This window comes from Biostraticola tofi (genome assembly GCF_004343195.1).
In the GTDB taxonomy this organism is placed as follows: domain Bacteria; phylum Pseudomonadota; class Gammaproteobacteria; order Enterobacterales; family Enterobacteriaceae; genus Biostraticola; species Biostraticola tofi.
The window spans coordinates 1-57,671 of sequence record NZ_SMCR01000014.1; the positions used below are offsets into that span (position 1 = coordinate 1).

General features: G+C 51.5%; 45 protein-coding genes, 1 pseudogene and 1 riboswitch (1 of these 47 running past the window's edge). Of the genes and pseudogenes, 20 read left to right on the plus strand and 26 right to left on the minus strand.

The genetic code is table 11. The features are described from left to right. The coding region (locus EDC52_RS20140; protein ID WP_230468099.1) for a hypothetical protein at window positions 1-229 on the plus strand (229 nt) is incomplete at its 5' end. Between the two features lies 1 nt (window position 230). On the opposite strand, the gene EDC52_RS18220 is transcribed toward EDC52_RS20140, so the two are convergent. From EDC52_RS18220 to EDC52_RS18230, 3 genes are read right to left on the minus strand one after another with little or no spacing between them, the layout of a single operon-like run. Further along, a complete protein-coding gene (locus tag EDC52_RS18220) occupies window positions 231-2,570 on the minus strand; it encodes an AAA family ATPase (RefSeq protein ID WP_131867532.1) in 2,340 nt (779 codons plus the stop codon). Beyond that, window positions 2,545-3,210 carry an ABC-three component system middle component 1 gene (locus EDC52_RS18225; RefSeq protein ID WP_131867534.1) on the minus strand — a complete coding sequence of 222 codons (666 nt, stop codon included), beginning with the start codon at window positions 3,208-3,210 and terminating at the stop codon, window positions 2,545-2,547. Before EDC52_RS18225 ends, EDC52_RS18220 begins: the two co-directional genes overlap by 26 nt. Further along, window positions 3,207-4,433 (minus strand): ABC-three component system protein, encoded by a 1,227-nt coding sequence (locus tag EDC52_RS18230; RefSeq protein WP_131867536.1) that lies wholly within the window; start codon window positions 4,431-4,433, stop codon window positions 3,207-3,209. The genes EDC52_RS18225 and EDC52_RS18230 overlap by 4 nt, the downstream gene beginning before the upstream one ends. Window positions 4,434-5,272: 839 nt before the next feature. On the opposite strand from EDC52_RS18230, the gene EDC52_RS18240 reads away from it, so the two are divergent. Next, entirely contained in the window at window positions 5,273-8,563 is a 3,291-nt protein-coding gene (locus EDC52_RS18240) for a DEAD/DEAH box helicase (protein WP_165911757.1), read from the plus strand. Between the two features lie 484 nt (window positions 8,564-9,047). Here EDC52_RS18240 and EDC52_RS20475 read toward each other — a convergent pair whose 3' ends face one another. After that, entirely contained in the window at window positions 9,048-9,515 is a 468-nt protein-coding gene (locus EDC52_RS20475; protein ID WP_407924237.1) for a hypothetical protein, read from the minus strand. A gap of 977 nt (window positions 9,516-10,492) precedes the next feature. Between EDC52_RS20475 and EDC52_RS18250 the strand changes: the two genes are divergently transcribed. Together EDC52_RS18250 and EDC52_RS18255 are read left to right on the plus strand one after the other, a co-directional pair. Then, window positions 10,493-14,518: a hypothetical protein gene (locus tag EDC52_RS18250; RefSeq protein ID WP_131867540.1), complete on the plus strand. Its 4,026-nt coding sequence runs from the start codon at window positions 10,493-10,495 to the stop codon at window positions 14,516-14,518. Between the two features lie 197 nt (window positions 14,519-14,715). After that, on the plus strand, window positions 14,716-16,137 hold the full coding sequence (locus EDC52_RS18255; protein WP_131867542.1) for a hypothetical protein: 1,422 nt from the start codon (window positions 14,716-14,718) through the stop codon (window positions 16,135-16,137). Between the two features lie 437 nt (window positions 16,138-16,574). Here EDC52_RS18255 and EDC52_RS18260 read toward each other — a convergent pair whose 3' ends face one another. Further along, window positions 16,575-17,201, minus strand: a complete 627-nt coding sequence (locus EDC52_RS18260; RefSeq protein ID WP_131867544.1) for an SMI1/KNR4 family protein — start codon at window positions 17,199-17,201, stop codon at window positions 16,575-16,577. Window positions 17,202-17,621: 420 nt separating this feature from the next. Here EDC52_RS18260 and EDC52_RS18265 point away from each other — a divergent pair, with 420 nt between their 5' ends. Beyond that, entirely contained in the window at window positions 17,622-17,864 is a 243-nt protein-coding gene (locus EDC52_RS18265; protein ID WP_131867546.1) for a hypothetical protein, read from the plus strand. Between the two features lie 180 nt (window positions 17,865-18,044). Here the strand turns inward: EDC52_RS18265 and EDC52_RS18270 are convergent, their stop codons facing one another. The 3 genes from EDC52_RS18270 to EDC52_RS19905 form a co-directional block, all read right to left on the minus strand. Continuing rightward, window positions 18,045-18,863, minus strand: a complete 819-nt coding sequence (locus EDC52_RS18270) for a CPBP family intramembrane glutamic endopeptidase (RefSeq protein ID WP_131867548.1) — start codon at window positions 18,861-18,863, stop codon at window positions 18,045-18,047. Between the two features lie 213 nt (window positions 18,864-19,076). Further along, window positions 19,077-20,261, minus strand: coding sequence for a cyclophane-forming radical SAM/SPASM peptide maturase XyeB (xyeB, locus tag EDC52_RS18275; RefSeq protein ID WP_131867550.1), 1,185 nt, complete (start codon window positions 20,259-20,261; stop codon window positions 19,077-19,079). 115 nt (window positions 20,262-20,376) lie between these two features. After that, complete coding sequence (locus EDC52_RS19905; RefSeq protein WP_165911758.1) at window positions 20,377-20,535, minus strand: hypothetical protein; 159 nt, start codon at window positions 20,533-20,535, stop codon at window positions 20,377-20,379. 702 nt (window positions 20,536-21,237) lie between these two features. Here EDC52_RS19905 and tsuA point away from each other — a divergent pair. The 3 genes from tsuA to yghU all read left to right on the plus strand — a co-directional run bounded on the left by tsuA (window position 21,238) and on the right by yghU (window position 23,791). Then, window positions 21,238-22,296, plus strand: a complete 1,059-nt coding sequence (tsuA, locus tag EDC52_RS18280) for a thiosulfate utilization transporter TsuA/YeeE (RefSeq protein WP_131867552.1) — start codon at window positions 21,238-21,240, stop codon at window positions 22,294-22,296. Window positions 22,297-22,309: 13 nt separating this feature from the next. Next, window positions 22,310-22,537, plus strand: coding sequence for a thiosulfate utilization sulfurtransferase TsuB/YeeD (gene tsuB / locus EDC52_RS18285; protein ID WP_131867554.1), 228 nt, complete (start codon window positions 22,310-22,312; stop codon window positions 22,535-22,537). Between the two features lie 378 nt (window positions 22,538-22,915). Then, a complete protein-coding gene (gene yghU / locus EDC52_RS18290; RefSeq protein ID WP_131867556.1) occupies window positions 22,916-23,791 on the plus strand; it encodes a glutathione-dependent disulfide-bond oxidoreductase in 876 nt (291 codons plus the stop codon). 89 nt (window positions 23,792-23,880) lie between these two features. Here the strand turns inward: yghU and EDC52_RS18295 are convergent, their stop codons facing one another. Continuing rightward, window positions 23,881-24,306 (minus strand): GNAT family N-acetyltransferase, encoded by a 426-nt coding sequence (locus tag EDC52_RS18295; RefSeq protein WP_165911763.1) that lies wholly within the window; start codon window positions 24,304-24,306, stop codon window positions 23,881-23,883. Between the two features lie 360 nt (window positions 24,307-24,666). On the opposite strand from EDC52_RS18295, the gene EDC52_RS18300 reads away from it, so the two are divergent. The 3 genes from EDC52_RS18300 to thiD all read left to right on the plus strand — a co-directional run bounded on the left by EDC52_RS18300 (window position 24,667) and on the right by thiD (window position 26,585). Continuing rightward, window positions 24,667-25,398, plus strand: a complete 732-nt coding sequence (locus EDC52_RS18300) for a helix-turn-helix transcriptional regulator (RefSeq protein ID WP_131867560.1) — start codon at window positions 24,667-24,669, stop codon at window positions 25,396-25,398. A 102-nt stretch (window positions 25,399-25,500) separates the two neighbouring features. Then, window positions 25,501-25,602: riboswitch (TPP riboswitch) on the plus strand. Window positions 25,603-25,623: 21 nt separating this feature from the next. Next, complete coding sequence (locus EDC52_RS19910) at window positions 25,624-25,785, plus strand: hypothetical protein (RefSeq protein WP_165911759.1); 162 nt, start codon at window positions 25,624-25,626, stop codon at window positions 25,783-25,785. Further along, window positions 25,782-26,585, plus strand: coding sequence for a bifunctional hydroxymethylpyrimidine kinase/phosphomethylpyrimidine kinase (gene thiD, locus EDC52_RS18305; protein ID WP_131867562.1), 804 nt, complete (start codon window positions 25,782-25,784; stop codon window positions 26,583-26,585). The genes EDC52_RS19910 and thiD overlap by 4 nt, the downstream gene beginning before the upstream one ends. On the opposite strand, the gene EDC52_RS18310 is transcribed toward thiD, so the two are convergent. The 12 genes from EDC52_RS18310 to EDC52_RS18365 form a co-directional block, all read right to left on the minus strand. After that, window positions 26,532-27,446 carry a hypothetical protein gene (locus EDC52_RS18310; RefSeq protein WP_230468100.1) on the minus strand — a complete coding sequence of 305 codons (915 nt, stop codon included), beginning with the start codon at window positions 27,444-27,446 and terminating at the stop codon, window positions 26,532-26,534. The genes thiD and EDC52_RS18310 overlap by 54 nt on opposite strands. 188 nt (window positions 27,447-27,634) lie before the next feature. Beyond that, window positions 27,635-28,546 (minus strand): lipid kinase YegS, encoded by a 912-nt coding sequence (gene yegS, locus EDC52_RS18315; RefSeq protein WP_131867564.1) that lies wholly within the window; start codon window positions 28,544-28,546, stop codon window positions 27,635-27,637. A 366-nt stretch (window positions 28,547-28,912) separates the two neighbouring features. Next, window positions 28,913-30,295: a prephenate-dependent tRNA uridine(34) hydroxylase TrhP gene (gene trhP, locus EDC52_RS18320; RefSeq protein ID WP_131867566.1), complete on the minus strand. Its 1,383-nt coding sequence runs from the start codon at window positions 30,293-30,295 to the stop codon at window positions 28,913-28,915. 144 nt (window positions 30,296-30,439) lie between these two features. Further along, a complete protein-coding gene (locus EDC52_RS18325) occupies window positions 30,440-30,778 on the minus strand; it encodes a YegP family protein (protein ID WP_131867568.1) in 339 nt (112 codons plus the stop codon). A 90-nt stretch (window positions 30,779-30,868) separates the two neighbouring features. Next, entirely contained in the window at window positions 30,869-31,573 is a 705-nt protein-coding gene (baeR, locus tag EDC52_RS18330; RefSeq protein WP_131867570.1) for an envelope stress response regulator BaeR, read from the minus strand. A gap of 14 nt (window positions 31,574-31,587) precedes the next feature. Continuing rightward, window positions 31,588-32,955, minus strand: a complete 1,368-nt coding sequence (gene baeS, locus EDC52_RS18335) for an envelope stress sensor histidine kinase BaeS (RefSeq protein WP_131867572.1) — start codon at window positions 32,953-32,955, stop codon at window positions 31,588-31,590. A 7-nt stretch (window positions 32,956-32,962) separates the two neighbouring features. After that, window positions 32,963-34,414, minus strand: a complete 1,452-nt coding sequence (gene mdtD / locus EDC52_RS18340; protein ID WP_131867574.1) for a multidrug transporter subunit MdtD — start codon at window positions 34,412-34,414, stop codon at window positions 32,963-32,965. Between the two features lie 7 nt (window positions 34,415-34,421). After that, complete coding sequence (mdtC, locus tag EDC52_RS18345) at window positions 34,422-37,505, minus strand: multidrug efflux RND transporter permease subunit MdtC (RefSeq protein ID WP_131867576.1); 3,084 nt, start codon at window positions 37,503-37,505, stop codon at window positions 34,422-34,424. Then, a complete protein-coding gene (locus tag EDC52_RS18350; RefSeq protein ID WP_131867578.1) occupies window positions 37,502-40,615 on the minus strand; it encodes an MdtB/MuxB family multidrug efflux RND transporter permease subunit in 3,114 nt (1,037 codons plus the stop codon). The genes mdtC and EDC52_RS18350 overlap by 4 nt, the downstream gene beginning before the upstream one ends. Next, complete coding sequence (locus EDC52_RS18355) at window positions 40,615-41,844, minus strand: MdtA/MuxA family multidrug efflux RND transporter periplasmic adaptor subunit (protein ID WP_131867579.1); 1,230 nt, start codon at window positions 41,842-41,844, stop codon at window positions 40,615-40,617. The genes EDC52_RS18350 and EDC52_RS18355 overlap by 1 nt, the downstream gene beginning before the upstream one ends. 200 nt (window positions 41,845-42,044) lie before the next feature. Further along, window positions 42,045-42,827, minus strand: a complete 783-nt coding sequence (locus EDC52_RS18360) for an ABC transporter substrate-binding protein (protein ID WP_131867581.1) — start codon at window positions 42,825-42,827, stop codon at window positions 42,045-42,047. Between the two features lie 67 nt (window positions 42,828-42,894). Beyond that, on the minus strand, window positions 42,895-44,058 hold the full coding sequence (locus EDC52_RS18365) for a methionine aminotransferase (protein WP_131867583.1): 1,164 nt from the start codon (window positions 44,056-44,058) through the stop codon (window positions 42,895-42,897). A gap of 130 nt (window positions 44,059-44,188) precedes the next feature. Between EDC52_RS18365 and EDC52_RS18370 the strand changes: the two genes are divergently transcribed. The 9 genes from EDC52_RS18370 (at window position 44,189) to ureG (ending at window position 51,264) form a co-directional block, all read left to right on the plus strand. Beyond that, a complete protein-coding gene (locus EDC52_RS18370) occupies window positions 44,189-45,121 on the plus strand; it encodes a LysR substrate-binding domain-containing protein (protein WP_131867585.1) in 933 nt (310 codons plus the stop codon). A 19-nt stretch (window positions 45,122-45,140) separates the two neighbouring features. After that, window positions 45,141-46,094 (plus strand): aldo/keto reductase, encoded by a 954-nt coding sequence (locus EDC52_RS18375; RefSeq protein WP_131867587.1) that lies wholly within the window; start codon window positions 45,141-45,143, stop codon window positions 46,092-46,094. A 130-nt stretch (window positions 46,095-46,224) separates the two neighbouring features. Next, the gene (locus EDC52_RS18380) at window positions 46,225-47,076 is read left to right on the plus strand and encodes an urease accessory protein UreD (protein WP_131867588.1); all 852 of its coding nucleotides are present in this window, start codon (window positions 46,225-46,227) and stop codon (window positions 47,074-47,076) included. 10 nt (window positions 47,077-47,086) lie between these two features. Further along, window positions 47,087-47,389: an urease subunit gamma gene (locus tag EDC52_RS18385; RefSeq protein WP_131867590.1), complete on the plus strand. Its 303-nt coding sequence runs from the start codon at window positions 47,087-47,089 to the stop codon at window positions 47,387-47,389. 17 nt (window positions 47,390-47,406) lie between these two features. After that, complete coding sequence (locus EDC52_RS18390) at window positions 47,407-47,724, plus strand: urease subunit beta (RefSeq protein ID WP_131867592.1); 318 nt, start codon at window positions 47,407-47,409, stop codon at window positions 47,722-47,724. After that, window positions 47,721-49,424 (plus strand): urease subunit alpha, encoded by a 1,704-nt coding sequence (ureC, locus tag EDC52_RS18395; protein ID WP_131867593.1) that lies wholly within the window; start codon window positions 47,721-47,723, stop codon window positions 49,422-49,424. The genes EDC52_RS18390 and ureC overlap by 4 nt, the downstream gene beginning before the upstream one ends. 19 nt (window positions 49,425-49,443) lie before the next feature. Next, window positions 49,444-49,899, plus strand: coding sequence for an urease accessory protein UreE (gene ureE, locus EDC52_RS18400; RefSeq protein ID WP_131867595.1), 456 nt, complete (start codon window positions 49,444-49,446; stop codon window positions 49,897-49,899). Window positions 49,900-49,901: 2 nt separating this feature from the next. Then, window positions 49,902-50,579: an urease accessory protein UreF gene (locus EDC52_RS18405; protein ID WP_131867650.1), complete on the plus strand. Its 678-nt coding sequence runs from the start codon at window positions 49,902-49,904 to the stop codon at window positions 50,577-50,579. A 67-nt stretch (window positions 50,580-50,646) separates the two neighbouring features. Then, the gene (ureG, locus tag EDC52_RS18410; RefSeq protein ID WP_131867652.1) at window positions 50,647-51,264 is read left to right on the plus strand and encodes an urease accessory protein UreG; all 618 of its coding nucleotides are present in this window, start codon (window positions 50,647-50,649) and stop codon (window positions 51,262-51,264) included. A 42-nt stretch (window positions 51,265-51,306) separates the two neighbouring features. On the opposite strand, the gene yegD is transcribed toward ureG, so the two are convergent. The 5 genes and pseudogenes from yegD to ppx all read right to left on the minus strand — a co-directional run. Beyond that, the gene (gene yegD / locus EDC52_RS18415) at window positions 51,307-52,665 is read right to left on the minus strand and encodes a molecular chaperone (protein WP_131867597.1); all 1,359 of its coding nucleotides are present in this window, start codon (window positions 52,663-52,665) and stop codon (window positions 51,307-51,309) included. A 77-nt stretch (window positions 52,666-52,742) separates the two neighbouring features. Further along, entirely contained in the window at window positions 52,743-55,304 is a 2,562-nt protein-coding gene (locus tag EDC52_RS18420) for a PAS domain S-box protein (protein ID WP_131867599.1), read from the minus strand. 110 nt (window positions 55,305-55,414) lie between these two features. Continuing rightward, a pseudogene (locus tag EDC52_RS18425) lies at window positions 55,415-56,671 on the minus strand (magnesium transporter); the annotation flags it as partial. A gap of 344 nt (window positions 56,672-57,015) precedes the next feature. Then, entirely contained in the window at window positions 57,016-57,291 is a 276-nt protein-coding gene (locus tag EDC52_RS20480; protein WP_165911760.1) for a YfgG family protein, read from the minus strand. Window positions 57,292-57,327: 36 nt separating this feature from the next. After that, window positions 57,328-57,671 carry the 3' end of an exopolyphosphatase gene (gene ppx / locus EDC52_RS18435; RefSeq protein ID WP_131867603.1) on the minus strand. The gene runs 1,183 nt beyond the window's last position, so only the last 344 of its 1,527 coding nucleotides appear in the window; its start codon lies off the right edge, out of view; the stop codon is at window positions 57,328-57,330.

Consider the following 57,671-nt stretch of genomic DNA (forward strand, 5'->3'; position numbering starts at 1 on the left):
TGTGCTGCAAAACCAAATTGACACATTCCTGCTTGAACTCATGGGTAAATGTTTTTCTTCGCATTCTCACCTCGTTAGCGTTGCTCATTATATCTTTAACAAAGTGTCCGGTTTGATTAGACCATTACATCGCCCGGGATTATCTAGTGATAAAGTTATGAGCTTTGGGAAAAATGCAGTGATTAGCTCGAGAAATAGGGACACGTTCCATATGCCCCTGTTGTGGTGACTCAGATAGCGGAGACTAGGGCCTCTTTAGCCAAGCGTTGCATGTTTAACGAGCGGGTGCTTAGACCGGCCTTGGCGAACCGGTAGCGCATATAAGAGGAAATGTCGTCCTCATGCGAGGAAACTATCAACTGACGATTGCTAAACTCACAGCGCAGCAGATCAGTTAAAGAGGCGATATTTACCTCATCCAGCGACTGGGATGGGTCATCGATCAGGATCAGTGGTATGCTCGAGTAAACTCTATTCAGTGAGAGGAAAAAGCCCAGGCTAAGTGCCGACACCTGTCCGGAGCTCATCGACAGAATCGCATCATACTCAGATTTTTCAGCTGTAAGGAATCTGAGCTCTTTACCATCTTTGCTTTCGATAAACAGACCCAAGCCTCGCTGATAGTTCTGAATAAGTCTTCCACTATAAATATGGAAAATTAGCTCAATTTCAGAAATCGTTTGTTCAGAGTAGCTGCGTTCTGTTTTCTCCAAGGTAGCCTTTAGGTTATTGACCTTATCTTTGGCAATCTTCGCCGCGTTGGTCTCACGCTGAATGACCTGTAGCTCATCAAGGCATTGTTTCAGCCTACTACTCTGCGCTTCGCTTGCCTTAGCAGCGATGTATAGCTCTTTGTCTTTCAGCGTTTGAGGCTCGATGATATAGAAGTCCTGCAGCTCACTGAAGGCAGCTGTAATGACCTTTCTCCAATCTTGCGGCAGAGGTTCTGTTTCAGCTGTTTTCTTGCCTCTTATGAAAGCTATCAAAGCCTGAGTCCTAGTGTCCACCACCTCCGCGTTTTCGGAGAACGAGTGGTTGAGCTGTAAACCTAAGGTTTGAAGCCGGGCGGCAAGTTGGGTAATTGCTGGCAGCCGAGCCTTATCACGAAGCAGGGCGTTGTGTAGGGGGCTGCTATACCCAAAGGATAACTGTGCTTCTCGGGACTGGATCTGAGCTTCAATCACTGTCAGCTCCGCAGCCATCATCACTGTGAGATTTATTAGGGCCTGGCCGTCAGCGCTTAGTGCGTCATTAATCTGCTTTGATCTGAGCTCAATCTTTTGCAGCATAGTTTTATGGGATTGCCAGTCAGCACCACACAATGGGCAATGCTGATCGTCGGCATTGACTTTAGCATGTTCAGCCACCAGTTCTGCTTTTAGACGATTCAGCTCTGCAGCGGCGTTGTTATTAGATCTGCTCTTTTGCTGAAGCGCGTCACGTGTAACAATTTGCTCAAGGAACCATTCCAAGCGTCCTTGGCCCCATCCGGGAAGGCTTTTGGCCTCATTGGCCTTGATGGCTGTAGTGCCACGTTTGATGACCCCGCCCCATTTGAGCAGGTCGTTTAACTCTTTTTTGGTGACATCTAGGTCATTCAGCTTATTCAAATCATTGCCAAAACTTGCCAGGCTCTTCACCGAGTCCTTGTTAAGCTCAATATAATTTTCAATAGAATCGTTTTTATCCCTGATCTGTATCGCACTTTTAAGTAGAGCCAGTCTTTGAAGTCGCTGGATATTTTCGTTGTATTCACTGTGAATGTCCGCAGAGTAGGTGGGGAAGGGGGCTTCTTTGTCCCAGCCTGGTTGAAGCATTGCGGTGGAAATCTTTTTATATTCAATTGCTCCTAGGTCGGCTTGAATCATTCCCTTGAGCAATTTGGCTTCAGATTCTAACCTTGATAGATCAGCAGTACGTTTAGCATCACCAATAAACTTTGTCAGACGCAAAGCGATAGATTTACAGTTGTCAGTTTCTGCCTTGACGTCGCTAATGTTAAAGAGGTTGTTCAATGCCTCTTTACGCTTGTCTACTCGCGTATGTAGGAGCTGGTTTTGGCCTTGCTCCAAATAATTTAAGTATGAGAAGTTTTCTTTAAAATTTTTTCCAAAGACATCTTCAATAAAATTATCTTCTCGAAAATTTTCTGCTACGTAATCGTTAGAAGAAAATTCGGGTAATTCGTAAAGCATGAGGTGGGTGAATTGGTCGGCACGATTGTTCGACTTCTCGTCAAAGTTTGCTGCGGGAGTATGCCTTGCTAGAACAAGTTTGCGCGAGCCATTGAAGAATTCTATCTTGATTACAAGGTCTTTATTCCCCGAGCGGTTGTTCCAGAGAAGATTGTCATCATAATTAGTTCTTTTACCCATCATTAAGGTGTTGGATAGATGACAAATCCGTTTTATACCTCCGGTTAGCAGTAGTTCGATGGCGTCGAATATGCTCGTCTTGCCAAAGCCATTGGGGCCATCTAGGGTCAGAAGTGATGAATCGCCGAAATCCAGATGGATTTGTTTGAAAGCCTTAAAGCTAGAAATCTCAATTTTGGAAATTTGCCAGTTCATCGGTAATCAGCTCCTTGATTAAGTCTTCGATATTTATTTGGCCGTGTTTTTGTATGGTTTTATAAGTCTTGGTAAGGTCGGCTTCAGCCACAGCCTCCCCAATTTGTAGGCGAAGTGGTACTAGTTCCACTTTTTTTATTTGGAGCGCCAAGAAAGGTAGTTTGATAAAGATTTTTGCAGCCGCACTATATTTGGTGGCTGCTGTTGGTTCGTTTTTATATATGTCGAATTGTGTTTTATCTGATATTAATTCGTTTAGGTTGGCGAAGTCCAGTCCCTTAATAGCCTCCATTTCGGTGTCGCTATAATAAAGCACGTATTTTTTGTAGAAGTGTGGATCTTCTTCGATTTCAAAAATCTTTTCTTCGTGGTTCTTGAATTCTGCCAACTTGTCGAGATGATGAATGCAGATTAAGTCGCAGTTTTTTTTAAATGCTGGATCAGCTGTGAATGCTACCGGCGCGGACTGGTTGATAATAGCATTGAGATCGCCAGGTTTCATTAAATTGTCTAACCTGTGCAAAACTGCAAATCGGATCGCCGTACCGTTCTCCCGAACATAGAAACCGGTTGTGTCGTTCTCATGTACTTTGGAAAATTCGTGTGCATCTAGAGCTTGATGAATAATGTCAATAATCATTTAAGTCGAGCCTCTGCGTCTTCCTTTGTCAAAATGCTGATGCATAAACTTTTGGTGATGTTGCTATCGATGCGGTCTTGATCATCAATGGAGATTTCATCGAAACAGTTTGTATATTTGGTATCAATTATGAAGCTCTCGTTTGCCTTAGCTGCAATCAGATTGTTAAATTCGAATAAAAGCCTTCCTAGATCATCGTTATTTTTTATTTCTGCGATAATCTCAGATGTGCAGTATCTTTTGTCTGTTGGTTCTGGTAAATATAATGCTGTTGGCGCATAAAATTTATTATTGCTATCCAAGTAATGTGGTAGTCGTTTTAAGATTGGCTCGGCATCAATCGTATGTAAGAGATCTGAGTATCTGCGTATGTCTGAATTCTGAATGCGTGAGAATTTCTCTGAGGGCTTCATCAGTTGACAGAGTGTCTTGAAATCGCCTCCCTCAGAGAGCCTTATAAGCTCATATATACGTCTAGCTCTTTTGTAGGCAGCGTCCGACATACATGGGAGTGATTCAGCTAGTCTTTCTTCCAGATGAGTGTGGAGGCGTGCCTTCAACTCAATCGCGAAATAGTCTTTTCTTTCATACGGATTCGCGTCCGTTATATCTGCAAGAATATTTGCTGCAGTCATTCGGTGTTCGTAAGCTGCTTTACGCTGAGCATCACCTTCATTTTGTATTCTTGCGTGAATGGTTAGCGCTTGCGAGCTTATTTTTTCTGATAATAGGCAATAATTTGTTTCTATCAGGCTGTCATCAAAAAAAATTGCCTGGCGGACATGAATTTCTTTGATAATTTGCTTTGTCAGTTCTTCTATTTTATCAAGTTCGCAATGTCGAAATTCACCATATGCATAGAATTCAACGCGCTCGTGATTGGGTGCCAAGTAATCACTATGATCATTTATGGGTTGGGATATGTGAAAATATCTTTTAATTCCTGCGATTCTATCTAGCTCTATACTAGCTGATTTTTCTAAAGCTTCTTTGTAGTTACTGCGATAGTCGCCTATTTTTGCTTTAACTTGATGGGCGCTTATTAAATTATTGTATTTGTAAATCGCAAAATCATCTGTACTGTCTAGCTGCAGCTGAAAATCACAATCTCCTTGATTAATCAGCTTCAGACAATGATAGAGCGCTACTTTGCCTTGGTAGACAAATCCACTCCAAGTGGATATGGCGCTATGGGGGTACTTGCTTGCTTCCTCGTCGCTCATATTGGGTACTTTCACCACACAGTCATGCAGTTTTTGAGTGAAGGAATGATATCACAGTGCCATTATGTTTTTTAGTCAGATACGCGAACAGGTAGATGACCTCGATCACATAAAACCACATATACAATAGGTAGATTACTTAACAACATCTGTTCTAACGGCGTAAGAAGCCGAAGATAGTATGCTGTGACATAATGAATTTTGCCGCCTGAAAAGAGTTGTAATGAGTGAATTGTCGAGGTGACCACTGAGTTTCTCAACAAATGATAACTGTCTAGTGTATCTGGCATCAAGATTACGGTTGCTTTCTAATATACCCTTTTCATTTTCATTGTATCGAAGTCTGTTCTTCACCTGGCGTATTTTAATCTGTTCAAATGTCATTGGTGAATCTATGGAGGATTTTATTTCTCGATCTTCTTATCGTGGATATTCCGACACCCATAGCTATAGCAGCGACGGCAACGGTGTAATACTGACCGAGCCCAATTTCAGCAGCTTGGAGGATAAACTCGCTGCTAAAATTGCGTCTGTTACGTCTGGTTATTATGTCACCTGTTTTTGACTATGAGGCAATGATATCACCTCTATGTAGGTGACCAAATTCAGTGTGCTACTACTGTTTATTCGTCAGACCCAAAAAAGTGCAAACTGACATTCGTTTAAACACCCCCAATAATTACATCTGATGGAAGCCGCCAGTCAGCTTTATGTCGTCGTCACTGTTAACCAGATGACAGCAAGATCTGATCTTCGATAATGCGAAAAGTGTTTGGATAAGCGCGCCCAGCATGCATTATTCATTATCTGACAGCGGGAGCTATATTGGAGTGAACAGAGTGAGATTGAACCTTGCTTACCATGGTCGGAACACGACCTTCGACGTGCCAGACGCCTCTAAGTTCGATGGTGACGCCTATGCTGCGGACATTAAGGTCCTTGAAGCCCTGCCTGTGTGGACCGGTACTCCGAACGGCCTATCACTCTGGCAGAACCAGAAGGGGGCAATAGCTCTCGGTGCCGCCTACGTCCGCGTTTCGCAACAAACGGGCGAACCCGAAGGCGCCCTTGTCAAGATGCCGACGGGTAGCGGGAAATCGGGGGTCATCGCCGTGCTGACTCGATGCCTCCCCAAGGTTCGACGTGCGCTGGTACTAACGCCAAGGGAAGGCCTTGTTCAGCAAATGCACGCCGATATCCGGCGCAGGTTTTGGGCGAACATGGGATGCGCAGAACCGGGCGACAAGGTCTGGTCGGACTCTAGCGTTGAACCTGCGTCGATCGGAATTCTGCTGCCGAACAGGGCTCGAACCGAACAGATTTGCAACATGGCGGAAGCTAGCGACCGAACCGTCCTTGTAGGCACCCTCCAAGCTCTCGACAAGATCCGGACAGAGCGAGACAAGTTGAGGCGTCAGGCTGCTGGCGTTCCCCTGGAGGACGCAAAGTTGGCGGAACTCACACGGCTGGACCGCATCCTTGATCTGTTGGGGACGTTCGATCTCGTCGTCGTGGACGAGGGGCACTACGAGCCGGCACCGTCGTGGAGCCGGAGCGTCAGAGAACTTGCGCTGCCGACTATCCTGCTTAGCGCTACCCCCTTCCGCAACGACTACAAACTTTTCACCGTACGCGGCTCGTTCGCCTACAACTTCTCGTTTCTGAAGGCGGCCGACGCCAAAATCGTGAGGGACGTGTGCTTCGCCACGCTGGACTCGCATAACGGTAGCGCGACGGCCATCAACTTCTCTAACGAGGATATCGACCAGGCGTTAGCCGACGGCGACGCATCGGCCATCAAGACCTTTGCTGACCAGCTGCTCAAACTTGCACCCTTGCTTACTAAGGACCGCCCGGCCGGTTCAAAAATCATCGTGCGGGCCGCATCATGGAGCGCGCTCGCGACGTTACAGCCCCTCCTTGCGGGGAGCAAACAGACAGACGCGGTGCTGATCCATGACCAGGTGGGCAAGGGTGATAACCGCAAATTGCATCCGCTTCGCTTCGTCACGGTAAGGGAGGCGCAGAACAAGGCCGGAGAAGCGACCTTCTGGCTGCACCAAACAAAATTGCTTGAAGGCATCGACGATCCGATGTTCGTCGCTGTAGCTATTTTGGATGGTTTCACGAACGACCGCCAGCTCGTGCAACAGATCGGTCGGGTGTTGCGCTCGACCAATGCGAAGCGCCAGCAAATCCAGACGGCGACGGTGGTTGCACGCAACGCCGAGCAGCTCGCACGGCTCGAGACCAGCTGGGCACAATACCTGGCCTTCGAAGCCGCAGGGGAGGAGAATCTAGCCAGCATCATTCCTGGCGAGGCCTATCTGCCCGAGAGGATCGTCCCGGTGATGCCGGATCAACAGTATGTTGATGGGAGCTTCCGCCAGAGACTTCCTGTAACGGGTCCGTTGCACCGTGATGATCTTCTGGTCCCCCGCCGCGCAGCGATTTTCGCCATCGGTCCGGACTTCGACGCGACTCTCGCGGAAACTGAGACCCGCGAGGGCATCGTCGCCCGCAATCGCTTCGTGGTCCATCCGGTGGACGATTTGCCGGAAGGAGTCTGGGGCTGGACCTTCTTCTCCGTCGACGAAAGCCCCTACCTCAGTCGCCATTTTGTTACAGAATGGCAGTTTGGGGTCACTTTGATGGTGCGGATCAACGACCGACTGTTCGTGTTCGACAGCGACGGTGTGCCGTTCGATGCCAACAAGATCGGCGTCACGCGTCTGGACAGGCAGATCCTCGTCCGGCTCTTCGGGCCGAGCAGCAACGACCGTAAGGTTCGCATCACCAAGCTGGCTGCCACATCGCACGAAATGGCGGACCGCGCGATCCGGGCGACGACGACCAGCACCGCATCTTTCGAGGATACGTTTACGGACTTGCTGGATGCGGTGCTCCTTCCTACCAACGTCGCGGGATACGTTGGAGGCACCGCCCGCTACTTAGGCCTGAGCCGCTCCAAGGTCACTGACGCGAGTGCCCGCCGCGTTGGCGTCGATGAGTACGTGAGGTGGGCCACCGATATCGACCGCGAGCTCACCGCCGCGACGGCGGGCAACCGGGTGTTCGATCGTTTCGCGCAGCTCACAACACCGGACCCAGAAAAGGCGAAGGACCCCCGGAATATACTGCTCGATCTGCAGCCGCTTGACGACTTTGGAGCGTTCATCGCCGACCGTGAGGGTCAGCCGTCAACGCCGAAGGCGCCGTCCTTGATCGACCTCTGCGCCGATATCGACGACGGCCAATTCCAGGTTACGATGAGCGATGGCAGCAAGCTGGGCTGCTCGATCACTTACAACCCCAAGTCCGGCCGCTACGCGATCTCAAGCGACGAACTCAACGCCATTTTTCAGCAAGGCTTCTCGGCGTCGGGTATGGTCATGACGCTAACCGAGAGAATCAACGCCGAGCAGGCGTTTCGCGTCCTCACCGACGAGGCCGATAAGGTTTACATGCATGGCAAATGGGCCAAGGCGCGGGAGATTGTGTCGGACAGACGTGTCCCGGCGCTCGATGTTGCTGTTGCCGTACCGGCGTTGAGGGACACGTTCGTGGAGAAAGGAGAAGCCGCATGGGCGAACGGCAACGTCACCAAGTGGCAAAAGGAGTCGATTTTCGGACTGACTGCCAAATACATCGGCCTCACCGGCCCGGCGCCCGACGACTACGCCAAGGCGCTGCGGGAGTTCCCTCTTATCCTCCTTGACGACGACGGCCAGGAGATGGCCGACTTCATTCTGGTCTCAGACAGCAAGGTGGTGCTGCTTCACGCAAAAGCTCTGGGGAAGGACGACGGTGACGAAAGCGCCTCCGTAACGGCCATCCAGGAGGTTGGACGCCAGGTGGCTGCATCGCTAGGGTTCTTCCTGACCTCGTCGCCCCAAATCGAGAACGATCGGTGGCAGCGCCCATACACCGCGAACAAGACCACTATCCCAGCGCCAGCGTCGGGAAGTATCCGCATCTTCCGCAACACTGGAGGGGTCCCTCCCGCTGACGTTGCTGATACGGTACGCGCGGCGTTGCGTGATCGCCGTATTGCCAAGGAGGTCTGGCTCGTCGCAGGCCGGTTGCTAAACATGAGACTGCGCGCAAACGTGCGTTGGCGAACACTTTGACCAACCGGACGCGGCAGCTGCTCATGTACATCGACGGCCTGTCGACGACATGCGGACGCGCAAACGCTAGGCTGAGGATCTTTGCGCATTAGGGTAATCGAGCGTCCGCGACTTGCCAGACCTGCCGTTCAACCAGTCGCGGGGGAACGGCGCCTTCGGTCCAGGCCCGGCCATACTTACAACGTCTCCCTGTGGTTTAGGTGAATCGTTGTTGAACGGCAAAAGGGAGCGCCTACGGTCCTTTATTTCTAAGCATGGCATCAACCATGGTATTGTTGGTATCTTTCTTAATAATTTACTGATAAATATATAATTTATATGTCTATTAATAATTGAGTGGGAGTGATCCTTATTCTCAATCAGTTGATTTAATCATATTAAAACAAGCCATTAATGATCTTCTTGTATCATTAATGGCTTATTTCAGGGTCTGTGAATGGTATGTGTTGGGAAAACACGGATGCCATGACTGAAAGATGAGTTCTTATGTGATATTGATACTTTGTTTTTTTAAACTTCCTTGGCCATATTCTTTCACACAGCCTTTTGCGCTCAATTCTCTTTGGCATGAAATGTAAGTGTAAACTCTGAATTCAATTTCGAACACGATAGTGGCTCCTGCCTGCTTTGCGGTTTCAAAGTGGCGCTTCTCTAGTTCTGCGACGAACATCGGCTCTTCCGCCTTCATGGTAATTGTTGTGATAATACCTATTGCGAGAAGTGGCAGATATTCTGCCACACTGGTTTTGACCCCATATATCCATGCAGCTATTCCCGCTTTGGCTGATGGTTTCTGTCGACGCTGATATTCTCTTGGTGAGAGATATCCCAATGCGCTGGGCGGTTGATATTGGTTGTAGTGCTCGAACGCCAGTGACAGGTTAATTACCGCCGTCTGGCTGTCCGGTTTTGGCATGATGCCGAAATGGAAGTGACATATGACAATCGGCATAAGATATCAATCCTGACTCGGCTGTTAGCGGCACTGTAAAGACAGCGATCAGTGAAATCTATATAACGAACTTAATATTTTGGCTGTGTTGGACGCAGTACCCCGGTTCAGTATCGAGATCAATAAAACTCTTGTTGGCACTAAGGGTATTGGCTAAGAACATCAACCTAAGCTGGCGTATATTGGCATTTGAATAGGGAATGGAAGCATAAGATAGCAGGAGATGACGATTGCGTTTCCAACGGACATCAGCATCACGTGGTGGATAGCTAAATTATTCGATACAGGATGGGCTAAGGTCGTATTACAGAACCCTATTTTTTGACTTAAAGATAATAATTCAGTACGCGTAATCATTATAACTATAATTAACTGTTTCAACAGCTAAAATCGTGGCTTTATGAAAAAGTTAAACGGTGCACTAGCATTATTATATCTGGGGGTGTAATAAGCGTATTCATTTGAGTAAAGCTGGAAATTAGGCGTTAGCTACTATGCTAATAAGGTAGGTTGTACTCTGTGATAGTCTGAAATTAGTTAATAATATAAATCTAGATGCCCAGCAAGGCCGTTTAAAAGCAATCATATACATTTCGCCTATTATATCACTTCATAGACTGTAACAATGATCTCCGGATTAAGAATTCGAGCCTAGTGAAGATACGCTATTTTATCTACAGCTTGAGTCAGTCATTAAGCCTCATGCTAGTGCTTAAATACAGCATCAATTTCATCCACTAATATTGATTTTTAGATGATCATGGCCGCTAGTGATATATGTTTTTTTCCTGAACGCTATTAAACCTTTGGGGCTAAAAAGGCGGATATACCACAGCACAAAAATAAGATTTTCGGATGCTATCCCTGCGAGGCATATGACTGATTATTTTTACACCCTAAAGACTGCTTAAATTTTCACATATGAATTGATCCACCGAATTACTTAAAGGTAATCAATTTTAAAAAGGAGATATTTCATGAATGTAAAAGATAATATAATTAATAACACTGATCAGGCAATAGGAAAATATATTTCGAGTGACAGTGATTTACACCTCGGTGGCTTTCCATTGTTAATACAAGTGAAAAATAAAGAATTAGATGTTATAAGCAATACGGCCAATCATGTTACAGCCAGAGCTAAATATTTAACTGATATAAACAATGTTCATGATGAAACTAAGCAAACCGATCATTTATTCGAATGCGTAACAGAGTTACAGAATAATCCTGATAGCTTGCTAACAGCAGGGTCAACTAAATTTATTAAAATTGAGTCAGGTGGAAAAAAAATCACGCTGAAAACGCAAGCAGTCAAACTGCCCAGTGGTAGAAGAATATATGTTGGATACTACAAACGTCATCGTGTCGTTTCACATGGTGATGTGTATCATTTGAGTGATGTGATCAAAGCAGAAAATCAAACAGTGGTCAATTCAGTGTGTCAGCTTCTCGCGCAAATAGTCGGAGCTTCGAGTTATTTCTTGAAGGCTCTATCAAATAGGCCAATATCAAATAACACTGTTTCGCAAGCCAACGCTGGATATAACGCAGACGCGCGAATGGCAACAGCCGATGAATACTCTCAGTATAGTCTGAGCTTGAATAATTACCCACCATATTTTAATACTAGAGCTAAACGCTCAGTAACGGGTCTCCCGGAGTTAGGGCGGCAATCCAATGTCAACCCGGAAATCGCTGATCCTAAAAAGATAACCTTTAATCTTGTGACGGAAACAATAGTTCTTTCAGTTCCTAATAAATTGGGTTTACGTATTATGAATGAATTATTTGAGGAACTAAAGTCTACTCGGCCTGACACAACTAACGACCTGTCTTCCTTGATTGCATTTGATGAATTCGCTGCAGCCAAAGTAGTCGATATCTTTAGCGAGGGTCTTTTTCTAAAACAACACTCTAAAGCTGCTGATATGATTTTGATAAAAAGAAGAATAGAAGTTGCTTTAAATGATCACAGAAAAAAAGAAACGACATTGACGATCAGTAAATTAATTATACAGGAGCATTACTCGTCCCAGCTTAGAGTTGCACATTTCTTAAGTGGTTTGCTGGGCCGATTGGGTACAATGATATACAAGTTGGACCTTGATTTGATTGGCGCGTTTGTCGATTATAAAAATAAATTAAGCTATGATGAAACAATACTTAAACTTAATGAAGATCTCAAGTTAGCTATCGAAGAAAACCAGATAATTCTCCACCAATTTCATAAGCTTTTGGCCATCATGAATTCCGCACATAACAATTTCAGAGAGCAACTTCTACATGATGTGACCGGCGCTGTCTTTGAAAAAATATTATATATCAGTGATTGGGAGATTTATGAATCGTTGTTGAATGATAAAAAAGATGTTCTAAATGAAATGTTAATAAAAAGACTGTTTTATTATATATTTGAATATACTAGGATCCATGGAATAAGTATATACAGTAATTTTTTAATAATTCCTCAAGACTTAACCAATAACTGGAGGATATTTGAAAATAATGAAAAAGAAATTGAAGAAAACAACATAAGTGAAGTTTTTAATGAAGAAATGATAAATTTCATCTCCAGTAAGGAGAAGGATCATAGTCATATCGATAAAATTCTAAAACTCAGTCAGTTGGTTCTAGATGAGAAGATAACAAATAGCAATGAGACCCTGCAGTATGAATCTGGTTTTGTCTTGGCTGATGAGGTAAAAGAAATTCTTGAACACCGCATGAATAGATTTAATAGTGAACCAAATCAACTTAATTATGAAAGCCAATGGCGAAGGGCGTTTTCCAGTGAGCTTCATCACGACCAAGAATGTTATATTATGGTCAATTATATAATAAATCTACAATTATTAGCTTCAGATATAATCGATGAGATGTGGCGGGCTAATCTGAAAATCAAAGGTGTGACCGCCGAGCAGCTAATAGCTGAAGCAAAAATAAACGCAGTGCGTTTAATTGATAAACAAAATTCAAATGAAGCTGATGATGACAGTTTATTATACGAGTACAAGAGACGCGTAGAAAATGGTGATGTGAAATTATTCCTTAAAGCAGCAATCTATTGGTATTTTTCAGAAAGAACACATGCATCATTCGTCGAAAAAAGAATGGTATTTACTTATATAATCAAGCAATTTAGAGAGCAAGAATTATTAAATGCTGTCATGTTCAAACAACGGACCTTGGAAAGTTATACGCACGTATCTCAGATGAGACATTCTAATGAAAAGGAAAATTTAGAGGATTATTACAATCAATTTGTAGAGTACAAATACCACGATATGTACCATGAAGCACGTGATTTGACCATGAAGTTATTAAATCACAGTTCACTAAGTTATTTGGAGATAATAAGGACCCCAAAGGAAATCTATACCTTCAGAATTAAATCAAGAAATTATGTACAAAATACATTGGCAACACAGGCCTGGGTATCAGATCCTATTGAAAACATCGGCTATATTTCGCTAGTACAAACCTATTGCGATAAATTTTACTTTATTTCAACTGTATCATCAGTAGATTATATAGTGAAACACCAGAGGGTATTTGATAATGTATTTATTCAGCATCTTATAAAGGTCTGGAAGGATAATGATACAAAAAACGGGCATCCATTATCAGTTAAAATTTCGTCAACACAACAAGAACTGCTTTCACTGTATTTTAAAGAAAATATAACTGATGAAAAGAGTGACTTCTTAATAAATATGGTATTAAAAGCACCTGAATCAAATCGAAATTCTAATCCTTTGCCAGAGTATGAATTGTGGACTTCACCAGAAGTTGATATAAATTTACCGTTGATCGATTACTTAGATTCACTAAATGAAAAAACATTAACAGAAATATGTAACATTTTGAAAGTGAATCTGCTTGAAGATACATGGATTGATAAAATCGGAAGATACATCCCCTTTTTTAGCGTTCTTTGGCAACATTGGCACGATTCAGAACATAATATAGAATTCAAGGATGTTATTTTTGATCTCTTTGACACGCTTATGGTAATATTGAATTCGGCTATAACCTTGCGAAAACTGACTATCAATGCATTCGTCGATGCGCTTAAGTTAGCCAAAATAAAAAATATCCCAAAAAAAAATATAAAAATGTTCATTGCGCGACAGATTTTTATTTCCTCACCCTCCATAGGATTTAAATCCGCAAAAAACGTAATGCTTGAATGTTCATCTCTCGTAAATCCTATTCCATTAAGCCATATAATTTTACCAAAGATGACCAAGATATTTTCTAAAGGAGTTTCACAAAGCATTGAATTAACTAATAAAATACTAAAGAAGCGGAAAGAAAAAAACATAGACAGTCGCAGTGAATGGATTAGTAACGTTGACCATTCATTGATCTCACCTGATTTTGGCAATCTTTATTCACAAAAACTTGATAATGATAAAAAAAATTACTATATAACGATTGATAATGACTATTATAAAGTTCAGTGGCTTGACGATAAATTGTCCTGGTGCATAGTCAAACCACACTCAGTCGGTGGCGATACCGAATGCATACCCATAACCTCTAACGAGGCCGGTAAATGGATCGCAAAGAGTGAGTCTTTTGAAAAGCATTACGCATCAATTTTTGATATGGATACAAGCCCTGTCAATAAAGATATAGGTTTGGCTGCGATCAGTTTTGAACCCATGCAACAGCTTGAACTTACCTTTGATAAATTAAGCCAGGAAGAAATGACATTCCGTAGGAGATTAAATTTTTTTATTATCAATAAGCAAGACGTTTTAGAGAAATTGCATGCTGTTCATACACCCACAGCGAGGATTATCAGCCACTTGCATTCTTATTTAACAGATGAGAATGCCATGATAAAACAGGCTTTAGCCTATAAGAATAGTTATAATAAGCCATTGTTCATTAGCGATGTAGCTAAAATAAGCCATGATTTTCAGAAAAAATCTTTTTCAGAGCGATCAAATTCTGGAGAAACGAGCATGATGTTGAGCCTCTTACACATATAGTTATAATTTTACCTGCTGAAGAAGGGAATCTCATTCTAGACCCTAAGGCTATACGTCCTGAATGGCTGTTAGAGGGCGTTAAAAAAAATATATTCGGCGAGCGAGAATGGCAGCAAATCTATAGGACTAACATTCCTAAATCGATTCAATTAATCAAGTTCAAAGATGTCGGTCATATTCATGATGCCGAAAATATAGTGGGGGGTGAATATAAGCTTCCGCAACAGATAATACCTAAGGGTAGATTACTAAGAGAACCATTATGGTATCAAAAAATAATATTTAGATTAAGTAATCATTATTTCAGTATAGCCCGTCCCCTTAATAACATTGAAAAAAACATATTACGCACGAGTGTCCGTTCAGTTATAAGAAGATCCTCGGATGATATTAATCACAGACAACTTACAGTAAACATACTATTTAAGTCAAAGATTATACCAAGTGAATTTAAAAGTAGTCTCCAAAATTATCTTGAAGCTGCATCACGTCAAGCAACGGGCATTGATGAATATCTTTATGATGCTATTCAAATAAAAAGTGTAAATGAAATGCAGAGGATAGCGGAGGGCAAGCTGGTGATATTCCTCAGCAATTCGCTGCTCAAGCATACCATGGTCAGTTTGGGCAACGGTCAATTTGTTGGCTCAGGAAACAACATCTTCAATCCGATCCTGTCTTCCTCGCCTTCAGTGATTGTTATAGAGGAGATGGGCAATTTTGTTGGAGATCGCTTCCAGTTTATTGATAAAATAAATTCAGCTTTGATGTTCGTCGGTAATGTCTTAGGGGCTAAAAATACCAACGCCATCTTAATGCCGACTTTGCCGCGCAAGGTTAGCATTACCTATGATAGAAACGGAGCCCCAATCGTTCTAAGACAAAATCTACCACGCCAACAGATCCTGCTCGGTGATGATTGGGATCTGCATCGAGATGCGGGTAATCCTTCAAGTTTTATATTAAAAGCACATGGAGCTCCATTTAATGTAAATCATCACACCGCCCCTGAACTTGCACATATCATACGAGGTATGGTCTATTCGGTTTTCGGCGTCGATGACCTGAGCCATTTTACCAGGCTAGAGCTTTATACCTGTTATGGTGGGTTTGGCGGCATCTACTCCACAGCACAAATACTCGCGAATGAATTAAAAATTGAGGTAAAATCGTACCCTCATAAGATCAGTGAAGATATCAAGAGGCGCCATCCGCACTGGTTCAAAATTTACCGACCCATTACCCAATCGATTCTCGAAAGCGATCGCGAACATTTGATTGCTCTTGATCGTTTAAAGAGGCGCCATGAAAGGCTGCATGAGCTTGCCAATGTCCTGATAAGATTGCGTAGGCGGTTAATTTCAATGCATAAAAGGAATACTTATATTATGTTGCCTATCATATATAATCACATCGTCAATGTCATTACGCAAGTTGAGCAGGTTAGTACGTTTTGTAAAACATATGATCTGGCGTCTCAGCATGAAATTGAATTACGTTCTATCATAGAGGAGTATAATATACAAAGTAGTGATTCAGATGATATATTTTTGCAATGTTATATGGACGTACTTCATTCTATAGCCCCGTTAAAATATTTATTGCATTGGTTCGGTTAAGCTACTCGTTGAAAAGACATTAAAAAATGAGGGTCAATTATCTTTCTTGCTAAACGTCCCAATGTTATAACCTGAGTAATGAGTAATGAGTAATGAGTAATGAGTAATGAGCATGACCTAAGCCGGTATAGTCAGACTGGTCACATTGTCGACTTGAGTGTTGATAAAGCTACTGAGTTAAAAAATCAGGTGTTCTTTTTTTCAATCCGAGGCATATGGCGTGCAATATATCGATTTGTTGTACCCACTATGCCCGGACTGCTACTTTAGCTCCTCCCTTAGCGTCAGCAGTCTCGGTTCCTGGATCGCCGTTTAAATTTAGCCCAATAGACCTTAGCAGATTTCTTATGCTAAGGGCGTCAACGCACAATGAGCTACGTCATTGCCTTAAGTTGGCGCAGCTAAAGCGTTTAACCGCGCTGGCGGCCGTCGCCACCTTAATACATCCATTTTTCTACCACCGCATCGCCGAGGTGCTCGCGCAAGAGATCTTCATTTTCCTCCTCGCCATGAACGTCGAGCAAGCACTTGAACATCAGGATGTCCAGATACTGACCAACGTCGCAGAACATCTGCGTGAGCATGGGTGAATCGTCGTGATCGAAATACCACACCTCGCCCGTTTGCCGATGAAAGCACCACAGGTTGCCGTTGCCCAGATAGTCGCCGAAGACAATCAATGAGTTGACCAACGCCCATTGCTGCTCAGCGTCGGGGGCTTCTGGCAGAATGTCAGCAATGCCGGGATAAGCGTCTGGTAGAGATTCGATACTGGCGTATTTTGCCGGGGCCACGCTACACAACGTTTCAGCCAGGTCCAGCGCGCCTATGTGCTCATGATAGGCGCGAAGTAACCGGGGAATGCAGCAGCCCAGACGCTGTTCAAGTGCATCTACATCTTTGGGGTTAACCGGGTTGCAGGGCGCCGGATTCTCCCATAGCGCGAAATAGGCCTGGACGCAGGTACGCCACCAGTCGAAACGGGATGCGTCATCGGTAAATTCAGGCCAGGCTAATGGCGGGATGGCGCTGTCAGGCAAAGGTTGGTGGCTATTGCAATTCATATCTGGCGTTGGCCTTATGTTTAATAGGTATTATTGTCTGGCGCTATCCCAACCAACTGGCGCTTTCGGAGCGGTTGACGATGGGGCCAACTGCCTGATGAATCTGCGTCATGCAGCAAGATTTTGCAACTGTAAAGCTCAACCCATTCGCAAAGCTCAATCATTCTGAGCGGAGCACTCATACCGGTGATGAGTATCACCCTGTTGCTTACCCGCAATAGACGAAGACAATATTTTATGCCAGTCTACTATTAGGTATCTATATATTCCAATGGCTTACGACTTAACCTTTAGTGAACCTTACAACTCACTACCAACGGCGATATAAAATATCCATGTTCAAACGTATGCTGTCTGCCTTGAGCGGTAAGAAAGAGAAAGCATCTGAGGCCAGTGTTACTGGGATAGCCAAGCAGATTGATGCGCAAAGCAATATTGGCTAAAGCTTACGATTACCAATCGAATGCCTTGGCGGAATACCGGGAACGTAGCCTGCAGTTGCTGCGAGAAACCGAAGAGGCAGCCAGCCCGGTAAGCCGTCTGGCACCATTGGTATGGAAAATATTCGGCATGCAGCAAGAGTTCAATGCCTATCGTCACAACCTGTCCGCAGGACTAGGCGCTGCCTATGTCGCTTGGCTAGACCGGGTGGCAGAAAAGTAACACTCTGGACGGCTTTGGAAGTTGAACGTCCTGCATATTCATGATCATCAGCAGCATGATCCCCAGCCAGGGAAAATTTATCGCTCATAACGGATGTCATACTGCGATGCTGCCGCAAGGTGATGGCGAGTTTCACCCGGCCGATAATGGGTGAAGGCTGGTTAAACATGCTACTGATAATCAGACTCCGGCTGAGAGCGGGTAGGTAAAGAAAATCAAATGAGTCAAATTCAACCCGAAATGAAATCCTACCGCCACCCACAAACGTCCTGTCCACATCCAGGCGGTACCGTAAATCAGCCCAGCTATTGTCGCAAAAAGAATGAGCTGGATTCCACCGGCATAATGCAACAGCCCGAATAACACAGATGCAATCCCCAGCGCCCAGCGATCTCCTATTTTTTGGCGTAACCGTTGCTGGATATAACCCCGAAATAGAGCCTCTTCGGCCAGTGACACGAAAAAAATATTAGACAGAACAAACTGGCATAACCAGTCGGGATGGTGTAATTCTAAATGTAACGCGCCGACAGCGATGCCAGCCAGCAACAATGCAGGAACAGCAACAATAGGCAAGACCCAGAATAATTCGCTTGTGGGGGGAGCTGGCTTGGTTTTGAACAGCGTATGCAGTGCTGCCAGAAGAATAAACGGCAGCAGAGCTTTATCCAGATTAAAATACAGTGTAAAGGGCAGGCTATTTGGCCCAGCCTGGACCTGGTCGAGCATTATGACGTTATTAAAGCCGGGGATAAAATGCATCGCCAGCGCAATAGCGCTTGTCAGCAAGATGGCTTCCAGGGCGACAGACACTGATTCAACCGTGCGAAAGACGTGCTTGGCAACTGCTGCTACAGCAATAAACAGTGTAAACCCTGCACCAGAAAGAAACAGGAAATGATTATAAAATGCCATGCCCAATGCGATAATTAAAATCAGCAGGGCGATTTTTTTATTGAATTCAAGTGTTAATAATGAACTTGCAATCAATATCCACATACTACCTTCCTTGTCTGTGAATTATTACAGTGAAAGATACCAAAACCTTTGTTGCTTTAGTATTATTTGGAAAATATTGAATTGTTATCACTCCTTATGCGATAGACATTGGTCATATTTTTTAAAGCGCATGAGCATCGTGACCTGAGCGCTGTCGCCGTTTTACCTATACGCCATTATTGGCTAGAATCAGATAATCCCACAGCGTTGCATTCACTGACCAATTGCCTTTATGATCCGCGATTCCTTCACGCCCATATCCAGCAAATGTGCCGAGATGCGGCTCAGCAGCATTCTCATGCTATAACAATATACTGATTTGCGTTGGAAGCGTTGATCTGTCGAAAAACGATTAACCAAACGCCCGCCGGCGCAAACGTTTTTCCATATACACTGTTCACATTCTACCGGCAGAGAAAGTGCCAGTTGTGCATATTCCTTAAATTTTACATCGTGCAGTACATCTGATAGACCCAGGCAAGAAATATGGCCAATGGGATTAAATATGTCATCTGACGTTGATCTGAGGGTATCATCTACTCTAATCAGCCCATCTGATCCGACGGTAAAAGCATAAACTCCGTACACGTTGGGCGTATGGCCAAGAAACCCTTCATTCATATTGCCCAGCAGACTGGCTATATGGCTATTGAAAAGCCTGACGGCTATGTGGGGATCATCATCTTTTATCCATTCATTCAGGGCGTCATTAAGAAAACGTCCGATCTCAAAGGGCAGGATAGCGGTATCTTTATAACAATCATCAGGCAATAAAAAATCAAAATGGGTTACACCTAAAACATCGACGAAATGCCGATAAATTTCAGCCCCATCTGCCTGGGGATTGGCTACGCTCAAAATACCCGGGGAAAAGGGCAATCTGCCTTGCCGATGCGCCTTTTGCAATTTCTGCAGGCCAGATACCGTTTGTAGATAGGAACTGCGCCCTTGATGATCCAGCCGATGACGGTCATTGATATACTTTGGCCCATCAAGGGAAATGTTGACGCTGACGGAATAACACTCAAATAGTGCTATCCATTCTTCATCAATCAGTATTCCATTCGTTTGCAGCGCGAGCATGAGTTTAGAGCCTTGATAGTGACCTTTCAGCAGGCATTCGCACATATCGGCGAAATGCCTTTTATTCATCAGTAGCGGTTCCCCGCCATGGAAATCAATTTTAAGCGTTTTGATATTATACTGCTGACTTGCTTTGTGTAGAAAGGTGACCAGATGGCGTACATTATTTTTATTTATTCTGGCAGGGCTGTCTTCAGCCGCCGAGTTACCTTTATTGAATACATAGCAATAGTCGCAGTTCAGATTGCAACGCTCGCTTATTTTCAGCACAATTTCCAAATGTTCTATATTTTCTTTTTTTTGCTCAAGCCCCATATTTCTCAGCTCCCTCTCAGATCAGTATCAATGCGCATTCAAGCCTGGAAATTTTTAGTAATGATATCAAGCGGGTTTAAAAGGGGGCGCAAAGCCCCCGGTTATAATGCAAGTATTAACCAATAATCTTTTGCCAGCGTGCGTTATCATGCGGTTTTATGCCAGGATTACCGTTCAGAATATTTTCTGCTAACGATAGTGCCTGCGTTTTTATTATCCTTGAAGACTTTATTTCAGAATTTGTCTGGTTAATTTCTTTCATCAAAAAAGACATATGAATTTCTCCGGTAGCGTTTAGTGCCTGAGGTGGCACAGACGGCATCATAAAGTATTAGCTTTCATTGGAAATAAACAACTATTAAACGACAGTTTGGGTATGTTCTGTGTACCTTGTGATTCTGGGTCGCCATCGAAAATTTGATGTCAAGTTCCAGTATAGATCTAAGCACATATATAATTTATATTGAATACAGTAAGTTTTTTAATGTAATGATTTCCGTTTAGCTAAGTCAGCGGAATTGATAATGCCTTTTTCGAGACTTCATTTTATCATGAATGAAAAGCCGAGGCAGCCGGTGGGGTTAGTCATCACTCGCTTAAAATTAAAAGCGTCAACGGCGTCAACGGCGTCAATGGCGTCAATGGCATCAATGGCATCAATGGCATCAATGGCATCAATGTCATTAATAGGGCTGCTCGGATAACGATACACCCTTAGCAGGCAAGGGCTAATGGATCGGCGCTTACTGACAGCCGCTCAGCGGGCAACGCCTCAAGATTGATTTTTAAGTGAAGAGTCGCTACTTGCCAAGCGTTGTTTTACCCCATCCATCGTCTACAGGCCGGATTGGCATAACAAGATTAGCCTAGCTGCTTAATTTCATTTCCTTATATAATAGTCAATTTAATTATTTGTAGCAGCAGAGCAGCTAGCGAATAATCGTGCCTTTCTCTAAATAAGAACTGGTTATTTATTATGCTGCAAACGATCTTGACCGGGATTTTATGCGGAGCCTTACTGGGTTTTGTGATGCAACGAGGAAGGTTCTGCCTCACCGGTGGTTTTCGTGATATGTATATTGCCAAGAACAATCGCATTTTTTATGCTCTGCTGATCGCCATCTGCATACAGAGCGTCGGCGTATTTGGGCTAATTCAGATAGGGGCTATAACTTATCATGCCGGCTCATTCGCCTGGTTCGGCACCATACTCGGCGGCTATGTTTTCGGTATCGGCATCGTCATGGCGGGAGGATGCGCCACCGGCACCTGGTATCGGGCGGGCGAAGGATTGATTGGCAGCTGGATTGCCCTGGCGGCCTATATGCTTGCAAGTGCGGTGATGCGTTCTCACCGAATGGACGGCTTTAACGGATACATAAAGTCACTCAGCACCGAGCATAACTCCATCAGTGAAACCTTCGGCCTGTCGCCATGGTTGCTTATTTCGCTGCTGGTGCTGGCTACCGGAATACTGGTCGCTAAAGAGCTGAAAAAACCAAAGTTGAAAATGGCGACATTGCCGCCAAGGAAAACCGGCCTGGATCATCTGCTGTTCGAAAAACGCTGGCACCCCTTTGCCACCGCGGTATTGATTGGACTCATTGCGCTGCTTGCATGGCCGTTAAGTGCTGCGACCGGCCGGGTGTTCGGGCTGGGAATTACCTCTCCCAGCGCCAATATTCTGCAATTCCTGGTGATCGGCGACGATAAATACCTCAATTGGGGTGTTTTCCTGGTGTTGGGCATTTTCCTCGGGGCGTTTATCGCCGCCAAGGGCAGCCGTGAATTCCGCATTCGTGCCGCGGATGCCGGCACATCGGTGCGCAGTTTCGGCGGCGGCATTCTGATGGGCTTTGGAGCCAGCATTGCCGGCGGCTGTTCTATCGGCAATGGCCTGGTGATGACGGCAATGATCACCTGGCAAGGCTGGATCGGCCTTTCATTTATCATATTAGGTGTATGGACTGCATCCTGGTTCCTTTATGTCCGTCCCAAGCGGCGTGCAGCTCTGCAGGCGAGTGCAGTTTCATAAGTGATTTGGAGCAATAGTGATTAAAAAACTAGATGTAATAAGCCAGGTATGTCCGTTCCCCTTAATCGAGGCGCAGGCAGCGATGAGCCAATTGAAAGCCGGTGATGAGCTGGTAATTGATTTTGACTGTACCCAGGCAACCGAGAGCATCCCCCAGTGGGCAGCAGAGGAAGGCCACAGCGTTGCTGATTATCAGCAGGTTGGTGATGCACAGTGGAGCATCACTGTCAGGAAGGGATGATTCAGCGGCAGGTGTTATTTCAGGACTGAAACGTCCTTACTGAAACGTCCTTGAAGGATTCATTATGCGTGAATGAATCCTTGTTTCTCCTATCCTCTTTCATTGGGCATGATGCGCGGCTGACAGATCTTGATCGCCCGGCTGGAGATATAGACTCTGAGTGCAGCCAAGATCATATGATGCACAGGCTGTACGACTCCTTCACACATTTTGCCGGTCGTGACCGTTTTCAGCTTGTATACTCGAACAGGGCTGTAAGCGAATATTCCGCGTCGACAATCTTCCCAGCAGTGCTTGCGCGCGGCCATCGGCCAAGCCTGGCGGCGCAAGCAGGCGAATTTCTATAACTATTACACTTGGGTGCAAGGAGTAGAGAGCATGACAGATTCTTCGCATTATCAACCGCCAAAGGTATGGACCTGGAACAAGGACGGCGGCGGCCGCTTTGCCAGTATTAATCGCCCAGTATCAGGGCCTACCCACGAAAAAGAGTTGCCGGTGGGTACGCATCCGCTGCAGCTCTACTCTCTGGCGACGCCCAATGGCGTTAAAGTCACCATTATGCTGGAAGAACTGCTGGCTCTTGGGCACAGCGGTGCCGAATATGACGCCTGGTTGATAAAAATAGGAGATGGGGATCAATTTGGCAGCGGCTTTGTCGCGGTTAACCCCAATTCCAAGATCCCGGCTCTGCTGGATCGCAGCGGTCCAGATCCGGTGCGGGTTTTTGAGTCAGGCTCGATTCTATTCTACCTGGCGGAAAAATTTGGCGCCTTGCTGCCGACCGACGTCAGCCTCCGGGCAGAATGCCTGTCATGGCTGTTCTGGCAGATGGGCAGCGCGCCCTATATTGGCGGTGGTTTTGGCCATTTCTATGCTTATGCGCCGACAAAAATCCAATACGCCATCGATCGTTTTGCCATGGAAGCCAAGCGGCAACTGGATGTGCTCGACAAGCAATTGGCTGAACATGAATATATAGCCGGTGATGAGTATACTATCGCCGATATTGCTATTTGGCCGTGGTATGGCAATCTGGTCCTGGGCACATTATATGAAGCCGGTGAGTTCCTTGCGGTACAGGATTACCGCCATATCCAGCGCTGGGCAGCTGTCATTGCCGAGCGGCCGGCTGTCAAGCGCGGGCGTAGGGTCAACCGCGTTTTCGGCGAGCCTGCCAGCCAACTGCATGAACGTCACGATGCTGCGGATTTTGAAACAAAAACCCAGGACAAACTGACCGACAATAGTTGAGATCAGACGGTGGGCCGCCGTCACTGCCGATAACCGCTCCGGTTGCTGTTATCAGCCCACTGGCCTTTTTTCAGCAGGGTTGCGGATGCTCACCGATCTGGCGCCTGCATGAGGAAATAATCCCCTTTTTCGCTGAGCCCGGAGGAAATAACCAACCAGTCCCGGCGCTGGTAAAATGCCAGCGCATGAAGATTGCGGGTCAGGCATTTCAGCAGCATTTTCTTTCGGCACAGCGGATAGCAGGCCTCGAGTAGGGCGGAGGCCACCCCTTGGTTTTGGCTGGCCGGGTCGATGAACAGATTATGCAAAAAGCTGTCTGCCACCAGCAATGATGCGAAGCCGGCGATATGTTCCTGGTATTCAGCAACCAATACCTTTTCTCCGAGCACCGAGTGGTCAAAATCCTCTAATTGCCAGTGCTGGCTATCCAGCCATTGCCATCCCGCCTTACGCGCGGCAAGATACAGGGTGCGTAAAAATGGCCGGTCAGCTTCCCGAAATTCTCTGACGGTAATGACAGCCTTATTCATTGCAAAACCCACTGTTGTATGAGGTAAGTATCTTTCTACTGTTATTATATCATAGATGATTTCTTTTGATATCATTTTACCAAAAATGATATCAAATTGAGCTATTAAGTATTATTAATATAGCGAAGTGAGGACTCATAGGCTTTATAATTATAGCGTTTCATATTTATAATAATTAAAAGCCAGGATATGACATTTAATCTTTTAAACTGGAATCGTTAGTGGTTGCTAGTGTAGCATGCATCTTATATTATCCATTCTACTTGAGGTATTACTGCCGCTCGATACCCATTGTTTTTATAAGGACATGGACCAATTTATATTACACAATATGACAGGTGCGTCATGGGTAATGTGGAAGTTGACAGTTTTGAAAGTATAGTTACTGAGATAAAACACGAAATAAGGCACTCTTTATGGTTAATTCTCAATAAAACCAATGAATTTTCTTATGCCTATTTTGTAATGAATAAAACTGATGGTAGCTGCCCTTGGATTATTTCTGATTATCCACAGACTTGGCTTGAGCAATATTTACATCTTGGTTATCAGAGAATCGATCCAGTGATGCTGAGCGCCTATCGGCGGATTTCCCCTTTTTACTGGCAGGGTGATGACCTGTCAGTGCCGCAGCATCATTTCTTCAGAATGTCAAAAAATTACAGTCTTGATTGTGGCTGTACCTTCACCTTACACGATGCTGATAATAACATTGCTACGCTGAGTATCAGCAATCGGGGTAGCAAATCTGATTTTTACCAGCATATTGAGCAGGAAAAAGAAAAGTTTCAGATGCTGTTGATAAATATTCATGAAAAAATCATGACTTATTCCAGGTCTATCAGCAGTGCCGATTTGAAATGCCATGCCGGGCATTGTCACATCTCCTTATCACCCCGAGAGAAGGAAGTGCTCTTTTGGGCCAGTGCCGGTAAAACATATGGAGAAATTGCCACCATTCTCGGTATACGTGAGGGGACGGTAAAATTTCATATTAGAAATATCATTGATAAAATGGGCGTCTCCAATGCGAAGCATGCCATCAGTCGTGCAACTGAAATGAAGCTTTTCAGTTGACTTCGAGGGGGGCTTCCCGTTCGGTAAACTGAGCGGCGGGTTGATGTCGGTAAAACGCAATCGACGCCATTGATCTTTCTGTCAGCCAGACTGATAATCAGCGTTCTTGACTCGGGGTGTCTGCGCTTTTGGCGGCAGACTGAGATTTTACCCGTACCACCTGATCTGGATAATGCCAGCGTAGGGAAGTCACGGGTTATCCCTTCACCGGAACCGTGGATTTTCATGCTGGTGGGGAAATATATGCTTATTGTGCCTACCGAACTCCCCGGCCCAGCCGCCGATCAAACACTGGCTGCCCTGCGTTGCCGCTCCCCATGGGTACATTGCTTGACCAACGCGCTGGTCGATATCCTCAATCTGTTGCAACAGGAGGATATGCGATGAAACCCGTCGTCAATGCATTGACCATTGCCGGCACCGATCCTAGCGGTGGCGCGGGGATCCAGGCTGATTTGAAAACTTTTTCCGCCTTAGGCGCTTACGGGACCAGCGTCATTACGGCACTGGTGGCGCAGAATACGCGTGGGGTACAGGCTGTCTATTCTATCGAGGCCGATTTTGTCGGCCGGCAATTGACTTCGGTACTGGATGACGTGCATATCGACAGCGCCAAAATCGGTATGCTGGCCGACGAAAGCATTATCCGGGTGGTGGCGAATACGCTTAAGCATTACACCATCCCATGGATAGTACTGGATACGGTGATGGTCGCCAAAAGCGGTGATGCTTTGCTATCGCCTGATGCCGTGAAGTCATTGCGCGATAGGTTGCTGCCGGAGGTCTCTATTATTACGCCTAATTTGCCTGAAGCCGCCGCATTACTGGAGTGCCGCCCGGCGATAAATGAAACTGAAATGCGTGCCCAGGGGCGTGCGCTGCTGCAAACCGGCTGTGGGGCGGTAATCATCAAAGGAGGTCATCTGCAGGGAGAGGACAGTCCGGACTGGTTGATAACCGCGTGTCTTGAGCAACGTTTCGTCGCCCCCCGGGTCGATACCCGACATACCCACGGCACCGGCTGCACGCTGTCTGCCGCATTGGCGGCCCTGCGTCCCCGCCATGATGACTGGCCGCAAACGCTGGCTGCGGCCAAGGCCTGGCTGACCCAGGCGCTACGCCATGCCGATGATTTAAAGGTGGGACAGGGAATCGGGCCGGTCCATCATTTCCACGAGTGGTGGTGAGATACCGGCAAGTATCCCGGCTGCGTAATTCAGCAATGCCCAGGCAGTCTGCAGGTGCCAGGCATCGAATGGGTTAAGCAGATAGCGGGTTTCCTGATCGTCGGGGCGAATACGCACTGACGGGCGCAGTTGGCCGCTGTTTTCATCGGTAATCAGTTGATACTGATAGCCGCACTGAAGAACATTGTCTTGATCGCGCCACAGCAGCTGCAATGCGGGTTCGGCAGAGAGCCGACGGCTGATGAACACATTGCCTGACCAGAATCCCTGGTAGTCGCCGTCTTGATGCAGGCGTTTACCGGCGAACAGGGCAGAGTTAATCCAAAGATCCAAATCCTCAGTCGTCAGCTTATCGGCCAGTTGCCGCCACAATGGGGTGCCGTGTTCCAATTGATGGCAGGCCATGCCGATATAATCGTTAAGCTGCTGCCAATCCTGCTCCAGCTTCTGTTGAAGCGGCTTATCCAGCAGGTTACGGTACTGAACCAGCGGACTGAGCACTTTACCCAGGGTATTATAGGTAATCAGCATCATGGTGCGTGGTCGGCGGCGAAATGTCAGCCAGAGAATAAATTTGGGAATGCGAAAAGTAATCGACTGAACGCTGAGCCGATACTGGTCACGGCGGGTCAGCACAAAACCGCTGGAAGAGCCGCGCTTGTCCTGGTAATTATTGACGATAACCACGCTGCTGTTGCCCATCCAGCCGGTGATGTAGTGCTCTTTATCACTTTGATGGATGCTCATATCGGCCACCATATGGGCCAGGGTCTCTTCAGTCAGGCTGGACAGAGGGTGCGCTTGGCCTGATGCATAATAAAGCGTGGGCGGCGGGCTAGTGTCGGGTACAAAAAGAGGCATGGTGGTTTCCTGAGCCGGCTATATGTCCGATAGATTACCGAAGTTGTTATACAAATTCTCCTGCCGCCGGCAAAAGTTTGCGGTTTGTGTGCGTAAGATCAAATCCTGCAGGATGGCTGACGCCAGCCCCCAACGCTTCGCGGCCGCAACCCGGGTGAAATCAGCTGGGGCCAGGTTTAGACAGGCTTTTATTCCAGCAGGGGACACTGGGGAGGCAAGCGACATGACAGGGCTGCCGGCATGATGTCGATATGAAAATTCTTGCCTTTCAATGGCTCACCGTCCAGGTTGAACGTCACGTCGTGAGGGGCGCTAATATCAAGCCAGGGCAGCGAAGCGGCAATAATATGAGGGTTGTCTTCATCATTGCTCAGGCTATTGAGCAGCGTCGGCAACCACTCCTCAGCTGAAATAACGCAAAGCTGCAATAATCCATCATTTATCAGGGCATTTGGGCACAAAGCCTGGCCGCCGCCCGCCTGGCGACCGTTACCGATACCGATAACCAGTGCATCGCCTTGCCAATGAAAATCGGGGCCGCTGATTTCACAATTATCGGCCCTGAGTTGGTCCATCCGCAGCAGGCCGTGGATAAAATACGAGGCGCCGCCGAGGGCAGATTTCAGTTTTTCTGGGGTTTCGCTGGTGATACGGGTGCCAAAGCCGCCGGTCGCCATGTTGATAAAATAGCGCTGGTGATTAACGCAGGCCATATCGATAGCCGCGCTTTTGCCAACCATCGCCAGCAGCAGCGCTTTCTCGGTGTCCTCAGGAATTGCGCAACTGTTTGCAAAGTCATTGGCGGTGCCGAGGGGCAGCAGACCGAGAGGCGGGCGTTTTTCCGCCGGCAGCTGGACCAGGGCTGCTGCAATTTCGTTAATGGTACCATCGCCACCGCCGGCAATCACCGTATCCACCCCCAATCTGACAGCTTCGGCAACATAGCGTTCTGCGTCACCGAACTCCCAGGTCACCCTGACTTCAATGGCATAGCCGTCCAGGCGAAACTTGTTAACCGCTGTCCGTACCAGTTCTGAGCCAGCGCTTTTGCCATTCAGGATAAGGAACGATGTCGGCAGAGGCGAAACAGTTGATTCCATGCGATGCTCTCTTGGGATTAGGCCACAGTGCTGAATGCGACGGGAGCAGACCACGACGTTTGGGTGGGTGCGGCGCCTGCTCTTCAATTTGTCCAGCATAGATACTATATCCGGCAGCGGGAAAGTCGAGCAAGATCCTTGCATGCAGCGACATTTTTACCGGCGGGAGGATAACCTGTGGACCATCAGTAGCGGCCGAAACCGGGGGATAAAATAAAAAGCCAGCTCAAGGGAGGATGAGCTGGCAAAAGAGGTGGTTCCTGGTGTAGCTGGGTCATTGTTATGATGTTATTTCAGCGTGGCCATCATACGCCGTTGCTGCGGGTAAGTTTGTGACCAAATTCTAATTACCCGCATAATTCTGCATCAGCCGGCGTGAGCCTGCTGTTGATGCGGGTTACGCGTGGAGGCGGCGGCGGGCAGATTGCGTATCAACAGCGCAAAACCGACTTCCAGCGTTTCAGGGACCGGCAGGTAAACGGTATGACCGTTGCCGGGCGCGACATCGACATCAGTTCCCTGGCTATTGACGATACGCTCAAGCGTAAAGCTGATATTGCCCGCCGGGGTCATCAGTTCAACGCTGTCACCCAGGGAGAATTTGTTCTTGACGGCAACCTCCGCCAGACCCTTGCGGCGTTCGCCGGTGAACTCCCCGACGAACTGCTGGCTGTCGGAGACCGAGTACCCATAATCATAATTTTGCTGTGCATCATGGGTGTGCCGACGCAGGAACCCCTCGGTGTAACCTCGGTGGGCAAGCCCTTCAAGCGTTTGCATCAGGCTTTCATCAAACGGCTTGCCGGCTGCGGCATCATCGATAGCCCGGCGATAAACCTGTGCCGTGCGGGCGCAATAATAATATGACTTGGTGCGACCTTCTATCTTGAGGGAATGCACGCCCAACTGGGTCAGCCGGCCTACATGCTGGATAGCGCGCAGATCCTTGGAGTTCATGATATAGGTGCCGTGTTCATCTTCGGTCGCCGTCATGTATTCTCCCGGACGCATCGCCTCTTCCAGCATGAACACCTGGTCGGTCGGCGCACCGACGCCCAGGGTGGGCTCGACTGTCTGGCGCACGGCAATGGGTTCATGGCGGTGAACGATATTGCCGATGTCATCCTCTTTGCCTTCCTGGACCTTATACTCCCAGCGGCAGGCATTGGTGCAGGTGCCCTGATTGGGGTCTCGTTTGTTGAGGTAGCCGGACAGCAGGCAGCGCCCGGAATAGGCCATGCAAAGCGCGCCGTGTACAAATACCTCAAGTTCCATTTCCGGGACCTGGGCGCGGATTTCAGCAATTTCATCCAGTGACAGTTCGCGGGAAAGAATCACCCTGGACAAGCCTGCCTGCTGCCAGAATTTGACCGTTGCCCAGTTAACGGCGTTTGCCTGCACCGACAGGTGGATCTGCATGGCTGGGAAGGCTTCCCTGACCATCATGATAAGTCCGGGATCGGACATGATAAGCGCATCTGGACCCATATCAATTACCGGCCTCAAATCACGGATAAAGGTTTTCAGCTTGGCATTGTGAGGGGCGATATTCACCACGACATAAAACTTTTTACCCAGAGCATGAGCTTCATTAATGCCCAACGCCAGGTTTTCATGATTGAATTCATTATTACGGACCCGCAGGCTGTAGCGAGGCTGTCCGGCATAGACCGCATCGGCGCCATAGGCAAAGGCGTAACGCATATTTTTCAGCGTGCCGGCGGGAGAGAGCAATTCGGGAGTCAACATGAGGTTCTCGTCTGATATCAAGTCAGCCTGCCGCGAGACCGCAGCAGTTAAGGCGGCGATTTTAGCCCCAGACGAGAGAAAAATCAGTAAAAAATGTAGGGGTATCAATTATGCTACCGGATCGATACCGCCGGCGAAATAACCCTAGCGGGTTAAATCCTTGATTTCCGGAGTCACGGCGCATTGCATGGCGGTTTTAATCGCTTTTCGCGCGGCACTTTCGCAACTGTAAGGATCGCTGTGGCCGATAATCTGTTCATCTTTACTTTTCAGTATAAAGTAGGGACGCTCATGGCTATCGTGCCTGAGTTCATAGGTCGTTTCATCCGGTGCACTGTAGCGAACATAGCTGATGGCATGTTCCGCCGAGGCCTTACTTGAGTAGACTTCGCTGAAAAAAATGATTTCTCCGGCAGAGCCTCTCAGTTTGAAAAGAAAATGGCCGTTACGCACTTTTTTCAGCTCATAATAAACGTGAGACATGGGGCATCTCCAATAAAAGAACGGACGCAAACACGCTAGTTCAATTATAGAAGCGGTCAACAAAATCTACCGTGGCTGAATCGGTTAAATTCAATTTGCCTCGTCCGCCTCCCAACGGTAGCCAACGCCATATACCGCCCGGATAAAGGGGGTTTCACTGCTCAGCGCTTCCAACTTGCGCCGCAGGTTTTTGATATGACTGTCTATCGTTCGATCATTGACGACCCGATAGTCGTCGTAAAGCATATTAAGCAATGCTTCGCGCGAGAAAACCTTACCCGGTTCAGTCGATAATATTTTCAGCAGCCTGAATTCCGCAGGAGTCAGGTCCAGCAGCACATCCTGGTAACTGGCCTGAAAACGGGCTTCATCAATGCGCAATGGCCCTGAGTCGGCCACCGTGGCGACGGGACGCTGTATGCGTCGCAGAATGGCTTTTACCCGGGCGACAACTTCACGGGGACTGTAAGGTTTGCAGATATAATCGTCGGCGCCGATCTCCAATCCCAGCAGCCGATCGATTTCTTCTATTTTGGCGGTCACCATGATAACCGGCACATCGGAAAAACGCCGAATCTCCTGGCAGACCGCCAGACCCTCTTTACCGGGCAGCATCAAGTCCAGCAGCACCAGCGCCACCGGGTTGGCGTGCAGATAATCAACAACCTGATCACCGCGGGTGAGCCAATGGGTCTGATACTCTGCCGCCTGGAGATAGTCCACCAGCAACTGGCCGAGTTTGGGTTCATCTTCAACGATGAGGACTGTCAGGGGAGAAGTTGACTGAGTTTGCATCTGCTTGCCGTCCGCTACGATGAAAGGGGTAATCTGAGGGTGACCGTCAAACCGCCCAGGGGAGAGTGTGCGGCAGATAGCGTGCCGCCGTGGGCCTCAGCGATATTCTGGCAAATGGCCAGGCCAAGGCCTGATCCGCCGCTGGCTCGGTTACGCGAACCTTCCGCCCGGTAAAATCGCTCAAAGATGCGCGATAATTGCTGATCTTCTACGCCGGGCGCGCTGTCCTGCCAGTCTAGCTGCAGCCATTGGTCGCTGATTTCACCGCTGATAACGCCTTTTCCGCCGGCATCGGTATAACGCAGGCTGTTTTCCATCAGATTATGGAACAACTGGCTCAGGCGCATCTCATCACCGAAAATCCAAGCCTGCTGCGGCAGTGCGCAATGTAAGGAAATGTCTTTGGCGGCAAAACGGTCATTAAAGCCGGCGATAGCGATATGTACCAAATCGATGACATTAATACGTGACTTGCGATAAGCCAGCGCGCCTGAGTCGGATAATGCCAGCTGATGGAGATCATCCACCAGTTTGGTCAGCACGCTGACCTCCGACTGCAGGGAACTCAGGCTGTCGGGGGTCAGGCTGCGCACCCCGTCTTCAATGGCTTCAAGCTCTCCACGCAGCACCGCCAACGGGGTACGGAGCTCGTGCGAGACGTCGGCCATAAATGCCCGTCGCATGGTCTCGTTTTTATCCAGGGTGATTGCCAACTGGTTGAAGTCCTGGGCCAGCCTACCCAATTCATCTTCACTGCCGGTGGTGATGCGGGCAGAAAAATCACCGGCCGCCAGCCGGTGGGTGCCTCTGACCAGACGCTTCACCGGGGCCAGCAACACCCTGGCGGTCAGCCAGGCCACTGCCGCCGCCAGCAGTCCCGCCAGTAATACGATAAGCCAGCTGGTGCGGCGCTGCTGGCTGTCAAAATTGATATCGGCATTACGGGTCAGTCGTTCTACCGGTGTCGAAATCACCCAGCCTACGGTGTTGCCTGCCGACAGAATAGCGCGTCTGGGTCCCTCTTTGGGTAACGAGCTCTGCGGGCCGACCAATCGCTGATAATCAGCGTCTACCACCCATATCTGGGTACGCCAGCCATGAGGTGGCAGATTCTTACCCTCATCGGCATTCTGCTCGAATGAACGCAGCACCTGGAAAACAAATCGCTCGTTATTGCGCAGGAATGCCCAGTCACCATGTTGGCCGTACTGCTCCGATAGGGCGTTGGCCAGCAGAACGATACGCTGGTTGTTGCTGCGCTTGATGTAATCAATAAAGCCGCGCTCAAAACTTAATCTAACCCCCCAATGCATGATGATAATCACCAACATGCAGGTGGCCAGCAGCGCCAGGAACAGTTTTCCGGTGATGCCGAATTTCATGATGACCTCATTTGCGGTTTTCACGCCGGGACAACAGCGCACTCGGCGTCGAGTCAGTGGGAATACGGGCAAAAATCAGCGCCGGCAGCGCGATTATCAGCGCCATGCACAGATAGGTTGCCAGAAAAACCGGATGAATATCACCGGAACCGGCCGCGGTCAGGGGCAGGGCGAACGCACCCAGCAGCATGCCGGCGGTAGTGACGCCGAGGCTCATGGAGAGTTGCATAACCATCGACAACAGGCTGTTTCCGCCGCTGGCCAGGGCATCAGGCAAATCTTTCAGGGTGACGGTGTTCATACTGGTAAACCGCATGGCGTTGACCATCCCCTGGCACAATAAAATCACCGGCAGTGCATAGGTCCAGCCGGCCATCGCCGCCAGCGGGAATATCAGCGTGATGACCGACAGGGCGAGCGTAGCCCCGGTCAGTACCGCCCGGTAGCCGAACCGATTAACGATCTGCACAATCATTCTTTTGATGCCCATGCTGCCGAGTACCATGGGAATCATCATCAGCCCGGCATGAAACGGCGAAAAGCCCATGCCCAGTTGCAGGAACATCGGCGTCATAAACGGCAGCATGCCGCTGCCGATGCGCCCGAACAGGCTGCCAAGCAAACCGATTGAAAAGGTCGGCGTATCGAATAGCCTGAGATTGAACAGGGCCATATCATTGTGGCGGGCGTGAAGCCAGTAGCCGGTCAACGCCAGCACGCCGGTGATGGCCAGTATCGCTACCAGCCCCAGGCTCAGGCCGAGGGTTTTATGACCATCCAATGAAAGGGTCAGCGTGGCCATGCCCAGCGCCAGCAGCAGGAAGCCGAAAAGATCAAAGCCGGCGGCGGGCATGCGGTTATCGGGCATCAGTTTCCAGGTAACCACTGCGCCGATAATCCCCACCGGGACATTAATCAAAAAAATCCAGTGCCAACTGGCATACTCCACCAGCAGCCCGCCCAGTGCCGGCCCCATTAGTGGTCCGACCTGGCCGGGCAGTGTCACAAAGGCCATCGCCGCCATATACTGAGCCCGGGGAACAATTTTCAGTACCGTCAGTCGACCGATGGGCACCATCATCGCGCCGCCCACGCCCTGAATGACCCGGGCCATCACCAGCACATCCAGGCTTTGCGCCCGGGCGCATAACAGCGATCCTAAGGTAAACAGCACGATAGCGCTGAAGAACACCTTACGCACCCCGACCCGGTCCGCCAGCCAGCCGCTGGCGGGCAGCATTACTGCCACGGTCAGCACATAAGACACAATGACCGAATGCATGTGCAGCGGGTTTTCGTTCAGACTGCGGGCCATGGCGGGCAGAGCAGTATTGACGATGGTGGTATCCAGCGCCTGCATGAAAAAGCCAAATGCGACCGTCCACAACTGCCAGCGCACGGTAGTGGTTTGCGCCGCTTCCTGGGTGAGCGGCCGGCGAGTGAAAGGATGCCATCTCATCTGCCGGTCAACCCTGCTCAGTTGATGCAGAGCCATGCCTGGCCGCTCGACTCGCGGGGCGCAACTTATCAAAAAACAGGTATATCGCCGGCGTGGTGTAAAGGGTCAGTAATTGACTCATTACCAGGCCGCCGACGATGGTTATCCCCAGCGGCTGGCGCAATTCAGCCCCATCGCCGCTGCCGAGCACCAGCGGCAGCGCACCGAAAAGCGCCGCCAGGGTGGTCATCAGGATCGGCCTGAAACGCAGTTGGCATGACTGGAAGATAGCGTCAACCGCACTGATGCCGCCCTGCCTTTGCAGCGTCAAGGCAAAATCCACCATGATAATGGCATTTTTTTTGACGATACCGATTAGCAGCATGATACCGATCAGCGCAATCAGGCTGAACGGTGCGCTGAACAGCTCCAGCGCCAACAAGGCACCCACCCCGGCCGAGGGCAGGGTGGAAAGGATGGTCAGCGGGTGGATGTAGCTCTCGTAGAGTATGCCCAGCACAATATAGACCGTCGCCACCGCCGCCAGTATCAGGAACAGCTGTGACTGCTGGGTCTGCTGGAACACTTTGGCGGTGCCGGCAAAACTGCCGCGCACGCTGGAAGGCACCCCTAACTCGGTCATGGTGCGCTCGATGGCCTGCTCGGCATCGGCAAGCGTCATGCCCTGGGGCAGGTTGAATGAAATGGTGGACGACGCCGACAGTCCTTCGTGATTGACCGACAATGGGGCGTTAATCGGTTGCCAGCGCGCAAAGGAAGACAGCGGGATCGCGGCCCCCTGACTGTTGATGACAAACATGTTATCCAGCGCCGAAGGATCCTGGGTATAGGCCGGCGCCACCTCCATGACCACTTTATACTGATTGAGCGGCTGGTAGATGGTCGAAATCTGCTGCTGGCCAAAGGCGTTGTTCAGCAAGGCATTGATAGAGGATACCGACAACCCGAGCCGGGACAGCACATCCCGGTCGTAGATTATCCCCAGTTCGGCGCCTTTGTCCTGCTGGTCTGAATTGACATCGGCCAATTGGGGCAATTTGGCCAGCGCTTGACGGACGCGCGGCTCCCATTGCCTCAGATCCGCCAGGTCATCGGCCAGCAGGCTGTACTGATAGCCGGCATTAGACTCGCGTCCGCCGACCATAATGTCCTGCACCGCCATCAGGAACAGATTAGCCCCCGGCTCGCGGGCCAGCCTGGTGCGCAATCGGTCGATAACCTGTTGCGAGGACGCTTGGCGTTCCGCCAGCGGTTTCAGGGAAATAAACATTGAACCGCTGTTGACCCGCGATCCGCCGGTGAAGCCAGTGACATTATCCACCGCGGGATCCTGAGATACGATACGCATAAAATCCTGCAGCTTACCGCGCATCGCCTGGAAGGAAATGCTCTGATCGGCCTGGATGCCGCCCATCAGCCTGCCGGTATCTTGTTCAGGCATAAAGGTTTTGGGGATGGCGATATACAGCCAGACGTTAAGAGCGAGGGTCGCGATAAACAGCATCAGCACCCAGCGGGCATGTTTCAGTACCCAAAGCAGTGAGGCGGCATAGCCATCCTGCAGCTTTTGTAATGCTCTGCCGATGCTGAAGCGGCCTGGTGGGGCTGGTTGGCGCTTTCGCAACAGGCGGGCGCACAGCATCGGCGTCAGCGTCAGCGATACCACCAGGGAGATAAGGATCGATACCGACAAGGTGACGGCGAATTCACGAAACAGCCTGCCGGGCAGGCCGCCCATCAGTAGCAGAGGGATAAATACCGCCACCAGCGAGACGCTCATCGATACCACGGTAAAGCCGACTTCGCGCACCCCCTGCAGGGCGGCAGCCAGCGGTTTAAGCCCCTCCTCGACGTGGCGGGCGATGTTCTCTACCACGACGATAGCGTCGTCCACCACAAAACCGGTGGCGATGGTGAGGGCCATCAGGGAAATATTGTTCAGGCTGAAATCGCACAGGTACATAGCGGCAAAGGTGCCGATAAGCGAGACCGGTACCGCCAGCGCCGGGATAAGTGTGGCGCGCCATGAACGCAGGAACAGAAATACCACCAGGATGACCAGCGCCACGGCGATAACCAGCGATTGCTCCACTTCGTCCAGCGAAGCGCGAATGGTCGGCGAACGATCCTGGGCAACATTCAGCGTCAACGCCGCCGGGATGGTCTGCTGCAGCGCCGGCAGGCTGGCGCGGATATTATCCACCGTCGAGATGATATTGGCATCCGGCGAGCGGCGGATGATGATAAGTACCGCCGGCTTGGCATTGGCCATCCCGGCGTTGCGCACGTCCTGCACCGAATCACGGACATCCGCCACATCCTTAAGCCTAACGGCGGCACCGTTATGGTAATGGACAATCAGCGGCTGATAGTCGGATGCGGTTTTAAGGGCGTCATTACTCTGGATTTGCCAGCGCGAATTATTATCCGCCAGCGAGCCTTGCGGGCGTCTGACGTTGGCCTGGCTGATGGCTTGCCTGACTTGGTCCAGGGAGACGCCCTGATTGAATAACGCCTGGGGATTGAGGTCGACCCTGACGGCCGGCAGCGAGCCGCCGCCGACGGTAACGTCGCCTACCCCGTCCAGTTGGGAAATTTTCTGCGCCAGCTGGGTCGAGGCGATATCGTAAAGCTGTCCTTGACTGTAGGTATCCGAGGTCAGCGACAAGATCATGACCGGCGCATCGGATGGATTGACTTTGCGGTAGCGCGGGCGGCTCGGCATGCCGGTCGGCAGCAGGCTCTGGGCGGCATTTAATGCCGCCTGAACGTCTCTGGCAGCGCCGTTAATGTCCCGATCGTAATCGAACACCAGGATAATACGGCTGCTGCCCAGGCTGCTGGAGGAACTCATTTCATCGACGCCGGCTACCCGTCCCAGCGCCCGCTCCAGCGGGGTGGTGACCGATGAAGCCATGGTTTCAGGCGCCGCGCCCGGCAGAGAAGCGCTGACCAGAATGACCGGAAACTCCACCTGGGGCAGCGGCGCCACCGGCAGCAGTCTGAAACCCAGTACCCCGCAGAGGGTTATCGCCAGCATCAGCAGCAGCGTAGCGACCGGACGATAAATAAACAGGGCGAAAAATCTCATGTCGCCGCCGATCGGCGACGACTGCCGCTCTGCGCGAGCCGGTCAAACAGCAGATAGATAACCGGCGTGGTAAACAACGTCAACACCTGGCTGACGATAAGCCCGCCTACCATGCAGATACCCAGCGGCTGGCGCAGTTCGGCGCCGGCCCCGGTGCTGAACATCAGCGGCAGCGCGCCGAACAGCGCCGCAAACGTGGTCATCAGGATCGGGCGAAATCGCAGCAGGCAGGCCTGGAAGATGGCGTCCAGTGGCGCCATGCCTTTCTCCCGCTCAGCCGCCAGGGCAAAGTCGATCATCATGATGGCGTTTTTCTTGACGATGCCGATCAGCAGAATGATGCCGATGATGGCAATAACGTCCAGCTCCCTGCCGGCCAGCATCAGCGCCAGCAGCGCCCCGACGCCGGCGCTGGGCAGGGTGGAGAGAATGGTGACCGGATGAATGAAACTTTCATACAGGATCCCCAGCACGATATACATGGCGATGATAGCGGCAACAATAAGCCAGACGGTACTGTTGAGCGCCGCCTCAAATGCCAGGGTGCTGCCCTGGAACCGGGTGGTGATGCTGGACGGCATTTCCAGCGCTTGCTCGGCCTGGGTTATGGCGCTGACCGCGTCGCCAAGGGAAACGCCAGGCGCCAGGTTGAACGCCACGGTGGCGGCCGGAAACTGCTCAAGGTGATCAATGGATAGCGGACCCTGGCGATGTTCTATCGTAGCAAGGGTGCTCAACGCCACATTGTGGCCGTCGCTGCCAAGCAGTCGGATATCCTGCAGCGCCGCCAGGCCGGGGTTGGCCTCGGTATTCTGTTCCAGCACTACCCGATATTGATTGGCCTGGGTATAGATGGTGGATACCAGACGCTGGCCGAAGGCGTTGTAGAGCGCATTGACCACATCGGTCATGCTGATGCCCAAACGGGCGGCGGTGTCCCGGTCGACGTTGAGATAGACCTCCGGCCCCTTGTCCTGCAGGTCGCTTGCCACATCGCGGATCTGCGGCAATTGACCGAGTGCGGTCAGCAGCGGCGGCATCCATTTACTTAAATCCTCCAGCGACATGGCCTGCAGGGTAAACTGGTATTGGGTGCGTGACGTCTGGGTATCGATGGTCAGGTCCTGGACCGGCTGGAGAAACAGCTGGCTGCCGGTGAGGTGCGAGGTGGACTGCTGCAGCCGTGCGATTACCGGCCTGATGCGGTCGCTGCGCTCGCCCAGCGGCTTGAGATTGATCTGCAGCCTGCCGCTGTTAAGCGTTGCATTGGTGCCATCCACGCCAATTTGCGATGAGACGCTTTGCACTGCCGGATCGCGCATGATGACGGAGACAACTGCCTGCTGACGCCTGGCCATATTGTCGAATGACACGCTCTGCGGCGCCAAGACAGTGCCCTGGATCACCCCATTGTCCTGCAATGGAAAGAAGCCCTTCGGGATAAGCAGATAAAGCGCCACGGTCAGCGCCAGCGTGCCAAGGGTGACCGACAGGGTGAGCCAGGGATGAGCCAGCACCCGCCGCAGCAGACGGCCATAGCCGGCGACCAGGCGTTCAAACTGTCGTTCTGTATACTGGCTAAAGCGATTTTGCCGGCGCAGGGCGGCCGGATTAAGCATCCGGGCACACATCATCGGCGTCAGACTCAGAGAGACCACCGCCGAAATAAGGATGGCGACGGCCAAGGTGACGGCAAACTCTCGGAACAGCCGGCCGACGATATCGCCCATAAACAACAGCGGAATCAATACCGCGATCAGTGAAAACGTCAAAGAGATGATGGTAAAGCCTATCTCTCCCGCGCCCTTGAGCGCCGCCGCCATCGGTTTTTCGCCTTGTTCGATGTAGCGGGAAATGTTTTCAATGACCACGATGGCGTCATCCACCACGAAACCGGTGGCAATGGTCAGGGCCATCAACGTCAGGTTATTGACCGAGAAGCCGAGAAACACCATTACGCCAAAGGTACCGACCAGCGACAAGGGCACGGCGATGGCCGGAATAAAGGTGGCTGCCGCATTGCGCAGGAACAGATACATCACCATTACTACCAGGGCAATGGAAAGCAGCAGTTCAAACTGTACATCACTGACCGAGGCGCGGATATTTTCGGTGCGATCGGTTAACAGCGACACCTCGACTGACTTTGGCAGACTGGCGGTGAGGGAGGGAAGCAGGGCGCGGATACTGTCGGCGGTGTCGATGACGTTGGCACCGGGCTGGCGCTGTACATTCAGAATGATCGCCTGCTGGCGGTTGGACCAGGCGCCCAACTGAGTGTTCTCAGCTCCCTGTTGAATGGTAGCCACATCGCCCAGGCGCACCGGTGCGCCATTCTGCCACGAAATAATCAGCCGGCGGTATTCTTCGGCGGATTTCATCTGGTCATTGGCCGAAAGCGTCACTGACCGTTCCGGTCCGTCCAGGCTGCCTTTGGCCGAATTGACATTAGCGCCGTTGATTGCGCTGCGCACCGTTTCACTGTCCAGTCCATAGGCCGCAAGCGCAGGGGCATTAAATTTGACCCGTACCGCCGGACGTAGGCCGCCGGAAATGGATACCAGGCCTACACCGGCTACCTGGGATATTTTCTGCGCCACCCGGGTTTCGACCATATCCCGTACCTGGGTCATGGCCACCGAGGTGGAGGTGACCGCCAGGGTCATGATTGGCGGGTCAGCCGGGTTTACTTTGCTGTAAACCGGCGGATTGGGCAAATCCTCAGGCAACAGGTTAGAGGCATTGTTCACCGCTGACTGGACTTCCTGCTCGGCGACATCCAGCGGCAGTTCCAGTTGAAACTGCAGGGTAATGACCGATGCCCCGCCTGAGCTGCGGGAAGACATTTGCTTGAGCCCAGACATTTGACCGAATTGACGCTCCAGCGGGGCGGTAATGGCTGAGGTAACGACATCCGGGCTGGCACCCGGATAGAGAGTGACGACCTGGATGGTAGGGTAGTCCACCTCGGGCAGGGCCGAAACCGGCAGTGCCCGGTAGCCCATGATACCGGCTAGCAGAATGGCGATCATGATAAGCGTCGTCGCCACCGGACGCAGTATAAACCAGCGTGAGGGGCCGCCGTGGCCGCTATCGGGCAACACCTGCATCAGGATTTTTCCCCGCGACGTTCAGGTGTCGCCCCGGGCGCAGAGGCTACCCCGGGGGTGACGACCTCGACTTGCGCGCCCTCCGTCAGTCGGTCAATGCCGTCAGTTACCACCCGCTGTCCTGCCTGCAGCCCGGCGGTGATAACCACCTGGCTACTGTCCTGAGGCCCGGTGGTGACGCGTTTCTGACTGACTTTGCCGTCGTCGTTGATGACCCAGACAAAATGTCCTTCATTGCTCATCTGCAGCGCTGCTGGCGGTATCACGATGGCATCCTGCAGCGTGCCGACCTTGAGCCTGACATTGACAAACTGATTGGGAAACAGGCTGTCATCCTGGTTATCGAAGCGGGCCTTGAGTTTTACCGTGCCGGTGGTGACATCAATCTGGTTATCCATACTGTGCAGCCGGCCTTCAGCCAGTTTGACCTGGTTGGCCCTGTCCCAGACTTCGGCCCCAAGGGCGCTGCCGGAACGCTGCCCGGCAATGACGCTGGCGATATCACCTTCGGGCAGAGTAAAAAGTACGTCTATCGGCTGGGTCTGGGTCAATACGACGATGCCGGTGGTGTCGCCGCTGGAAATCTGGTTGCCGACATCGACCTGGCGCAAGCCGGCCCGGCCATCGAATGGCGCGGTGATGCGGCTGTAGGTCAGTTGCAGCTCGGCGCTGGCGACCGCTGCCTGGTCGGCCTGCAGCGTGCCTTCGTACTCGCGTACTGTCGCTTGCTGGGCATCCATCTGCTGCTGGGAAACCAGATGGGTCTTCACCAATTGCTGATAGCGGGCCAGGTCCCGGCGCGCGTTGGCCAGGGTCGCTTGATCTCGGGCCAGTTGCCCGCGTGCCTGCAGTAGCTGTACTTCAAAAGGACGCGCGTCGATTTGGGCCAGTAACGCGCCGGCCTTCACCTGCTGGCCTTCCTGAAAATGCAGCGACATTAATTGTCCATCAACCCGGCTGCGCACCGTCACCACTGCGGCGGGCGTCACGGTACCCAATCCATTCAAGTATTGCGCCACTGCTTTGCTTTGCACCGCCGCTGCCTGTACCGGCGGCACAGCCCTGCCGGGCCGACCATCACGCCCGTGGCCTGATGCGGCAGCCACTGACTCTCCTTGGGCCGATGGCGAGCGGGAGGCGTCAAAATGACGCCAAATCGCATATCCGGCAACGATAACAATCAACAGCAGCATAAGGCCAGCAAAGCGTCCAATGCGATAAGCCTTCATGTCTTAATTTTCCGAAAAAGATAAGTGATGATTAATAGCAAGGATCGCATGTTCCTGATAAAAGGAAAACCATACATCGATTGTAGTCAGAAATGAGGCTGTAAAAATGGAGGAACTGTGGATTATTTTCCCAGAGAGGGGAGTCGAAAAGGTAAAAACGTGGTAACTCCCGGGTAATCGTGTTACCCGGGATCGGGTGCTCAATGCGGAACCGAGACGTCGATATCGCCAAAATATTTCTTGGAAAGAATGGATACCGTATCGCGATTTTTTACCTCGGCGATGGCTTTATTGAGCTGCTGCTTGAGCGCTTCGTCCCCTTTACGGATGCCGAAGGCAATGCCGCTGCCCAGGATTTTGTCATCGCTGACCGCATCGCCGACAAAGGCATAGCCTTTACCCAGCGGCTGGGACAGGAAACCTGATTGCCCGGCCGGCGCCAGCACCAGCGTACCGTCCAGACGGCCCGCTGTCAGATCCAGGTAAATCTGATTCTGGTCCTGGTAGGGCACCACATTTACCCCGTGGGGCGCCCAGTGGGCAGCGGCATAGGATTCCTGAATCGAGCCCTGCAGGACACCGATATTTTTACCTGCCAACGCTTCGGCCGCAGGCCGCAGGTTGCTGTTGGCGCGAGCGATGAGCCTACTCGGTACCCGATAAATCACATCAGTGAAGTCAATCGCCTGGCGACGTTTTTCCGTCACATTCATCGCCGAATTGATCGCATCGAATTTACGGCTCTGCAGCCCGGGAATAAGGCTGTCAAAGGAGGTATCAACCCATTCGCATTTGACCTTGGCAGCCTGGCAGACGGCGTTACCCAGATCGATATCAAACCCTTCGAGGGCGCCATTGGCCGTTTTAGACTCAAATGGCGGATAAAGTGCCTCCAGACCGAAACGGATTTTACCCTCATCCGCCGATGCCGAAAGGGCGGCAAATCCGCAGGACAGCATCAGCAATTGCGTCAGTTTTTTCATCGTATACCCATTAAGTGTGGTGTAGCGTGCTGGTGAGTGTTTGCCAAACCGCGGCCCTGAACCAAGGTTAACCCGGTTGCCAGGCGCAAAGCCTTCGTGCCCCTTCGCGCAGCGTGTCATGGTCTTTGGCAAAACTGAGTCTTATCATGCCGGTATCGGCGCCGTCGTGGTAAAAGGCAGCCAGCGGTATCGATGATACTTTGGCATCTCTTATCAGGCGCAGCACCATAGCGTTGTCGCTTTCGGATGAAAAATGGCTGAACTTGGCCAGCACAAAGAATCCCCCTTTGCTGGGCAGAAGCTCGAAGGCGGAATGACTGAGCGCATTGACCAGCACATCACGACGCTGTTGATAGGCAGCGGCCAACCCGAGATAACTTTGCGGATTGGCCAATGCCTGGACGAACGCGTACTGCATCGGCGTGTCGGCAGAGAACACCATGAACTGATGAATTTTACGGATTTCATCCATCAGTTCGGCCGGCGCCAGGCAATACCCGACCCGCCAGCCGGTCACGCCGTAGGTTTTTCCGAAGGAGGACACCACCACGCTGCGTTCCGCCAGCGCGGGATAGCTGGCCATACTGCGATGCAGCTCGCCGTCAAATACCACATGTTCATACACTTCATCCGACAGGATGACGATATCGGTACGTTGCGTCAGGTCGGTAAGACGGTCGATATCCTGTTGACTGAACACCATACCGGTCGGGTTATGGGGGCTGTTGACAATGATCATCCGGGTTCGCGGGGTGATTGCCGCCGCCACCTCATCCCAGTCGATAGTCAGGGTCTGCAGGCAGATTTTAATCGGTATCGGTTCCGCACCCTGTAACCGGGTAATCGGCGCGTAACTGTCGAAGGCCGGCTCAAAATAGATCACTTCATCACCGGGATGCACCAGAGCGCTGATGGCGCTGTAAAGTCCCTGGCTGGCGCTGGCAATAACGGTGATTTCGGTCTGCGGATGGTAAACAATGCCGTGCTGGCTGTGTACTTTGGTGGAAAGCGCGTCTCGCAGGGCGGGTAAGCCAGGCATGGCGGCATATTGGTTATGTCCGGCGCGCATGGCATGGGCGGTCGCGTTGACCAGCAGCGGATCACAGTCAAAATTGGGCGATCCGGCGGAGAGGTTCAGCGCATCATGTTCTGCGCTGAGCTGGCCTATCAACGTAAAAATAGTGGTGCCGACTTCAGGTAACTTGGTGCGGGATGAAATAGCGCTCCGCATGGCCGCCGTCCTCCTGGGGTGACTACAGATGTCATTTGATTAAGCAATAGATTTACTGTGACCACAATCGAATCTTTGTCATACTTACCATGCATCAGGATCATGGCTTATCACCGGGTAGCAGACAGAAATGATGAATCTTCCTTCGCTGGACGTGCTGAAAACCTTCGCGGTGGTTGCCGGGACGCTTAATTTTACCCATGCCGCCAGCCGGCTGCATATCACCCAGGGCGCCGTCAGCCGCCAGATTGCCGGACTGGAACAACAGCTCGGCTACCCACTGTTTGTGCGACAGGCGAGAGGATTGTGCCTTACCGAACAAGGCGCCCAGTTATTGGCCCCGCTTCAACAGGCGCTGGGGCAGATAGCGTCCAGTCTCGAGCGCGTGAACCGCGCGCCAGGCACGCTGCGGGTGAAGTGTCCGACTTGCGCCATGCGTTGGTTATTGCCCCGGGTTATCAACCTGCAAAATCTGCATCCTGAAATAGACATAGCCCTGACCACTTCAATTTCCCATGGCGTAAATTTCGAACGGGAGCATTTCGATGCGGCCGTGGTGTTCGGCCGTTTTGACCCTAAAAAAGTCCAGGCGCTGACCCTGTTTGACGAAGTGCTGACGCCGGTGTGCATCCCGTCGTTATGGTCCGGCGAGACTGACCCTCAACTGGCGCTGGCAAATAAAACCTTGCTCCATCCCACCCGCGACAGACGCGACTGGCAGTCATGGCTGCAGGTCGCTGGACGCAAGGCGCTTCCCGCAGCCAAAGGACAGCATTTTGATACCCTTGACCTGGCGATGACCGCCGCACTGCAGGGATATGGCATTGCCATAGGGGATGTGTGCCTGCTTGAATCCGAGCTGAAGAATGGCCAACTGATTGCCCCTTTCGCCGCTTGCCTGCAAAGTGGTGCAAGCTATTGGCTGATTTATCCTGAGCAAAAAGTGATCCCGCCGGCCCTGGCACTGTTGGTTAGCTGGCTGACGCAACAGGCGGCCGACACCCGCCTTCAGTTGAACCATCATCTGTCGCGGAGACGGCTTTTTCGAACCGGTAAACGTTAATGCTATCAAGGAGATCTACATGGAAACCAGAATTTTAGGCCGCAGCGGTATCGAGGTACCCAAACTGACATTTGGCGGTAATGTCTTCGGCTGGACGGTCGATGAAGCTCAGTCGTTCACTCTGCTGGACTCTCTGGTCGAGCGGCAGTTGAATTTTATTGATACCGCGGACGTCTATTCCGCCTGGGTAGAGGGAAACCAGGGCGGTGAATCGGAAACCATCATCGGCAACTGGCTCAAACGCAGCGGCAAGCGCGACAGGATCATTCTGGCGACCAAGGTAGGCAAGCCGATGGGCGACGACCGGAAAGGGCTATCGGCATCCTATATCACACAGGCGGTGGAGGCCTCCTTGCGCCGTCTGCAGACTGACTATATCGACTTGTATCAATCCCACGATGATGACCAGTCAGTCTCGCTGGAAGAAACGCTCAGCGCGTTTGACAGCTTGATTCAGCAAGGTAAGGTGCGGGTGATCGGCGCCTCGAACTACAGCGGCCCCCGTTTTGCCGAAGCGCTGCGCATCAGCGAACAGAACGGGCTAGCGCGTTATGAAACCCTGCAGCCGGAATACAACCTGTATGATCGACAGGCTTACGAAGAGCAACTGGAGCCGGTAGTGGCGGCTCACGGCGTAGGTGTGATCAATTATTATGCCTTGGCCAGTGGATTTCTGTCGGGAAAATACCGCGCCCGCGAAGATGCCGGCAAAAGCAAACGCGGCCAGAGCGTAGTGGATCGTTATCTTAACGATCGCGGCACTGCCATCCTGAATGCCCTGGACGCTGTCAGCGAGGAACACCGGGTCACACCGGCACAGGTGGCTTTAGCCTGGCAGATGAAGCGTCCATCAATCACCGCACCGATTGCCAGCGCCACCTCAGTGGAGCAATTGGATGATCTTTATAATGCGACTCAGCTGACGCTCAGTGATCAGGACTATCAGACGCTCGCCGAGGCCAGCGCCTGGTAATTGTTTGCTGCCCAGCGGGTCATCCTCTGAGCGTTGATAATTCCTGTCCCTCAGCCTGATAGGCTGGCCTGAACCTTGCATAAAATCTTTTTTATCAATCCGTTCTCCAGCCTATGATTGCAGTGATGTCATGCCAGACAATACCGTAGCTGTTGCTGTTGCCGTACCCGCTAATGATGACCCCAATGGTTGGTCAGGCCATCTGTCGCTGGGCTTTGCGCTGCGCCAGGGGCGCACTGTGATGGTGCGCCGCCGGCATCAGGGCCCATTTATGGTGCAGCGGCCTTTTTATCCTGAATCAGACCTGCCCCATGTCTATTTACTGCATCCGCCCGGCGGCGTGGTCGGCGGCGACAGCTTGACGCTGGATGTCTGCCTGGCGCAGGGGAGCCATGCGTTGCTTACCATGCCGGGAGCAACCAAGTTTTACCGCAGTGCCGGTCCAATCGCCCGCCTGACACAGCATTTCACCCTGGCGCAAGGCAGTACGCTTGAATGGCTGCCGCAGGGGAATATTTTTTTTCCCTACGCCAACGTGCATATGGATACGGTATTCAGTCTGGCGGCCGGCGCCCGACTGATTGGTTTTGAAACCCACTGTCTTGGCCGTCCGGTGCTGGATGAATCTTTTATTGGAGGGACGCTGGATGCCCGTCTGCGCATTGCCCTGCCTGCGTCCTGCGGCTTGTCAGAAAGACTAGGCATCATCGATGGCGTGCTCGATATTGTGGGCGGTTTTCCGCTTTGTGGAACGCTTTTTGCCTACCCTGTTGATCCCAGCCTGCTGGAGAAAGTGAGAGAACGGCTGCGGCACTCGGCGCTGCCGGCCGCCGGCGCCACCTTGATCGATGACCTGTTGATGGTGCGCCTGCTGGACCATGATAATCAACGGTTGCAGGGGCTGCTGCACGCTATCTGGACACTGCTGCGCCCGGCTATGCTGGGGAGAAATGCAATAATTCCCCGTATTTGGGCCACCTGAGGAGAAGATCATGCAATTGTCGCCACGAGAAAAGGACAAGCTATTACTTTTCACCGCAGCGCTGCTGGCGGAACGCCGCATGGCCCGTGGACTGAAACTGAATTACCCGGAAGCGGTGGCGCTTATCAGCGCGGCCATTCTGGAAGGTGCCCGTGATGGCCTGACGGTAGCCGAGCTGATGGGGCGGGGCAGGGAAGTACTGACCAGAGACGATGTCATGGAGGGCATCGCGGAAATGTTAACCGATGTTCAGGTTGAAGCCACGTTCCCGGACGGCACCAAACTGGTGACGGTCCATGATCCGATAATCTGACAGAAGCAGGCAAGGTTATGATCCCAGGTGAAATGAATATTGCCGATGGCGATATAGCGTTAAATGCCGGACGTACAAAGGTTACCGTTACTGTGGCTAACCATGGCGATCGGCCGGTGCAGGTGGGTTCCCATTTTCATTTTTTCGAGGTTAACCCGGCATTGAAATTTGACCGAGCAAAGACCCGCGGGTTCAGACTGGATATCGCGGCCGGCACCGCAGTGCGGTTCGAGCCCGGCCAGTCTCGCGATGTTACGCTGGTGGCCTATGCCGGCAAACGTGAGGTATGGGGATTTCGCGGAGAGATAATGGGAAAACTGGAGCCCTCGTCATGAGCCGTATTTCGCGTCGCGCTTATGCCGATATGTTCGGTCCGACGGTAGGGGACAGGGTTCGCCTGGCCGACACTGAATTGTGGATTGAGGTCGAGCAGGACTTCACCCATTACGGAGAAGAAGTGAAGTTCGGCGGCGGTAAAGTCATCCGCGACGGTATGGGACAAGGTCAGATGACCGCGGCATTTTCGGTCGATCTGGTCTTGACCAATGCGCTGATTATCGATCACTGGGGTATCGTCAAGGCAGATATCGGCATCAAGGACGGCCGTATTGTCGCCATTGGCAAGGCCGGTAATCCGGATGTCCAGCCCAGTGTCACCATTCCCATCGGTCCTGGCACCGAAGTCATCGCGGCTGAAGGAAAAATAGTGACCGCCGGCGGCATCGATGCCCATATCCATTTCATCTGTCCGCAACAGGCGGAAGAGGCTATCTGTTCGGGGGTAACCACCATGATAGGCGGCGGCACCGGTCCTGCCGCCGGCACCAACGCGACCACCTGCACGCCCGGGCCCTGGTATCTGGCCAGGATGCTGCAGGCGGCAGAGGCTCTGCCGGTCAATGTCGGTTTTACCGGTAAAGGCAACGCCTCGCGCCCTGAAGCACTGGTGGAACAGGTGGAGGCCGGCGCTATCGGTCTCAAGCTGCATGAGGATTGGGGCACCACGCCTGCGGCCATTGACTGTTGCCTGAGCGTGGCCGACCAGTATGATGTCCAGGTCGCCATCCATACCGATACCCTGAATGAAGCCGGGTTTGTCGAGGACACCCTGGCGGCGATAGGCAACCGTACTATTCATACTTATCATACCGAAGGGGCCGGCGGCGGCCATGCGCCCGATATCATCAAGGTATGCGGCTTTAGCAACATATTGCCTTCATCGACCAATCCGACCATGCCGTATACCATCAACACCATTGATGAACATCTGGATATGCTGATGGTGTGCCATCATCTTGATGCCGGCATCGCCGAAGATGTGGCTTTTGCCGAATCACGCATCCGCCGGGAAACCATCGCTGCTGAAGATATACTGCATGATTTGGGGGCGTTTGCCATGCTGTCCTCTGATTCCCAGGCGATGGGGCGGGTCGGGGAGGTTATCCTTCGCACTTGGCAGTCGGCGCATAAAATGAAGGTGCAGCGCGGTCCACTGCCTGAAGACAGTGAGCGGAACGATAATTTCCGGGTGAAGCGCTATATAGCCAAGTACACCATCAATCCAGCGATTACCCACGGGATTTCCCATGAGGTGGGCTCGCTGGAGCCGGGTAAGCTGGCTGATCTGGTGCTGTGGTCGCCGGCATTCTTCGGCGTCAAGCCAGCTTTGGTTATCAAGGGCGGTATGATTGCCATGGCGCCGATGGGTGATCCCAATGCATCGATTCCTACGCCCCAGCCGGTGCATTATCGGCCGATGTTCGGCGCTTTGGCTGGGGCTCGCCATGCTACCCGCATGACATTTATGCCCCAGACGGCGGTAGCCAGCGGATTAGCGACCACCCTTGGGTTGACCAGTCTGATTGGCGAAGTGCGCGGCTGCCGGCAGGTAAAAAAAGCCGACATGGTAAACAATAGCTGGCAACCGACCATTGATGTCGATTCTCAGACTTACCAAGTGCGCGCCGATGGCCAGTTGCTCACCTGTGAACCGGCGAAGGTATTGCCGATGGCCCAACGCTATTTTCTCTTTTGACCGTTGAGTAACGCTACTTATGATTATGTTAACCAAGCGATTGGACCATGCGCACCAGACTACCGCTACCGTCACGCTGGATCTGGATACCCGCATTAAAAGCCGCGCCCAGGTGATACTGGACGATGGACGGGAAGCGGGCATTATGCTGCCGCGCGGGCACCTTATTCGCGGCGGCGAACTGCTGACCGATGATCAAGGCCGTGAAGTGATCAGGGTCATTGCCGCGCTGGAGTCGGTATCCACCGTGATTACCGACGATGCGCTGCTGCTGGCCAAGGTCTGTTATCACCTGGGTAATCGACACGTGCCGCTGCAGATTGCCGAAGGTTGGCTACGTTACCAGCATGACCATGTGCTGGACGAGATGGTACGTGGACTCGGCGTGAAGATAACCGCCGGACAAGCGGCGTTTGAACCGGAGGCCGGCGCCTACCAGAGCGCCCCTCATAGCCACAGCCATCACCATCACTGATGATGCCGGATAATCTTGCGCTACTGCGTCTGATGCAGTTGACCAGCGCCAATTTACCGGTAGGCGGCTTTACCTATTCTCAGGGGCTGGAGTGGGCGGTAGAGGCGGGCTGGGTCGCAGATGACCTGGCGTTCTCACGCTGGCAGCGCCTTAGCCTGGCGAATACACTCACCGCAGTGGACTGGCCATTGCTTATCCGTCTGTATAAGGCGTGTGAACAGCAGGACAGCACGGCTTTTGCCCATTGGGCCGAGCTGCTGCTGGCCAGTCGGGAAACCGGTGAATTGCGCAGCGAAGAGCGGCAGCGCGGTAAGGCGCTGGCGCGGTTGATCACTGAATGGGACGATTTGCCGCTCAGCGGTCACTGGCTTACCTCTTTGAGCAGTTGCCAGCTTGCCGGCATTGCCTGGCTGGGATGGCACTGGCGCATTCCGCTGCCGGCATTAGCCATGGGGTATGGCTATAACTGGCTGGAAGGCAGCGTCATGGCGGGTCTGAAGCTGGTGCCTTTCGGTCAGCAGAAGGCTCAGCAACTGCTGCTCACCCTTTCACCGTTGCTGCCTGCGGCCTATCGTCAGGCTCTTGATCTCAGCGATGAAGCTATCGGGGGCAGTTTTGTGCTGCAGGCGATTGCCTCAGCCTGCCATGAAACACAATATTCGCGGCTGTTCCGCTCTTGAAACTGCAGGGTCAGAAGAAGGGCAGCGGATCGCGCCACATCGGCATAACCACCCTTCAGGGGGAATGATGGAACAGTATAAACAACCGTTACGGGTCGGCGTCGGCGGCCCGGTAGGCTCGGGTAAAACGGCACTGCTGGAAGTATTGTGCAAGAGGTTGCGCGCCCGCTATCAGTTGGCGGTAGTGACCAATGATATCTATACCAAAGAAGATCAGCGCATCCTGACCGAAGCCGGCGCACTGGAGGCGGACAGAATTGTGGGCGTTGAAACCGGCGGCTGCCCTCATACCGCCATCCGTGAAGATGCGTCGATGAACCTGGCGGCGGTCGAAGATTTAGCGCGTAAATTTGGCAATCTGGATATTATTTTCGTGGAAAGCGGAGGGGATAATCTCAGCGCCACCTTCAGCCCTGAACTGGCCGACCTGACTATTTATGTGATAGATGTCGCCGAGGGGGAAAAAATCCCGCGCAAAGGGGGGCCAGGCATCACCAAATCCGATTTCCTGGTGATCAATAAAATCGATTTGGCGCCCTATGTGGGGGCGTCGCTGGCGGTGATGGAACAGGATACCAACCGTATGCGTCCGGAACGTCCCTGGGCGTTTACCAATCTGAAAACCGGTACCGGCTTGGACAGCCTGATAGGCTTTATTATCAAGAAGGGGCTGTTAGCGGATTAATCGCTATCCAGCCCCCTGCCCTGCCTGGCGGCTTGGCAGCAATCAGGCGCCGAACTGGCGTTGGGCCCAGCGGGCCAGTCCGGCGGTGACTGAACCAAAGTCATCGCCGCCGGCCAGCGGGATGCCCGGCAGGCTGCGCGCAATCTCACGCCGCAGCAGCGGCGAACGGGCACTGCCGCCGGTCAGGTAAATGACGTCGGGACGGGGCATGCCGCCCATTTGCAGCACTTCATCAACCTGCTCCTGGATGCGGGCCATCGGCTGGCGGATGGCCTCCTCGAGCTCAGACTGATCAATCCGCGCTTCAAGATCCGGCTTGATAAACGCCAGCGATGCCCGCGACTGATCGCAGTCAGACAGCGCAATTTTGCTTTCTTCCGCAGAGCGGACCAAACGATGGCCGAGCCTCTGCCGATAGACTTTTAGTAGTCCTTCCAGCCGGTCGGTATCGACCGCATCAAGCAGCAACTCTCGCAGCAAACGGCCGTTCGCCGCGCTGTAAAATTCACTTTGCGCCGGGATATCGTTGATGGCAATTGCCTGCCAGAATGGCAAGACCGGCAGCACCCGGTTTTTCTGGGTCTGGCCGCCCATACCCAGACTGGGCATCAATTGTTTAAAGGCGAGCATAATATCCAGATCGTTACCGCCGACCCGACAACCGCTGTGACCGAGCAGACTGAGGCTGCGATCGCGTTGCTGCCGCCATTCAGGGCCCATCAGCAGCAGCGAGCAGTCGGTCGTCCCGCCGCCGATATCGACCACCAGCACCCGTTTCTCTTCGGTCAGGGTGGTTTCAAAATCGAGGCCTGCCGCTACCGGTTCGAATTGAAAGGCAATATCTTTGAAACCGGCCCGCTCGGCGGCCCGTTGGAGGATCCCCTGAGCCTGCCGGTTGGCGTCTTCACCGCCGGTGCCCTGGAAGTTGACCGGGCGGCCGATCATCGCCTGGGTGATAGCCTTGCCGCAGGCGGCCTCCGCCTGCTGGCGAATGTGGCGCATCATCGCACAGACCAGATCCTCAAACAGGGCTATCTGCTGGGGCTTGAGGCCATTGGCGCCAAGAAAGGATTTGGGTGAATTAACAAAATAGACGTCGTCAGGATCGTCGATATACTGCGCCAGCGCTCGCTGTCCAAACAGCAGAGACTGCGGGTTCAGCTCAATATCTTCTTCCCGGTTGAAGCTGATGGCGCGCTGCAGCAATTGCTGGTTCTCACTGCTGCCGGTCGGCACTTGCCAGAAGCGGTGCAGGTATTCACTCACTGACTCGCGGGTCGGCGCGCACAGCATAGAACCCATATAAGGTGATGTGCCGTCCAGCGGCAGCAGGGTAGGGGTATCTCCTGCCATCACTGCGACTGAACAATTTGCGGTGCCGTAGTCAAATCCGATAAACATGGGTGCCTCCCGATGCCTGTGAGGCACGGGACTTTACCTGAATGTTTATCGGCAGGCAATTACCGAACAGCAGCAGATCACGGCTGGTGGAGACAGACACGCCCACGGCCGCCGTGCTTGGCGGCATAGCAGGCAGTATCCGCTTGCCGCAGCAGTTCCGCCGGATGGGCGTTGGCGGCGGTTATCCAGGTGATGCCGGCACTGGCGCCTACCTGGTAGGTTTTTCCTTGCCAGTGAAAAATATAATCATTGATAGCCTGAACCACCCTGAGCACCAACGCTTGGGCATCGATGACACTGCAGTCCAGCAAAATAAAGCCAAATTCATCGCCGCCGAGTCGGGCCACCAGATCATCATGACGCACGTTATGCTGCATCAGAGAGCCCAATTCGATCAGCAATTGGTCTCCTGCCGCATGGCCTGCGCCGTCATTGATGTGTTTGAAACGATCCAGGTCGAGGAAGACCAGAATATGCTGTCGTTTTTCATTCACCGCCAACCCCAGGGCTTGGGTCAGCTGGGTCTCGAAGTTTGCCCGGTTCGGTAGTCCGGTTAATACGTCATGCAGCGCGTTATAACGTAGCTGCTGCATCAGATTGCGCGCTTCGCTGACATCCTTTATCACCAGCACCGCTCCCAAGGTATCGCCGTGCAGGTTGGTCAATACCGCACTGTGCCGCTGCACATCATACGTTTTGCCATTTCGACAATGCAGCGCCAGCATCTGATCTATGGCCGAACCGGGGCGGCCTTCATCTATTTCGCACTGCAGCGACGTATCAAGCCTTGGGCCCGCTGCGCCCAGGCTGATGTGCAGCAGGGAATCGATAGGTTTTCCCCGGGCTTGGGCCAGCGGCCAACCGGTCATTCTTTCGGCCACCGGGTTCATAAACACCACGCATAAATCGGTATCGATTGAAATCACTGCATCGCCAATAGAATCGAGCGTGATATGCAGCCGCTCTTTTTCTTCATACAGCGCTTCGGTCAACCTGGCGACATGGGTGATGTCAAGATTGACGCCGATCATCCGGGTAACTTGGCCGTTATCGTCGATCTGCAGGCTGGCATGGGTATAGATATGACGCAGCTCCTGATGACGGGTACGGATATTAAACTCGAACATAAAAGGCTTATGCTCATTGAGCGCCTCATCCAGTTTCTGCCTGACCGGCTCGCGGTCTTCAGGGATGATCAGTGAAAACCAGAACGCTTCATCAGGGGCCTCTTCCGGGGTGACATCATAGATTTCCCTCATCCGCTTGTCCCAGCTGATATGCCCGGTGGTGGTATCATATTCCCAGATACCGACACCGCCTGCTTCATTGGCAAGGGTAACCCGTTCCATCAGCCGTTGGTTGGTCAGCGCAGTCTGTTTGAAGATGGTAATATCTTCTACCTGAGAGATAAAATAGAGCGGCATCTGGTTTTCATCTCGGACCATCGATACCGCCAGTAGCGCCCAGACCTTTTCGCCATCGCGCCGGATATAACGCTTTTCCAGGGTATAACTTTCAATTTTACCGGCAACCAGATCAGCCAATTGCGCCAGATCGGTGGTCAAATCCTCCGCGTAAGTAATATCCTGAAAGGTCAACGTTTTCATCTGTTCTTCGCTGTAGCCCAGAAACTGGCAAAGCGACTTGTTGACCCGCAGCCATACCCCATCCAGCGACACTATGGCCATACCAATGGCTGAGTAATCCATGGCTTGTCGGAAACGGGTTTCGCTTTCCAGAATGCCGCGCCGTTCCTTCTTGAAGGTATAGACCGCCAGAGCCATGCAGTGGGCCGGGATAAGGACCATTATCAGTGGGATATTCAACGTGATAACGCTATCGAGTTGATAAGGGACTTTATAAGCGATAACACCATGGCTCAACGCCTGATACAAAATAAGCATTGTCAGCAAAAATAGGCTGAAAGCTTCAAACCGCTGAACGCTGATGGCAATGATGAGTAAAGGTAAAATAATAAATGTGTAGGGAAACGGCAGATAGGCCAGCGCCATAAAAGACACTGCCAACATCAGCACCAGCAGGCCGACCATCTCCAGCAGCGTCCTGGGATGATGGAGAATTCGAGTCAGCAGTCCTTTCTTATAGAGCAGTCCGACTGGCGAAATGATCAGGATACCCAGCGCTTCAGCACTAAACCAGTGAAAAACGTGGTCGAGCAAACCCTCGCTGAGCACCGGTGTGAAGTAACCTGCAACAAGCCCCCCCAGCATCGGCGTTAATATGGCTGACGTCACAAAGAATTTCATCCAGGCCTGAATATTCTCCAGCGGATCGGCAGGGTTGAGCAGACGCTGGAGCAGCCAGGCGGCGAAGGCAGCTTCAGCCAGGGTCACCAATATAGGTATTATGAGTGGCACAAACACAGTGCTTGTCAGCCATTGGGCCAGGCACTGTACTGTGCCGAAGCACACCAGCAGCGCCGGCCAGTGACCGATTTTACAGCGAAACAGAATCGGGATTACGGCAGCGGTGGAAAACCACAGCGGTTTGAGGCCATCAGGGCCGGAAGGCAGGGTTGAGCACACCAGTGACAAAACAAATACCCAGGCAGCAGCAGCGATTAACATGATCTGCATGGTCGGTGGCTGACGCGGCAGGGCAATATTACTGGTTTGCATAAAGATATCCCTAACAGTCCTAACATAAGGATAGCACTGATATATAGTAGCTCGTCAGTTATCAGCGCCAATAGTTTGGGGATTTCACTAACAAAGTGATTAGCCGAACGTTAGACCAGAAACAGCGTTGCCAGGCCCAGGAAGATAAAGAAGCCGCCGGTATCGGTCACTGCGGTAATCATGACACTGGAGCCGACCGCCGGATCACGGCCGAAGCGAATCAACGTCAGCGGTATCACCACGCCCATCAGGGCCGCCAGAATCAGATTCAGCATCATCGCCAGTAGCATGACGCCCCCCAGGCCGGCGTCTCCATACAGCAGCCAGGTCGCCAGACCCATTACGCCGCCCCATACCAGTCCGTTTATCACCGCGACGCCCAGTTCTCTGGACAGCAGGAACAGGGCATTACCCTTCTCCAGTTGGTGCAGCGCCAGGGCTCTGACAATCATGGTGATCGTCTGGTTGCCGGTGTTGCCGCCAATGCCCGCGACGATCGGCATTAACGCCGCCAGCGACACCAGCTGGGAAATGGTGCCTTCGAACAGACCAATCACCCGGGAGGCGATAAATGCAGTACACAGATTAAGCGCCAGCCAGGTCCAGCGGGTGCGCACCGCTTTGCGCACCGGGGCGAAGATATCCTCTGACGGGCTGATACCGCCGAGCCGGCGGATATTGCTGTCGCTTTCTTCAAAAAACAAGTCAACCACGTGCTCGATACTGAGTCGACCCATCAATTTACCTTTTACATCCACCACCGGGGCGGTCACCAGGTCATAACGCTCAAACGCGCTGGCCGCATCTTCGGCCCGATCTTCAGGGTGGAAAGTATGGGGATGGCTGTTCATCACCTCAGACACTTTCAGTTTAAGCGGGTTAAGCAGCAGGGCTGACAGGGAAAGTTCGCCCAGCAGTCGGTTATCATGGTCGACCACGAACAGCTTGTCGGTGGTGTCCGGCAGAGTCTTGCGCCAGCGAAGATAGCGCTGTACTGTGGCAAGCGTAACGTCAGCCCGGATCGGCGCCAGTTCAAAATCCATATGATGACCGACGCTTTCGCGGTCAAAATTGATCACCTCCCGGACCTGAGCCCGGCGATGGGGTTCGAGAGCGGTAATCACCCGCCCGACCAGGTCACGTGGCAGATAGCGCGCCAGGTAAGCCTGTTCATCGATATCAAGCGGGCTGATGGCCTTAAGAATATCCCGATTACTCATCTCTGCTATCAGGCTGTCCCAGACGTTTTCCGATGCCTCAACCAGGGTTTTACCGCGTTTCTCGTTGGCGATTAAGCGCCAAAATGCCAGTCTTTCTTCATGAGGCAGGCTCTCCAGCAGGTCGGCCAGGTCGGCTGCATGCAACTGGTGCTGGATTTCTACCAGCGCGGCTATCTGCTCTGGAATATCAGTGGGTATCGACAGCGGGTCGCGCAGCGGGCGATCGAGTATGGTGTCGATAAGCGGGCGATTGCCCAGCAGCAAGGTCAGCGTCTGGTGACGCATTGCCGCCAACTGCGGCGCCTGGGGCCTGACGGATGCCATCATGATTGATTTCCCTTTACTGTGGCGTCGAAAATAGTTCACCGGGTAAGGTGATTAAAGATAGCGTAAAATCATGGCCGTAGGGTGGATATATGCGCACAGTAAGGAAGAATGTCCGCTGGTAGAAACCCGGTTATCAGGCAGGTATTTGCGGAATAAAAGGTTAATCAATCAGCTCGGTTATCGGATTCAGGGGCCGCAGTGTCAGGTTGTTTATTCTCTGTCGAATAGGGCGTCTGCTTGCTCTGATGATGGTGCCAGGCGCTGATACTGGCAAAAATCAAGCGGCCGAACAGGATGATAAAGCTTATCAGCAGTATCCACCGGGTCATCCGTAACGACGTGCGTCGCTTGTGCTTGAATATATTCAATTTCAGCCAGGCCTGTGAGTGAGGGGTTATATCCCTTAGCTGAGCCGATTGTAGTCCAGATGGTGAACTCATATCAACCATAACGCCAGCCGCCTCACTGGCCATGGTTCATGAATGCGTATCGGTAAAATCAAGCTGCCAGCCGGCAACCGTGGACCAATAGGACTGCTCCCGTTCCAGATCCAGCTGGACCAGATTGTTCTGGGTGAGAAAACCGGCAGGGAAGGTCAGCAACCAGTGTCCGTCGTCGGTGGTAAGCTTCACTTCCACCAGTGAGGTGGCCTGGCGCTGGTTATTCAGCAGCACCGCCAGCCTGAGCAATTGCAGACAGGGCAGGTAGTGTTTTTTACGGAACAGGTTAAAACGCGGCATATCATCGATCTTGATGGCTTTACGGTGATAGCGCACCAGGGTCGACAGCAGCAGTTGCTGCTCCTGGGTAAAACCGGGCA

Coding starts and splice junctions, on each gene's coding strand:
- EDC52_RS18250 (WP_131867540.1), top strand. CDS start 10,493: ATGAATGTAAAAGATAATATAATTAATAACACTGATCAGGCAATAGGA.
- EDC52_RS18220 (WP_131867532.1), bottom strand. CDS start 2,570: ATGAACTGGCAAATTTCCAAAATTGAGATTTCTAGCTTTAAGGCTTTC.
- EDC52_RS19910 (WP_165911759.1), top strand. CDS start 25,624: ATGCTGGTGGGGAAATATATGCTTATTGTGCCTACCGAACTCCCCGGC.
- EDC52_RS20480 (WP_165911760.1), bottom strand. CDS start 57,291: ATGAGTTCACCATCTGGACTACAATCGGCTCAGCTAAGGGATATAACC.
- EDC52_RS18365 (WP_131867583.1), bottom strand. CDS start 44,058: ATGCGGAGCGCTATTTCATCCCGCACCAAGTTACCTGAAGTCGGCACC.
- EDC52_RS18230 (WP_131867536.1), bottom strand. CDS start 4,433: ATGAGCGACGAGGAAGCAAGCAAGTACCCCCATAGCGCCATATCCACT.
- mdtC (WP_131867576.1), bottom strand. CDS start 37,505: ATGAGATTTTTCGCCCTGTTTATTTATCGTCCGGTCGCTACGCTGCTG.
- ureE (WP_131867595.1), top strand. CDS start 49,444: ATGATTATGTTAACCAAGCGATTGGACCATGCGCACCAGACTACCGCT.
- xyeB (WP_131867550.1), bottom strand. CDS start 20,261: ATGGGGCTTGAGCAAAAAAAAGAAAATATAGAACATTTGGAAATTGTG.
- thiD (WP_131867562.1), top strand. CDS start 25,782: ATGAAACCCGTCGTCAATGCATTGACCATTGCCGGCACCGATCCTAGC.
- mdtD (WP_131867574.1), bottom strand. CDS start 34,414: ATGAGATGGCATCCTTTCACTCGCCGGCCGCTCACCCAGGAAGCGGCG.
- EDC52_RS18380 (WP_131867588.1), top strand. CDS start 46,225: ATGCCAGACAATACCGTAGCTGTTGCTGTTGCCGTACCCGCTAATGAT.
- ureC (WP_131867593.1), top strand. CDS start 47,721: ATGAGCCGTATTTCGCGTCGCGCTTATGCCGATATGTTCGGTCCGACG.
- yegD (WP_131867597.1), bottom strand. CDS start 52,665: ATGTTTATCGGATTTGACTACGGCACCGCAAATTGTTCAGTCGCAGTG.
- EDC52_RS18390 (WP_131867592.1), top strand. CDS start 47,407: ATGATCCCAGGTGAAATGAATATTGCCGATGGCGATATAGCGTTAAAT.
- EDC52_RS18360 (WP_131867581.1), bottom strand. CDS start 42,827: ATGAAAAAACTGACGCAATTGCTGATGCTGTCCTGCGGATTTGCCGCC.
- EDC52_RS18310 (WP_230468100.1), bottom strand. CDS start 27,446: ATGCCTCTTTTTGTACCCGACACTAGCCCGCCGCCCACGCTTTATTAT.
- EDC52_RS18370 (WP_131867585.1), top strand. CDS start 44,189: ATGATGAATCTTCCTTCGCTGGACGTGCTGAAAACCTTCGCGGTGGTT.
- yghU (WP_131867556.1), top strand. CDS start 22,916: ATGACAGATTCTTCGCATTATCAACCGCCAAAGGTATGGACCTGGAAC.
- EDC52_RS19905 (WP_165911758.1), bottom strand. CDS start 20,535: ATGTCTTTTTTGATGAAAGAAATTAACCAGACAAATTCTGAAATAAAG.
- baeS (WP_131867572.1), bottom strand. CDS start 32,955: ATGAAATTCGGCATCACCGGAAAACTGTTCCTGGCGCTGCTGGCCACC.
- EDC52_RS18375 (WP_131867587.1), top strand. CDS start 45,141: ATGGAAACCAGAATTTTAGGCCGCAGCGGTATCGAGGTACCCAAACTG.
- tsuA (WP_131867552.1), top strand. CDS start 21,238: ATGCTGCAAACGATCTTGACCGGGATTTTATGCGGAGCCTTACTGGGT.
- EDC52_RS18385 (WP_131867590.1), top strand. CDS start 47,087: ATGCAATTGTCGCCACGAGAAAAGGACAAGCTATTACTTTTCACCGCA.
- baeR (WP_131867570.1), bottom strand. CDS start 31,573: ATGCAAACTCAGTCAACTTCTCCCCTGACAGTCCTCATCGTTGAAGAT.
- EDC52_RS18355 (WP_131867579.1), bottom strand. CDS start 41,844: ATGAAGGCTTATCGCATTGGACGCTTTGCTGGCCTTATGCTGCTGTTG.
- yegS (WP_131867564.1), bottom strand. CDS start 28,546: ATGGAATCAACTGTTTCGCCTCTGCCGACATCGTTCCTTATCCTGAAT.
- EDC52_RS20475 (WP_407924237.1), bottom strand. CDS start 9,515: ATGCCGATTGTCATATGTCACTTCCATTTCGGCATCATGCCAAAACCG.
- EDC52_RS18405 (WP_131867650.1), top strand. CDS start 49,902: ATGCCGGATAATCTTGCGCTACTGCGTCTGATGCAGTTGACCAGCGCC.
- trhP (WP_131867566.1), bottom strand. CDS start 30,295: ATGTTGACTCCCGAATTGCTCTCTCCCGCCGGCACGCTGAAAAATATG.
- ureG (WP_131867652.1), top strand. CDS start 50,647: ATGGAACAGTATAAACAACCGTTACGGGTCGGCGTCGGCGGCCCGGTA.
- EDC52_RS18300 (WP_131867560.1), top strand. CDS start 24,667: ATGGGTAATGTGGAAGTTGACAGTTTTGAAAGTATAGTTACTGAGATA.
- EDC52_RS18270 (WP_131867548.1), bottom strand. CDS start 18,863: ATGTGGATATTGATTGCAAGTTCATTATTAACACTTGAATTCAATAAA.
- EDC52_RS18225 (WP_131867534.1), bottom strand. CDS start 3,210: ATGATTATTGACATTATTCATCAAGCTCTAGATGCACACGAATTTTCC.
- EDC52_RS18350 (WP_131867578.1), bottom strand. CDS start 40,615: ATGCAGGTGTTGCCCGATAGCGGCCACGGCGGCCCCTCACGCTGGTTT.
- EDC52_RS18260 (WP_131867544.1), bottom strand. CDS start 17,201: ATGAATTGCAATAGCCACCAACCTTTGCCTGACAGCGCCATCCCGCCA.
- EDC52_RS18325 (WP_131867568.1), bottom strand. CDS start 30,778: ATGTCTCACGTTTATTATGAGCTGAAAAAAGTGCGTAACGGCCATTTT.
- EDC52_RS18420 (WP_131867599.1), bottom strand. CDS start 55,304: ATGCAAACCAGTAATATTGCCCTGCCGCGTCAGCCACCGACCATGCAG.
- EDC52_RS18265 (WP_131867546.1), top strand. CDS start 17,622: ATGCGCAAAGCAATATTGGCTAAAGCTTACGATTACCAATCGAATGCC.